General features: G+C 40.6%; 34 protein-coding genes. 16 read left to right on the top strand and 18 right to left on the bottom strand.

Annotation, left to right across the window (positions count from 1 at the left end):
• The first annotated feature begins 87 nt into the window (after positions 1-87).
• Complete coding sequence (locus A9479_RS14425) at positions 88-3,090, top strand: EAL domain-containing protein (protein ID WP_064663788.1); 3,003 nt, start codon at positions 88-90, stop codon at positions 3,088-3,090.
• Between the two features lie 15 nt (positions 3,091-3,105).
• On the opposite strand, the gene A9479_RS14420 is transcribed toward A9479_RS14425, so the two are convergent.
• Positions 3,106-3,435 (bottom strand): translation initiation factor, encoded by a 330-nt coding sequence (locus A9479_RS14420; protein WP_008464752.1) that lies wholly within the window; start codon positions 3,433-3,435, stop codon positions 3,106-3,108.
• 247 nt (positions 3,436-3,682) lie between these two features.
• Here A9479_RS14420 and A9479_RS14415 point away from each other — a divergent pair, with 247 nt between their 5' ends.
• Both A9479_RS14415 and A9479_RS14410 read left to right on the top strand, forming a co-directional pair.
• Positions 3,683-4,342, top strand: coding sequence for a GAF domain-containing protein (locus tag A9479_RS14415; RefSeq protein ID WP_064663787.1), 660 nt, complete (start codon positions 3,683-3,685; stop codon positions 4,340-4,342).
• 78 nt (positions 4,343-4,420) lie between these two features.
• The gene (locus A9479_RS14410) at positions 4,421-5,611 is read left to right on the top strand and encodes an amino acid aminotransferase (protein ID WP_008464755.1); all 1,191 of its coding nucleotides are present in this window, start codon (positions 4,421-4,423) and stop codon (positions 5,609-5,611) included.
• 152 nt (positions 5,612-5,763) lie between these two features.
• Here A9479_RS14410 and A9479_RS14405 read toward each other — a convergent pair whose 3' ends face one another.
• Genes A9479_RS14405 through A9479_RS14370 form a run of 8 tightly spaced genes read right to left on the bottom strand, consistent with a single transcriptional unit; the run spans position 5,764 to position 13,981 of the window.
• Positions 5,764-6,516, bottom strand: a complete 753-nt coding sequence (locus A9479_RS14405; RefSeq protein ID WP_064663786.1) for a DUF3379 family protein — start codon at positions 6,514-6,516, stop codon at positions 5,764-5,766.
• On the bottom strand, positions 6,516-7,073 hold the full coding sequence (locus A9479_RS14400) for a sigma-70 family RNA polymerase sigma factor (protein ID WP_013464502.1): 558 nt from the start codon (positions 7,071-7,073) through the stop codon (positions 6,516-6,518). Before A9479_RS14400 ends, A9479_RS14405 begins: the two co-directional genes overlap by 1 nt.
• A 54-nt stretch (positions 7,074-7,127) precedes the next feature.
• Positions 7,128-8,774: a BatD family protein gene (locus A9479_RS14395; protein WP_064663785.1), complete on the bottom strand. Its 1,647-nt coding sequence runs from the start codon at positions 8,772-8,774 to the stop codon at positions 7,128-7,130.
• The gene (locus A9479_RS14390; RefSeq protein ID WP_064663784.1) at positions 8,768-10,663 is read right to left on the bottom strand and encodes a VWA domain-containing protein; all 1,896 of its coding nucleotides are present in this window, start codon (positions 10,661-10,663) and stop codon (positions 8,768-8,770) included. The genes A9479_RS14395 and A9479_RS14390 overlap by 7 nt, the downstream gene beginning before the upstream one ends.
• Positions 10,663-11,646: a VWA domain-containing protein gene (locus A9479_RS14385; protein ID WP_064663783.1), complete on the bottom strand. Its 984-nt coding sequence runs from the start codon at positions 11,644-11,646 to the stop codon at positions 10,663-10,665. Before A9479_RS14385 ends, A9479_RS14390 begins: the two co-directional genes overlap by 1 nt.
• Positions 11,639-12,073, bottom strand: a complete 435-nt coding sequence (locus A9479_RS14380) for a DUF4381 domain-containing protein (protein WP_013464506.1) — start codon at positions 12,071-12,073, stop codon at positions 11,639-11,641. Before A9479_RS14380 ends, A9479_RS14385 begins: the two co-directional genes overlap by 8 nt.
• Before the next feature lie 3 nt (positions 12,074-12,076).
• Complete coding sequence (locus tag A9479_RS14375) at positions 12,077-13,021, bottom strand: DUF58 domain-containing protein (RefSeq protein WP_033103862.1); 945 nt, start codon at positions 13,019-13,021, stop codon at positions 12,077-12,079.
• A 3-nt stretch (positions 13,022-13,024) separates the two neighbouring features.
• Positions 13,025-13,981, bottom strand: coding sequence for a MoxR family ATPase (locus A9479_RS14370; protein ID WP_013464508.1), 957 nt, complete (start codon positions 13,979-13,981; stop codon positions 13,025-13,027).
• Positions 13,982-14,311: 330 nt separating this feature from the next.
• On the opposite strand from A9479_RS14370, the gene fadI reads away from it, so the two are divergent.
• Both fadI and fadJ read left to right on the top strand, forming a co-directional pair.
• Complete coding sequence (gene fadI, locus A9479_RS14365; RefSeq protein ID WP_013464510.1) at positions 14,312-15,622, top strand: acetyl-CoA C-acyltransferase FadI; 1,311 nt, start codon at positions 14,312-14,314, stop codon at positions 15,620-15,622.
• On the top strand, positions 15,622-17,814 hold the full coding sequence (fadJ, locus tag A9479_RS14360) for a fatty acid oxidation complex subunit alpha FadJ (protein WP_064663782.1): 2,193 nt from the start codon (positions 15,622-15,624) through the stop codon (positions 17,812-17,814). Before fadI ends, fadJ begins: the two co-directional genes overlap by 1 nt.
• 110 nt (positions 17,815-17,924) lie before the next feature.
• Here fadJ and A9479_RS14355 read toward each other — a convergent pair whose 3' ends face one another.
• Entirely contained in the window at positions 17,925-18,311 is a 387-nt protein-coding gene (locus A9479_RS14355; protein ID WP_013464512.1) for an MmcQ/YjbR family DNA-binding protein, read from the bottom strand.
• Positions 18,312-18,504: 193 nt separating this feature from the next.
• Between A9479_RS14355 and yeiP the strand changes: the two genes are divergently transcribed.
• Positions 18,505-19,077 (top strand): elongation factor P-like protein YeiP, encoded by a 573-nt coding sequence (gene yeiP, locus A9479_RS14350; RefSeq protein ID WP_024602810.1) that lies wholly within the window; start codon positions 18,505-18,507, stop codon positions 19,075-19,077.
• A 174-nt stretch (positions 19,078-19,251) separates the two neighbouring features.
• Positions 19,252-19,446 carry a hypothetical protein gene (locus A9479_RS14345; protein ID WP_138686387.1) on the top strand — a complete coding sequence of 65 codons (195 nt, stop codon included), beginning with the start codon at positions 19,252-19,254 and terminating at the stop codon, positions 19,444-19,446.
• On the opposite strand, the gene A9479_RS14340 is transcribed toward A9479_RS14345, so the two are convergent.
• Together A9479_RS14340 and A9479_RS14335 are read right to left on the bottom strand one after the other, a co-directional pair.
• Positions 19,443-21,683: an EAL domain-containing protein gene (locus tag A9479_RS14340; protein ID WP_033103870.1), complete on the bottom strand. Its 2,241-nt coding sequence runs from the start codon at positions 21,681-21,683 to the stop codon at positions 19,443-19,445. The genes A9479_RS14345 and A9479_RS14340 overlap by 4 nt on opposite strands.
• Before the next feature lie 51 nt (positions 21,684-21,734).
• Entirely contained in the window at positions 21,735-24,458 is a 2,724-nt protein-coding gene (locus tag A9479_RS14335; RefSeq protein WP_033103871.1) for an insulinase family protein, read from the bottom strand.
• 184 nt (positions 24,459-24,642) lie between these two features.
• On the opposite strand from A9479_RS14335, the gene sixA reads away from it, so the two are divergent.
• Positions 24,643-25,119 (top strand): phosphohistidine phosphatase SixA, encoded by a 477-nt coding sequence (gene sixA, locus A9479_RS14330; RefSeq protein ID WP_024602806.1) that lies wholly within the window; start codon positions 24,643-24,645, stop codon positions 25,117-25,119.
• A gap of 66 nt (positions 25,120-25,185) precedes the next feature.
• On the opposite strand, the gene A9479_RS14325 is transcribed toward sixA, so the two are convergent.
• The gene (locus tag A9479_RS14325) at positions 25,186-26,109 is read right to left on the bottom strand and encodes an AEC family transporter (protein ID WP_028835366.1); all 924 of its coding nucleotides are present in this window, start codon (positions 26,107-26,109) and stop codon (positions 25,186-25,188) included.
• 32 nt (positions 26,110-26,141) lie between these two features.
• Entirely contained in the window at positions 26,142-26,699 is a 558-nt protein-coding gene (smrB, locus tag A9479_RS14320; protein WP_016899440.1) for an endonuclease SmrB, read from the bottom strand.
• Between the two features lie 296 nt (positions 26,700-26,995).
• Between smrB and prmB the strand changes: the two genes are divergently transcribed.
• The 3 genes from prmB to A9479_RS14305 all read left to right on the top strand — a co-directional run bounded on the left by prmB (position 26,996) and on the right by A9479_RS14305 (position 29,633).
• The gene (gene prmB, locus A9479_RS14315; protein ID WP_013464520.1) at positions 26,996-27,931 is read left to right on the top strand and encodes a 50S ribosomal protein L3 N(5)-glutamine methyltransferase; all 936 of its coding nucleotides are present in this window, start codon (positions 26,996-26,998) and stop codon (positions 27,929-27,931) included.
• Positions 27,932-28,022: 91 nt separating this feature from the next.
• Positions 28,023-29,120, top strand: coding sequence for a chorismate synthase (gene aroC, locus A9479_RS14310; protein WP_064663781.1), 1,098 nt, complete (start codon positions 28,023-28,025; stop codon positions 29,118-29,120).
• Between the two features lie 126 nt (positions 29,121-29,246).
• Positions 29,247-29,633, top strand: a complete 387-nt coding sequence (locus A9479_RS14305) for a DUF4112 domain-containing protein (protein ID WP_064663780.1) — start codon at positions 29,247-29,249, stop codon at positions 29,631-29,633.
• A 46-nt stretch (positions 29,634-29,679) separates the two neighbouring features.
• On the opposite strand, the gene A9479_RS14300 is transcribed toward A9479_RS14305, so the two are convergent.
• Positions 29,680-30,378, bottom strand: coding sequence for a 2'-5' RNA ligase family protein (locus A9479_RS14300; protein ID WP_197487262.1), 699 nt, complete (start codon positions 30,376-30,378; stop codon positions 29,680-29,682).
• A gap of 220 nt (positions 30,379-30,598) precedes the next feature.
• Here A9479_RS14300 and A9479_RS14295 point away from each other — a divergent pair, with 220 nt between their 5' ends.
• The 5 genes from A9479_RS14295 (at position 30,599) to A9479_RS14275 (ending at position 37,633) form a co-directional block, all read left to right on the top strand.
• Positions 30,599-33,784, top strand: coding sequence for an HD domain-containing phosphohydrolase (locus tag A9479_RS14295; RefSeq protein ID WP_064663778.1), 3,186 nt, complete (start codon positions 30,599-30,601; stop codon positions 33,782-33,784).
• A gap of 180 nt (positions 33,785-33,964) precedes the next feature.
• Entirely contained in the window at positions 33,965-34,519 is a 555-nt protein-coding gene (locus A9479_RS14290; RefSeq protein ID WP_008114523.1) for an elongation factor P hydroxylase, read from the top strand.
• On the top strand, positions 34,509-35,651 hold the full coding sequence (locus A9479_RS14285; protein WP_064663777.1) for an ATP-NAD kinase family protein: 1,143 nt from the start codon (positions 34,509-34,511) through the stop codon (positions 35,649-35,651). Before A9479_RS14290 ends, A9479_RS14285 begins: the two co-directional genes overlap by 11 nt.
• A gap of 3 nt (positions 35,652-35,654) precedes the next feature.
• Positions 35,655-35,930 carry a YfcL family protein gene (locus A9479_RS14280; RefSeq protein ID WP_024602794.1) on the top strand — a complete coding sequence of 92 codons (276 nt, stop codon included), beginning with the start codon at positions 35,655-35,657 and terminating at the stop codon, positions 35,928-35,930.
• 143 nt (positions 35,931-36,073) lie between these two features.
• Positions 36,074-37,633 (top strand): AbgT family transporter, encoded by a 1,560-nt coding sequence (locus A9479_RS14275; RefSeq protein ID WP_033103877.1) that lies wholly within the window; start codon positions 36,074-36,076, stop codon positions 37,631-37,633.
• Positions 37,634-37,712: 79 nt separating this feature from the next.
• Here A9479_RS14275 and A9479_RS14270 read toward each other — a convergent pair whose 3' ends face one another.
• From A9479_RS14270 to A9479_RS14260, 3 genes are all read right to left on the bottom strand, one after another.
• Positions 37,713-38,264 (bottom strand): hypothetical protein, encoded by a 552-nt coding sequence (locus A9479_RS14270; RefSeq protein WP_231893576.1) that lies wholly within the window; start codon positions 38,262-38,264, stop codon positions 37,713-37,715.
• A gap of 415 nt (positions 38,265-38,679) precedes the next feature.
• Entirely contained in the window at positions 38,680-40,512 is a 1,833-nt protein-coding gene (locus A9479_RS14265) for a DEAD/DEAH box helicase (protein WP_033103879.1), read from the bottom strand.
• A 160-nt stretch (positions 40,513-40,672) separates the two neighbouring features.
• Positions 40,673-40,936: a GrxA family glutaredoxin gene (locus tag A9479_RS14260; RefSeq protein WP_008114535.1), complete on the bottom strand. Its 264-nt coding sequence runs from the start codon at positions 40,934-40,936 to the stop codon at positions 40,673-40,675.
• Between the last annotated feature and the right edge of the window lie 117 nt (positions 40,937-41,053).

Here is a 41,053-nt window from a genome sequence, read left to right as displayed (position 1 = left end):
TTTACAAATAATTTATAATTCTGATTTGAGATCTGGTATATTTCTACTACTCGCAAAAATAATAATTATAAATAAGGTTGGCCTTTTGTGTATCGACGCCCTCCATCTCGATTTGGAATAAACTCACTCAGTGTCAAGTTATCACTGTTGATCTCTGGCATTTGTTTAGTTGCAGGTATTTGTGCGGCTGCTTTAATGCTCAAATCAGAAGAGAAACAGCTTGTATTTGAAGAGCATGAGGTATTAAAGCAATCAAATGAATTATTAATAAACCAGTTTAATAATTTGATAGCGACCAAAGTTAAAATAGCTGAGCAAGCTAATATTGTTGTTAGCGAGCAGTTATTTGAGGGGCAATTATCATTTAAGAATAACAATGCCCCGACTATGCAAGTCACCAATGATGGTTCAGTGCGCAGCGCATCTGCCGATGGCTTATCTGCGGCGTTCATTCCCGAAAATGCTTATTCTCCTTTTTATAAACAGTTAATTGCAGATTCTGAATCGCTTTGGAAAGTGATTTCCCCCACGTTAATTCAAGATTTTTATAATTTTTACCTGATCACCAAAGATAATTTTATCCGTGTTGCGCCACCAAATTGGGCACTTAATGTCCCCGGAGATTACACCTTTAATCAAAGCAAAAGTTTTAATTACGCAAAATCGTTAACAAACCCACAACGCGAGCCGCTGTGGTCACGAGTGTATTACGATGGCGTTTGGAATAAGTGGGTCGTTAGTTTAATTGTACCTATTTATAAAAATGATGAGTTTTTAGGCGTTACGGGTAGTGATATTTCTCTCGACTCTCTCATATCGCAATTGCCCGTCGGCGGAAAAGAAAAACATTTAGTGGTGTTCGACAAGCAAGGGCAGCTATTGGCGCACCCTAATTTAGGAGCCGATAGTTATACCCAATACGGAGAGGCGGGAAAAAAGTTGCTACCTGGCGATTTTATTTCTCCTGAGCTAAAGCGAGTTATTGATAATGCAGGGCAAATACAATTGCCGGAATATGCCGACTCGTTTTCATTAAATGATGAAGACTACATTATAAATATCCATAAAGTTGAAGGTGTAAATTGGTACGTGGGCGTATATAAAAAGCGCTCTTCTACACTATCGGCACTGAAAGACTTAAAACTGAAGTTTTTTGGCTTGTTTATTCTGTATGCCATTTTAGTTGCTTTGTTATTACACCAAGCACTTTATCAACTAGTTTTAAGACGCCTGCATTCATTGGTTTATGCGGTTACTAACTTTGGTAAAGGCCAGTTAGAAATTGATTTTCCAAAAGAAAATAAAGATGAAATTGGCACGCTTAATGGTTCATTCAAAGATATGACCATTGAAATCCGCAAACTCATCGATGGCTTAAACCAGCGCATAATAGAAAAAGAAATTGCAGAAAAGGCTGCAAATCGCTTGTCTAAAGCGGTTGCCTTCTCGGGCACGGGTGTGGTGATCACTGATGAAAACTTTGTGATTGAATATGTTAATCCAAAAATGCTGGAAATGACCGACTTTGCAGAAAGTGATTTCTTGCGCCAGCCACTTCTGACTATTATTGCTAATGAAATGACCATGCTGGTAGAGGACATTGACATTGATTTGCGCAACCGTAATTACTGGCGAGGGGATACCCTTATTGAAGCGCAAAACAAGCCACCCATATGGGTATCGCTGAGTGTGTCACCTATTCGTGAAGATGGTGGAAAAATCACCAGTTACGTTGCTTCAGCGCAAGATATTTCATTTGTAAAAGAAAGCCAACGCAAAATGGAACAGCTCGCTTACTTCGACACATTAACCGGGCTTGCTAATCGTACATTCTTTAGAATGCAGCTTAGAAAGTCGATGGCGCTTGCTGAAAGAGGGCGTTACTCGTTTGCTTTATTTTATTTTGATCTGGATGAATTTAAGCGTATTAACGATACTTTAGGTCATGATGCAGGCGATCAACTATTGGTTGAAGTGGCAACACGCTTAAAGCAGCGCTTACGAGCAGAAGATACTATAGCCCGTTTAGGCGGTGATGAGTTTGCGGTATTACTCAGTGGTATTGAGCATCAAAAAGAAGCATCGGAAGTCGCTGACACCATTCAAAAAACGTTAAATCAGCCAATAAAATTAGGTAGTAACGAAGTGATTGTTAGTGCCAGTATTGGTATTACCTTGGCGCCATTTGATAGCTTAGAAGAAGATCAGTTATTAAAACATGCTGATTTAGCCATGTATGAAGCAAAAGCGAAAGGGCGTAATACGTTCCACTTTTATAGCCAAGATCTAAATGCAGCCGCCAATGAGCGATTATTCCTTGAAAATGAGTTGCGCCATGCAATTAAAGAAAAGCAACTCACACTGCATTATCAGCCACAAGTTGATTGTCGCGATAATAGTGTAGTGGGATATGAAGCATTGCTTCGCTGGTTCCATCCTACGCAGGGATTCATTCCACCTACTAAATTTATTCCTATTGCTGAGGCAACGGGTTTAATTGTGGAACTTGGTAAGTGGGTATTACAACAAGCGTGTGAGTTTACTAAACGACTAGAGCAACAAGGTAGAGCGAGCAACATGTCGATAAACCTGTCAGCAAGGCAGTTTAAAGACGCAAGCTTAGTACCTATGCTGAAAAAAATAATCATAGAGACGCAAATTAATGCTAAAAGTCTGCACCTTGAACTGACTGAGAGCATGCTAATGGGTAATGTTGAGGCGGCTATTGATCAGCTACATCAATTGAAAAAGCTGGGTATTTCAATTTCTATTGACGATTTTGGTACGGGCTATTCTTCGTTGAGTTACCTTAAACGTTTTCCTGTTGATATTCTTAAAATTGACCGCTCGTTTGTTAAAGATATCCCTGAAGATGATAATGATATGGAGATCACCGCTGCGATTATTGCGATGGCACAAAAGCTCAAGCTTGATGTGGTTGCTGAAGGGGTTGAAACAATAGAGCAAGTTGAATTTTTACAAAACAATAATTGTTTTATTGTGCAAGGCTATTACTTTAGTAAGCCCGTAGCCGAAGCCGATATCCCTGTGTTGTTTGATCAATTAGCTGCGTTAAAAGTCCCTGAATAGAACAAAAATTGCGGGTTAACCACCCGCAATTTTTACCTTAAACTTTAATCCTTCTAAAATCGCCTTTAACTTATCGCGATCATCACCTTGTACTTCAATAACTCCTTCTTTTACTGCGCCACCTTGGCCCATCTTACTTTTTATTGTTTTTGCTAACTTTTTTAAATCGTGCTGTTGGGGATCTAATCCTACAACTAGCATTACGCCTTTACCTTTTCGACCTTTGGTTTGACGCTCTATGCGAATAGACCCGTCTTTAAATAGTTTTACATCCAGTTCTTTTTCTGGCTTTGGCTGGTCAATTCGCCCTGTTGCTGTTGAATACACTAAGTGATTATCACTCATAATTAACCTATCTAAGATTGAATCTAATATTGGGCTAAATAATAACAAATTTGTGACGCAAAGGCGTAATTTTTGCGCCTAAGCTAAACACCTTTTAATCCCGCAAAGATAAACATCCTCTGTTTAAGTACCGCAATAGTGCTTATGAATAAAAGTGCTTAAGGATTTTAAAAAGCGCTTTAAATTGGCTAGCGCTATAAAAATATCCATGCTACTATTTCGGCATTATAGATGTATGGATGGCCAAATGATAAATTCTTATTTAGAGCAAGCTCAGCTTAATGTAGAGCAACAGTTAATTAATGCTGAGCTAGAAAAGCTTGAGCAGTACTTAAATAGCAATGCTGCACCGGCCGTGCGTTGGCAGTATCAAATTCCAGAACTCGGTGAAGGTGGCGCATGTAGTTTATTCGGCTACTTGCAAGATGAGCCGTTTAATTTAAACGATTACGTTAGCCAAAATACGCAAACAACGGCAAAGTTAGCGCAACTTCAGTTGATTGTTGACTATGTAATCGAAAACACCCAGTTAGATTGGTATGGCATCTATCAAAATACGGCCACCCTTGAAGGCGAGCAGTTATTAAAGCTCGCTTATTTTGGTGCACCGAGTCGCCCTTTATTTCCGCTCACCGCTGAATTTGCAACCGGCAGTAATAATGTGCAAGTGGCACTCAGTGGTAAAGGACGTGTCATTAATAATGTTGAGCAATATTTAGCCGCGGGTGGTGAGTATTACACCTGCGATCCGAAAGTAAAAGCAGAGGCCTGTTTACCACTATTTAATGCGCAAAAGCAGTGCATTGGCATTGTCGATGGCGAAGCCTTTAGCACGGATTTTTTTGATAATGCGACACTCGCGTTATTAATTGCATGCTGTATTAAAATTCCTCACTTTTTAGTGTAAATAACACTGGTCAATCGAGTGAGTTTTTATGTTAAGCTTAGCGCAACAGCTAACCCCTAAATAACGAAGAGATAGTCAATGTTCTCAGTATTAAAACCATTACCAACAGACCCTATTCTTGGCCTTATGGCGGCCTATAAGCAAGATACTAACCCTAATAAGATTGACTTAGGGGTTGGTGTATATAAAGACGAGCAGGGGAATACCCCGGTATTAAAGTCAGTAAAAAAAGCAGAAGCGTTTCGTTTAGAAAATGAAATGAGCAAATCTTACATTGGTCTTGCTGGTAACTTAGATTACTGTCAACAAATGGAAAATCTTCTTCTTGGTGAGCACCCGGCATTATTAGCTAATCGCGTACGCACAGCACAAGCACCTGGTGGTACAGGCGCACTTCGTGTTGCAGCAGAATTTATTGTACGTTGTAACCCAGGCGCTACTGTATGGGTTACCAACCCAACGTGGGCTAACCACATTAGCTTATTTGAAGCTGCAGGCTTAACTGTTAAAGAATACCCATACTACGACTACGAAAACAAAGATTTATTGTTTGATGAAATGGTTGAAACATTAACACAGGTGCCTAAGGGCGATGTTGTGTTATTACATGCATGTTGTCACAACCCAAGTGGTATGGATTTAAACGAAACACAATGGAATACTATTGCTGAACTTGCAAAAGATGTGGGCTTTACGCCATTAATTGATATTGCATACCAAGGTTTTGGTTCTTCTTTAGAAGAAGATGCGAATGGTTTACGTATTTTAGCCAATGCGGTTGAAGAGTTGATCATTTGTTCATCATGTTCTAAAAACTTTGGCTTATACCGTGAGCGTATTGGTGCGTGTTCAATTATTGCAAAAGACAGTGCAACCGCTGATATTTCAAACTCGGTATTATTAAGTGTGGTACGTAGCATTTATTCTATGCCGCCAGCGCACGGTGCAGACATTGTAAACACCATTTTAAGCAGCACAGAGTTAACGCAGTTATGGCACAGTGAACTTGATGAAATGCGTAACCGTATTAATGGTTTACGTAGTTTAATTAAAGACAGCCTTGCAGCCAAAGACATTGCTCAAGACTTCTCATTTATAGACCGCCAACACGGTATGTTCTCTTTCTTAGGTATTAATAAAGAGCAAATCGAGCGTCTACAAAAAGACTACGGTATTTATATTGTGGGCTCTAGCCGTGTAAACGTAGCGGGAATTAGTCAAGCAAACATCGATTACTTTGCTAACGCTGTTGCTGATGTATGTAAGTAACCAATAATAAGTTTTAGCTTATTAGCAATAAAAAAACCGCACACTCGTTGCGGTTTTTTTATTGTTTGTAATACCCATCCCCTTATATCAATCTGCTTAGATATAAGGGAGTTTAACTCGTTAAATTGTTCAAATATTTATACAAATTGGTATTACAGCCAGCGAATAGCGCCTGCAATACGTTCATTATACATATCAACCGGTGAGCCTAGGCTTGCTATTAGTACAGTATCAGCTTGTTTTCCTCGGCTTATATGGCCTACGTAGCGAGAGTCACTAAAGTCACCCGAGCCAATTTCAAAGACTTTGTTATCACTAGGGACAATAAACACGGTCATAGGGCCAAAGTCCGATTCAAACACTAAATGGATGCCTTTCTCGCCTTGAAAATCGCAAAAGTTAACATAAGTAACTTTCCCAGGTAAATCATTAAGTTGACCGCCAAGTAAAGCCAGCTTTTCATTGACTGTTTGTAAGCTGATAGGTTGAGTTTTATTTAACGCGTTAAGTTCATGATAAACATGCGCCAATGCATGCTCGCCAGCCGCATGATTCAAATTTTGCTCTGAGCTAAACATAAACGCACTTACCGCAATCACAAATGAAGCAGCGAACGCCAAATATACACGGTCAAACTTAAAGCGTGAGCGTGAATCAATAACGTTGTTTTTTTGTTCAAGCTCATCTTTTCTGGCTTTTTCTTTTAACGAGGTGTTTAAAATAATCCGTTCAGCAAGGTTGTCAGGCACAGGAATATCAAGCGCATCATTGAGTTGCTTATCAAATGTTTTGTTTTCATTTAAAAATTGTTGTCTATCGGGACTGCTGTTTGCAAATTCCAGTAGTTCTTTGTCTAGCTCGTTTGGCTGTGCAATCGTGCGGCGACGAAACTCAAGTTCATCCATTATTTTGATGCCCCTTTAAGTTGTTCATCATCACGGCTTAGTGCCTCTTTAAGTTGATTTTTTGCTCGAAATAAACGTGTCATAACCGTATTTTTGTTTAAATCGAGTATGTCTGCAATTTCATCCCCAGAGCAGCCCATAACCACTTGTAATAGTAGCGGCTCTTTGTATTCATCGGCCAACAACGAAATTTGCCGTTGAATAACGGTTTGCTCCATTTCATCATCTAAAGAATGACTGGTTTGATCCACTAGCGTGTCGTTATCTACATCACTGTAATCAAATTGCTTGCGCTCAAAGCGCCTTGCATTTTCGCGTCTTAAAATTGTTAGCAACCATGGCTTAGCTGCTTTTTGATCGAGTAACGAGTCAAGCGAGCGCCAAGCACGTAAAAAGGTTTCTTGCACTAAGTCATCTGCAATATTCGGATCGTTACATAACCAGTAAGCGAAGCGATAGAGTTCCTTATGATAAACGTGAACCAGGGCTTCGTAGCGTTGTTGTTTTTCAGCCATATTTAGTAAGACCCGATCATTCGATTTTTTATTTCCAAACATAAGCACTTTTTAGTTAAAATTATTATAGGTCAAAAAAGCAAAATACAATTGAGATCAAGAATACAGCTCTTTTAACGCAGGTGATGAAGGCTTAGCTGTTTGCGATTGATGTGCCTTTAACATGCTAACTATAGCGTCTAAGTTGGCGCTAGCCGTTTGATTACTGTACAACTGTGCTTGTAAATTGTTTACCTGCGCGGTGAACTCTGAGTTGTTTATCATAGCGCATAAATGGGATAGCGCCCCTACCTTTTTACCTGTAAGGGTTAGCGCATACTGATTAAGCGCATCGTAAAATGCTTTTTCGTCATGGCTTTTAGCTAATACCAGCAGGGCTTTTAAAGATGGTTGTTGATTTGTTTTATTAGTTGTTTGAGCCGCTTGTTGCACTTCTTTAGCTGGGCGTTTAATAAAGTAAAAAATCACCGTCGCAATCCATAAAACATAACCAAGCGAGGCCACAATAATTAGCCACAGTGGTGTGACAGTTTGCTGTTGCACTGTAACTGCTTGCTCCGTTGACTCTGCCATAGTGTTATTTAGGTTGTTTTCAGCTGGCGGATTAAGCGTTTGCACTGGCGCTGTTGTACTGGGTGTTACTGTAATAGTACGCTCAGGTAAGGTCGCATAACTAATTCGATTTATTTTGGTGTTATACCAAGGCAAGCTAATTTCAGGCAATGTGTAAGTGCCAGGTGTTTGTGGCAATAGCGCAAATGAGGCGCTTTGCTGTGATACCACTCGACCATCACGTACCGCATTATTGGTTTCTTTTTCATCAGGGTAGCTGCGAATACCATTAATAGTAGGCATATCAATTTCGGGTAACTGCTCTTTAGTCACCCCTAGCGCGGTGAGCATAATTGTACGAGTTATCGGCGTACCGGCTTCAACGGTATTATCCTCTGGCTGCCATTGCTCGGTTAAGCTCACCAGTTCACTGGGTAACCAGTCTCCTTGATAGTTTTCAGGGATAGGTTTAATTTCAATTTGCTGCTCATCGCCAAGCGCTGACACTTCCAATTGGCGATAGTTTTGCTGAATACGCCCCTGAAAAACGGGAGCTGCAATAGTGTAGGCGCCACTTTTTTGGGGCTGAATTAAATAATTACGGGTGATCACTAAATAACGTTTACCGTTAACCAGTTCATAATCTTCGCTTTGTTTACCGAGTTGGGTAAGTTGGGCATCTTCCATACTTGGCGCACTTAAGCTGCCATCAAGAAGCTCTTTGGCTAAGTAAAGCTTAATGGTGTAAACGCCAGCCTCTTGTACAAATAAGCTGTTGTTTGAGAGCGAGGTTTTTAAAAATATATCGTTATTTTTATCTGCGTCGCTGCTGCGCTCTTTAACCGATAAACTAATTGGTTGCGAGTTTAGCCCTGCAACACTAAAACTGGGAATGGTGTATTCACCCGCATTGCGGGTCATTAGTTTAACAGACCAAGAGGTTTGTTTTTTTATACTGCCATTAATAATGTTAGTGCGGCTACTTAAGCTCATAGGGCCGACTACAAAATCTTTTAATAATGCTGAGGTGTCGGGTTGTTGCCCTTTTATTGAATCATCAATGCTAATATTAAGCATAAAAAATTCACCCGCTAATACTGGGTTTTTATCAACGCTTGCCTCCAAAGTGGTGGCGGCCATTAATGGCATGGCAGTTAATAGCAATAAACAGCAAAATAATCGCATTACCATGATTTTTCTACTCCTGTTGGACGGCGTTGATATTGTCTTTTTTGGGCTTCTAATTGCATTTTGTTTCTTAATAAAATAGCGGGATCGTCGGGCACTTTTCTTAATAACTGATTTAGTTGCTGTGCTTTTTCTTTTTCTTCATTAGTGAGCTCAGCGGCTTGTGCTTGCATGGCTTGTTGCTGTGCCTGCTGTTTTTGCTCATCAGAGGGCGGTTGCTCACTCATTTCATTAGGTTGATTTTGCGGCTCATCTTGCTGCGGTTTATTTTCGTCTTTATTTTCATTTTGTTGGCTTTGTGACTGAGCTTGCATATCAGGCTCATTCTGTTTGTCTGATTGCTCACCAGATTGGCGTTGTTCATCTTTTGATTGTTCCGAGGACTGATCTGATTGCTGTTGCTCACTATTTTGGCTGTCCTCTTCGCTTTTATCTGCGTTGTTTTTCTCGCCATTTTTTTGCTGATCTTGTTTTGATTTATCTGCATCATCTTGACTTTGCTCATCTTGATTTTGCGAATCATTGCCTTGCTGATTTTCTTGGTCTTGCTGTTGATTCAGTAACTGCTCAACAAGCGCTTGATTCTCAGCGGCTTCACTAAAGTTATCTTGCTTTACTTGCGCTTGTTTATACGCGTCAATGGCAGCCTCTAATTGTCCTGCTTTAGCCAAGGCGTTGCCATAGTTATAATAACCGGTTGCTGACTTATCTTGGCTAAACTCATTCAAGGCAGCATCAAATTGCCCTTGCTGATACAGTGCAGCCCCTTTGAGGGCGCTTGAGCGAGCCTGAGCTGCTTGTTGATACTCTTTGTTGTTGTATGCCTCTAATGCCCGTTGATCCGTATTTTTAAACAGGGTTGGCAGCTCTGCGGCATGCGCATTTTGTTGAGGTAAAAAGCTAAGTAATAGTACTGCGCTAACTAATGCAGAACGTCTAAATAAATACAAAGCTAAAGGCAGTAAAATAAGCAAACCATAAATACCGGCGTCAATTCGCCATAAGGCTAAATTTGGTTTTTCACTTTTTAATACTTCACTGTTTGCTTGCGGTGAAAAAACGGCAATATCGCTATTGCTTGGCTGATAATCGGCAAACTGCCCACCGCTATTTTTTGCAAGTCCTTCAAGTAAAGATGCATTGAGGGTTGGCACCACAATTTGACCATAATTATCTTTTAAAAACCCGCCTTCAGGTAACTTTATAGGGGCTCCTTGTGCGGTGCCTACGCCGTAAATATTAAGTCGATATTGACTACTGTTGGTAAAACGGCTTACATCGCTTTGCTGTTGTTGCTCAATACCATCGGTGATCAAAATAATATCGCCATCGAGGTAGCCGGCTTGGCTTAGTAGCTCTTGTGCCATATCTAAGCCAGCGAGTACGTTTGAGCCTTTATCTGGCATAATTTCAGGGCTTAAACTAGGAATAAGGTTGGCAAGAGTCTTAGCGTCGTTGGTCAGTGGTGAAATGGTATAGGCAGTGCCTGCGTAAGCCACTAACGCGGTATCGCCTTCTTTGAATAGCTCAACCATATCGAGGGCTTTAAAACGTGATTGCATTAATCGATTGGGAGCAATGTCGGTGCTATACATAGAGTAGGACATATCCATGACAATAACGCGGGCACTTTTACTTTGAAACACGGGTACTTGTTTCTCTTCAAAGCTTGGCCCTGCACTAAATATAATCGCTAAATTGCAAAATAACGCAACCAGCCAAAGCGGCTGGCGAGCTTTATTGTTTGATTCACTCATTACAAATGATGCCAAGTGCGGCGCAATAAGTGGCGCTGACTGGGTTTTTTTATGTTTTAGTAAGGCGATAAAAAATAACCCTGAGGCAGGGAGTAACAGCCATAAAATAGCAGGACGAATAAATTCAAAATCCATTAGTTTGGCTCCTTCATTGCGCGCACCGTTTTTATCAATGCCATTGTACTTATGAGTAAAATGGCCAGTAATAACGGATAATAGAACAAGGCTGTTTGTGGGCGAAAGGTTTGCTCATCGGCACTAATTGGTTCAAGCTTATCAAGCTCAGCGTAAATCTGTTGCAGGCCAGCCACATCTTTTGCTCTAAAATACAGACCGCCTGTTTGCTCAGCAATTTTTTTCAATAAGCCCTCATCTAGGTTACTGCCCCCAGAGCCCATATTAAATAAACTAAAGCCGCGCGGGTTATCTGAACCGACTCCAATGGTATACACTTTTATGCCTTCTTCACGGGCAAGTAACAGCGCATCTTCTGGGTTTAAATTTCCCGCGGTGTTTTGTCCATCTGTAAGCAACACCACAATACGGTTACTTTCTTTTTTACTGGCAAAGCGTTTTACCGATAAGCCTAAAGCGTCACCAATCGCCGTGGCGCGTCCTACTAAACCAATTTGCGCCTCAGAGAGCATTTTGCTGACGGTTTTTACATCACGCGTCAATGGGGTTTGTAAAAAAGCGGTATCACCAAACAGTATAAGGCCGAGTCTGTCGCCTTGGCGCTGCTCTATAAAGTCACTTAGCACTGCTTTAACCATGGTTAAACGGTCAACATATTGGCCATTGTAAGCCATGTCTTGTTCGGTCATTGACCCTGATAAATCCACAGCGAGCATTATATCGCGGCCTTCGTTGGGTAGCGATATGGGCTCATCTAACCACGTTGGATTTGCTGATGCGGTCACTAATAATAACCACAGCAACCACTCGATAATATTCAATTTACGCGCACTTGGCTCTATGCTTTGATTGCTTAAATTATGTGATGCAAAACTTGGGATGCGCAGACGCGTGTTGGCATCATTGGCGGCGGGTTTTAATAGTAACAATACTAAAGGCAGCGGCAGTAATAAAAACAGCCATGGCCAGCTAAATTCAAACATGCAGCGGCTCCTTTAGTTTAAATTGTTTAATGGCTTGGCGAAATTTATCACTGAGGGCTGCCTGTGTTTGATTAGCGTTATATAGGCTTAAAATTTCTTCTTCTGTAAAGCCAATAGCTGAAAGTTGGTTTAATGTGTTGCACCAATGCGTTGTTGATTGCGCGGCCAAACGCGGATCGTAATAGGTGATCACTAAACGCTTTAAAATGACATGCAATTGCTGCGCTGACTGTTGTTGATTAGCTAATGCAATGGCATCACGTTTTGGCTTTTTAAAGCGATAATTTTTATAAATAATGACAATTAAGCTACACAATAAACACACAGCAATTGCAATAACAACCCACCAAGCAGGAGCGAGTGGCCACCAGTCGACTTGGGTGGGAGCAATAATATCGTGTAGACCATCAAGTGGAGAGGTTTGCATGATTTATTTTCTCACTAATTGCAGTTCCAGCGCAGTGGCTGCATCAAATGATAATAGGGTGAGTCCAGACTTTGTTAAGCGATTAATGCGCGCGCTAAATGCGTGCTCGGCATTTTTGGCAAATCGTTGTCTAAAGCTCTTGTCCATTAAGGGCAGGGCAAATTGCTGATTATTAGCACTGACGGTTACCGTTTGTTTAAAAGCAGGTAATTGATGTTCAAAGGGGTCGCTAATATGACACCCAATCAGTTCGCAATGACGCGCCAAAAGTTCCAGTTGCTTGAAGCTGGCGTCATCCAAGGCGTTAAAATCAGACACGATATAAACCAAACTACCGGGCTTAGCTAAGTGATTTAAACGTTTGAGGTTATCGCTAAAATTATTCGCGGCCGGCTTATCAATGTTCTCAAGAGCCAGCTGATGCGCATCGCATAAATTATGGCATAGTTTTAATACCGCTTTTTCACGAGCGCTGGGTTTTAGCTCTAAATGCGAGTGCTGATTAAACACAATACCGCCAATTCTGTCGCTACGCTGACACGCTGACCACGCAACTAAGGCGCTAATATGTGCTGCTTGCACCGATTTTAACAGTAATTGCGAGCCAAATAGCATTGAGTTTGAAAAGTCAGTAAACACAAATACCGGGCGCTCTTTTTCCTCTTGAAAAAGTTTAGTGTGGGTTTCGCCTGTGCGCGCGGTAACGCGCCAATCAATAGAGCGTATATCGTCACCGTTTTGATAATGACGCACTTCGGCAAATTCCATACCCCGGCCTTTGTGGGGCGCAAGGTATTGCCCCGCCAAGGTGTTTTTTATTCTAACTTTAGGTGCCAGCTCAAGCAGTTGCGCTTTTGCTTTATAATACATCAGCTCTTTAAGCGATAAATTAACACCATGGCTATGGCTTAATTTAAGCCATGCCTGAGAATCAACGTGTGTTTGCATAACTTAAGGTACTGCGACTAGTTCAACAATACGGCTAATAACCTGATCTTTTGTAATACCATCGGCTTGTGCTTCGTAACTTAGAATAATGCGATGGCGCAATACATTATGTACCACAGCTTGTATATCGTCAGGTGATACAAAATCACGACCACTTAACCACGCATGAGCGCGGGCACATTTATCCAAAGCAATCGTGGCACGTGGGCTGGCGCCGTATTCAATCCAGCGGCCAAGTTGTTCATCTAAGTTTGCACCTTCTCGAGTGGCTATGATCAGTTGCACTAGGTACTGCTCTAATGGCTCGGCCAAATACAGACCTAAAATTGCTTTTCGCGCAGCAAACAAATCGGGTTGTGAAATTTGCTCAAGCACTGGGGCTTCATCATTAAGTGCTTCACCACGGGTCAAACGTAAAATATCAAGCTCATGCTCAGCACCTGGGTAATTAATACTTAGGTGCATTAAAAAACGGTCTAATTGCGCTTCTGGTAGCGGGTAAGTACCTTCTTGCTCAAGCGGATTTTGTGTTGCCATCACTAAAAACAGGTCACTGAGTGGATAGGTGTTTTTGCCTACCGTGACTTGGCGCTCGGCCATTGCTTCTAATAATGCCGATTGTACTTTTGCTGGTGCTCGGTTTATTTCGTCCGCTAAAATGAGATTATGAAATAAAGGGCCTTTTTCAAACACAAACTCACTGGTTTGTTGGCGATAAATATCGGTGCCGGTCACATCGGCTGGTAATAAATCTGGGGTAAACTGAACACGCTGAAACGAGCCTTCAATACCTTTTGCTAAGGCATTAACAGCGCGTGTTTTTGCAAGCCCCGGTGGGCCTTCAACTAATAAATGACCATCGGCTAAAATAGCAATTAATAGTGCTTGAGTGAGCGCAGGCTGGCCAATAATTTGGGTGTCTAAATACGTTTTTAATTGTGAAAATGCGTTAGCTGCCATAATAAGTGGACTGTCCTCGTCAGCTTAAATAATACCTAAATTGGTTAGGTAACAAATACTGAGCTAGTTATAAGGTTTATAAGTGGATAACTCAAGAGTTAGACTGATTTTTTAAAAATAGTTCGTTATTTTTTAACGATTTTTTAGCCTAACATAAAACTTTGTAAAACCAGCTAAAAAAGCCTATTGTATTACCCTCATACAATGTATGTAGTGATTTACAATGGCGCTTTTGTATTAATTTACCTTTATCTATTGGCTTTATCACACGGGTTGTTTAGAATCGGAGAAAACATACAGGTCTGACCTGTCAGCGGGAGAGAATAATAAATGTCTGAGCAAAACATACTTAAAACACCAAAAGGCGACCGTATTGCCATCGTAAGCGGCTTACGTACTCCTTTTGCTAAGCAAGCGACTGCGTTCCACCATGTACCAGCGTTGGATATGGGTAAGTTAGTAGTTAATGAAATGCTTGAGCGATTAAATTTCGACAAGTCAGAAATCGATCAATTGGTTTTTGGGCAAGTAGTACAAATGCCAGAAGCGCCAAATATTGCGCGTGAAATTGTATTGGGTACTGGGATGCCAGTATCGGTTGATGCGTACTCTGTATCGCGTGCTTGTGCGACGAGTTTTCAAGCGATAGCAAACGTTGCCGAATCAATTATGGCAGGCTCTGTAAGCGTAGGTATTGCCGGTGGTGCCGATTCATCATCTGTATTGCCAATTGGTGTAAGTAAAAAATTAGCGGGTAGCTTAGTTGATTTAAACAAAGCACGTACGCTTGGTCAGCGTTTAAAAATATTCTCAAAACTACGTTTAAAAGATTTATTGCCAGTGCCGCCAGCGGTTGCTGAGTACTCAACGGGTTTATCAATGGGACAAACAGCCGAGCAAATGGCTAAAACCCACAACATTAGCCGTGAAGATCAAGATGCCTTAGCGCATCGTTCTCACTCACTGGCAACTCAAGCCTGGGCTGATGGCAAGCTTAAAGATGAAGTAATGACGGCTCATTTACCGCCTTATAAAAGCTTTATTGAAGAAGATAACAATATTCGTAAAAACTCAACGGTTGAAGGTTATGCCAAGCTTAAGCCGGTATTTGACCGTCAACACGGCTCAGTCACTGCAGCCAATGCAACCCCATTAACCGATGGCGCAGCCGCAGTGTTAATGATGAGCGAAAGCAAAGCAAAAGCATTGGGTTACGAAATTTTAGGCTACGTACGCAGTTTTGCGTTTTCAGCCATTGGCGTAGAAAAAGACATGCTAATGGGGCCGGCTCACTCAACGCCTATCGCACTTGATAGAGCAGGTATTACGTTAGCCGATTTAGATCTAATTGAAATGCACGAAGCGTTTGCATCGCAAACCTTAGCGAATATGAAAATGTTTGCTTCAGATAAATTTGCACAAGAGCACTTAGGGCGTAATAAAGCCATAGGTGAAATTAACATGGATAAGTTTAACGTGAACGGCGGCTCGCTTGCATATGGTCATCCATTTGCGGCAACCGGCGCGCGTTTAATTACACAAAGTTTATACGAGCTTAAGCGTCGTGGCGGTGGTTTAGCGTTAACGACTGCCTGTGCTGCGGGTGGTTTAGGTGCAGCCTTTGTATTGGAGAGTGCGTAATGACAGATTCAGTATTTAATTTAACGGTTGATGATAACAAAATAGCCGTAGTGACCATTGATGTGCCGGGTGAGAAAATGAATACCCTGCGAGATAGCTTTGCTGATGATTTAAAAGCATTATTAGCACAAGCTAAAGAGCACGCAGTTAAAGGTATGGTATTTATTAGTGGTAAAAGCGATAACTTTATTGCTGGTGCCGATGTTAAAATGCTAGACAGCGTGCAAAAGCGTGAAGATGCATTAGCTATTAGCGAATTATGCCATCAAGCATTTTTTGATATGAAAAAGCTTCCGTACACCACAGTTAGTGCTATACATGGCGCAGCGCTTGGTGGCGGTTTAGAATTTGCTTTAGCCTGTGATTACCGCGTAGGTACAGATAGCGATTTAACTAAAATTGGTTTACCAGAAGTACAACTAGGTTTATTACCTGGCGGTGGTGGTACACAGCGCTTAACTAAAATCGTGGGCATTCAAAAAGCCCTTGAGTGGATGCTAACCGGAAAACAAATTCGTCCTAAACAAGCTAAAAAAGCCGGTGTATTGGATGATTGTGTACCACAAAGCGTACTGCTAAAAGTGGCCAAAGAGTTTGCGGCAAAGAAAAAGCCACAAGCTAAAGAGCCTAAACTTGATAAGATCAGTCAGCTATTAGAGTCAAACCCATTTGGTCGTAACTTTATCTTTAAAAAAGCTAAAGAAAACGTTCTTAAAAAAACCGGTGGTCATTACCCTGCGCCGCTTGCAATTATTAAAGCGGTACGTGCAAGCGTAGAGCTTGATGAAATGAAAGCGTATAAAACCGAAGCAGAAGGTTTTGCCACATTGGTAATGAGTGATGAGTCTAAAGCACTGCGCGGCATTTTCTTTGCAACCACTGAAATGAAAAAAGAATGGCGCAATGATGATGCTCCCGCGATTAGTAAAACTGCCGTGTTAGGTGGTGGCTTAATGGGCGCAGGTATTGCCCATGTGAGTGCGGTCAAAGCTAAATTGCCGGTCCGTATTAAAGATGTGGCAGAGCAGGGCATAAGTAATGCCATGAACTACACATACAAAATTTTAGATAAGCGTCTTAAACGCCGTATTATGTCTAAAGCCGATATGCAGTTAACGATGAACCGTATTACCGGCACTACCGATTACAGCGGTTTTAAACACATAGATTTAGTGATAGAAGCCGTATTTGAAGATTTAGAGCTTAAGCAAGGTATGGTTGCTGATGTAGAGCAGCATTGCCAAGCGAATACTATTTTCGCAAGTAATACTTCGTCATTACCTATTTCGCAAATTGCAGCTAAAGCAGCGCGTCCTGAAAATGTAATTGGTTTACATTATTTCTCACCAGTAGAAAAAATGCCACTGGTAGAAATTATTCCTCACGAAGGCACCTCAAAAGAAACGATTGCTCGTGTAGTTAACTTTGCGCGTAAGCAAGGTAAAACGCCAATTGTGGTAAAAGACATGGCCGGTTTTTACGTTAACCGTATTTTAGCGCCATACCTGAATGAGGCGGCAAACTTAATGCTTGCCGGTGAGCCAATTGAAAAAATTGACGCAGCCTTAGTTGAGTTTGGTTTTCCAGTAGGGCCGTTGGCACTGCTTGATGAAGTCGGTATTGATATTGGTTCTAAAATCGCGCCAATTCTTGAAAAAGAACTCGGTGAGCGTTTTAAAGGCCCAGATGCTTTCTCGCGCATGATTGATTCAAAACGCTTAGGCCGTAAAACGGGTCGTGGTTTTTATGAATACGACAAGAAAGGCAAAAAGGTTGATGAGTCAGTCTATGAGCTACTAGGTGTAACCCCAGCTCCACGTTTAAATAAAAACGAAATTGCTAAGCGTTGTATCTCACAAATGCTTAATGAGGCCGTTCGCTGTTTAGATGACGGTATTATTGCCAGCCCGCGTGATGGTGATATTGGTGCTATTTTTGGTATTGGTTTCCCACCGTTCTTAGGTGGCCCGTTTAGCTATATGGATAAATTAGGCGCAGGTAAAATAAGCTCTGATATGTCTACTCTGGCTAACAGCAACGCTATTTTTACACCTTGTGATACTTTACTCACAATGGCTGACAAGGGCGATAAGTTTTACACAACAGCCGCTAATAAAGCTGAAGTGGAGTTAGCGCAAGGTGATGATAAATCAACTGACACTCCAAATGAGATGACTGAACACAAAGATTAATGTTTTAAGTTAACGTAAAAAAGCCGCAAATTATGCGGCTTTTTTGTGTTCGATAATCAACAATAATACTTAATCAATCGAATTGGTAAAAGTTGCGTCTGGACGCTTATTTACAGTAACGCTTCAATGGCCTTTTTATCTTTATCAGGCATGTTGTCGACCACCAAATTAAACGAGTTATCAATCATACGCTCAATTTCACCCTGTGGTACTGAGCCATCTAAAATCACGGTATTCCAAAGGCGTTTATTCATATGATAACCAGGAATAACGGCAGGGAAAATATCTCGTAATGATTGCGCCTCATCAGGATCGCACTTTAAGTTTAGCCACCAAATAGGTTCGCCATTTTCGTCGGTTTCACCCTCATTGCTAAGTGCAAGAGTGGCAAACATTTTATGATTTACTTTATACACATCAACATCTTTAGCAAAAGGCTGGGTTAGTTTAACTAACGGCTTGTTCATTAAATAGGTATGTACAGTTTGTTGGTTCATGAGCCATTCCTTGAGGTCATAATCGATAACTTAACCATAGCAGCTTTTTGCCACTAGATAACACGAGTTTAAGTCTAAATTACAGATTTATGAGTCAGTACGAAGTAAGAAGCTAATCATATCACTTTATTGTTGAACAAAATCAGTTTCGTGGTATGTTTCTCGCAATCAAAAAAACAATAGGAATTCACCCATGCCAAAGGCAAGTGATGTTAAAAAAGGGACGGCTATTGACTTTAATGGCCGTGTATTAGTAGTAAAAGATATCGTACGTTCTGTACCACAAGGTCGTGCCGGTGGTAGTTTATACCGTATGCGTTTATACGATGTGGTCACGGGTAGCAAAGTTGACGAAACATTTAAAGACAGCGACATGCTTAACCTTGCAGATTTAACCCGTCGTGAAGCGATGCTGTCGTACATTGATGGCGATGAGTATGTCTTTATGGATAATGAAGACTACACGCCTTACAACTTGGCTAAAGACGCGATAGCTGAAGAGATTCAGTTTGTTAACGAAGAGACCCAAGGCGTGCATGTTATTGTGATTGATGGTGCGCCAGTTGGGCTTGATCTTCCTTCAAGTGTTGAGCTTGTAGTTGAGGAAACCGACCCTTCAATTAAAGGTGCTTCAGCCAGCGCGCGTTCAAAGCCTGCTCGTTTATCAACCGGCTTAACTATTCAAGTGCCAGAGCATATTTCTACGGGCGATCGCATCCGTATTAATACTGCAGAGCATAAGTTTATGGGCCGTGCTGACAAGTAAGCCGCTATAAATCTATGATGATTAGCCGAGTATTTAAGTTGCTCGGCTTTTTTGTGTCTGATTTGCCCCTCAAATTGATTCAGCATTATTGCTGATTAGCAGCATGCGTTGCTTCAAATTTAGCCAATTTAACGCTATTATACGCGCCTTATTTTTGAGCTGGTTGAGGTGGTGGTGTTATTTATTTTGCTTAGCGGTGTATTTATAGCGCTTATGTATTTAGAAACCATTAAAAAGGGCATGCCTGTTAAACGCTGGTTATTTTTAGGTGGCGTGTTTGGTCCTGTTGCTTGGTGCTTGTTTAATATACATTATCGACGTGCATTGATACGCAATATAGGTGTAAATGCGTGTCTATGGCGTGCTTAACTGGTCGCTCTAATTAAACTGAGTTTTGATTGGCTTTGTTGTTGTTTTAAAAACGCAGTAAATTCATCTTTTGAGAGTGGTTTAGAGTAGTAATAACCCTGCAGTGTTTCACAGTTTAGCTCTTCAAGTATGCTTATTTGTGACGCTTGCTCCACCCCTTCGGCAACTACATGCAAATCAAGGTTATGCGCAATAGTGACGATAGAGTCCACCATATTGCGGCCACGTTCAGTCTTCATATCATCGATAAAGGCTTTATCTACCTTAAGCGTATTGAGTGGAAACTGCTTTAAATACGCAAGTGATGAATAGCCGGTACCAAAGTCATCCATTGCTAAGTGAATTCCGCGGGCACTTAAAGAGCGCATAATCGCAATGGCTTCTTGTGGATCGTCCATTACGGTGCCTTCAGTTATCTCAAGCTCTAAAAAGTACGAAGGCAGTTCATTTTTTTGTAAAATCACATCTATGCGCGAGGTTAGATCGGGTAGGCTAAATTGTTTTGCTGATAAGTTAACAGCAACACGGGCATTAAATAAGCCTGCATCTAACCACTGTTTTACATCGCGACAAGCTTTGTTTAAAACTACTTCACCAATTTCAATAATTTGCCCTGTTTCTTCGGCAATTGGAATAAATACCCCTGGGCTAATAACCCCCTTTTTCGGGGTAATAAAACGTACCAACGCTTCCATTCCAGCAAGCTTACCAGTACGAATATTCATTTTAGGCTGGTAATACACCTCAAAATGATCTTCTTTTAAGCCAAAGCGCATTAGGTTTTCTATTTGCAGTCGTTTTACTGCTTGGCGGTTCATGGTGTCATTAAAGAACAGGTAGCTATTGCCTTTCTTTTTAGCATGATACATCGCAGTATCGGCGTTCTTTAATAGTATTTCGGGGGTGTTACCATCTTCGGGGAACAACACTATACCAACGCTTGAGGTGATAGCAAGTTCATGGCCTGCCATTTTAAATGGTGTAGCTATGGCCGCCAAAAACTGTTTAGCCATGCGAGTGATAGTGAGAATATCGTTGGTGTTTGACATAACTAGCGCAAATTCATCGCCGCCAAGGCGGTAAAATACGTCATTTTCACGGGTGAGCTTATTTAAACGCATAGCAAGCTTTGCCAGTAAACTATCACCTAATTGATGGCCTAATGAGTCGTTTATCTTTTTAAAGTTATCTAAATCAAATACGAGTAATGCATGATGAGAGTGCTGCTTTGCGAGTTTTTGTAAGTCAGAAAAAAACAAATTACGGTTAGGTAAGCTGGTGGTGCGATCTCGGTTTGATAAATTATTCAGTTCAGATTCGGTTTTTTTACGTTCGGTTAAATCTGAATACACCACCACATAATTGGTTATTTGATTTTGTGCGTTTTTAATTTCATCTATTGAAATTTCAAATGGCAGCAGAGCATGATCGCTATTGCGAAGCTTTACTTCTTCTTGAATATGTTCGTGCTTTCTAACGGTATTTTTTATGGATTCTATATAGCTTTTGTCGTAACCGGCTAAATGAAACTCTTTCTTTAGGTATTGCTCGCGTACGCCGCCAAACAAAGTTAAAAAGCTGGGATTAATATCCACAAGCCTAAAATCTTTATCATAAATGGCCAGCGCATCAGTGAGTGACTCAACACATTTTGCAAATAAGTTAAGTCGATCTTCCGTTGATTTTAACTGCGAGATATCTCTGACTGTGCCAGTCATTCGCAGTGGGCTTAGGTTAGCGTCTTTTTCAATGATTTTTCCGCGGTCGAGCACCCAGTGCCATTTACCAAAGCTGTCTTTAATACGATAAGTTGCTTCAAAAAAAGTACTTTCTTCGGCAAAGTGTTTTTTTAGTAGGTAATCAACATGGGTTAAATCGCGGGGGTGGATCAAGCTTTTATTCGGTGGAAATTCTACTAGGTTATTACTATTCATCACGTATTTGTCATTGATACGAATAACTTTACCGGTTTTGATATTCCAATCCCATAGAGTATCACCACTGCCTTCTACGGTACTTTTTAATCGTTTTTCAGAAAGCTGTAATTGAGAGTGTGAACGCTTGAGTGAGTGAACAATAGTTAACAAATAAACCACAACTAACGACATTATTGCGCACACGCTCACGACCAACGCATTTAAATTCAAGTTAAACGATGACTCGAATGCACTCGCTGAGTAGGCTGTGGCCAAAGAGGCCAACAATAGAATGTATTTTATTATTTTTATTTTTTTCATTGTCTTACTTCTTATTAACAAAAGACAATCTAAATCAAGCGCGAGCAAGAGTCAAAGAGAATGCGAATAAAGTGGTAGTTTCTCAGACAAATTCACAGATTTGGCACTTAAAAGCTCATATCTTGGGCGATCTGCATTAAAAATTTCAGCGGCGTAGGCTTTTAAATCTTCAAGCGTTAATGCGTTTAAAGAATCCAGCAGGCGTTGCTGCATATTAAACCGATGATCGCCATTACCTATAGCAAGCCATAAACGTTGTGAACGTAAACGCAAATTTTTGTCTTTTTCAGCAATATGGGTTGTTAATCCATGTTTTTGTTGCAGCCAGTCTTGTTCTGTTAGTTCATTAATTGTTGCTAAATACTGGCTAATAAATAAATTATGCCTGTGCAGTAACGTGGTGGGCTCAAATTTTGGTGATTGTATATAAAAGGCAATACCAGCACGGGTATTAAAAGGAGCGTATCCTGCGCCTACTAAATAACCGAGTTGTTGCGTGGTTCTGAGTTCATTAAAGTAATCTTGATTAATTAAATGATTTAGCGCCATCATTTTCACTTTTTCAATAACGTCATCGCTTTGTGCTTGGTAGTAAATCACCATGGCATTATCGCTGCAGGCAAGTTCAAGCTCGTAGCGGGTCACTTTAGTAATTTCATAAAGTGGGCGCTTTAAATCGTCGATAACGGCTGATTTTTTAAGGTGCTGGGCGACCTTCTTTTGAAACTCAAGCGCATCATTTTGCTGCCAATTACCATGTAAAAAAGACTCAACATGAAGGGCATTAAAAAACGCTTGTCTAAATTCATTAAACTGATGGAAACAGGTGTCTTTGAGTGCATTTGCTAACTCGTCAGGCTGAGGATTCCACGGCATTATTTTAGCGCCTAAAATACTAAATAGCTCACTAACGGGTTTGTTTTGATTGCTATTACGCCAGTGTCTAACTAATTGCTTTTTATATTCTGCAAAGCGTTTGGCGCAAATTTTTACGTTAAATAGTGCATCAATCAGCTGATCGACTAATTCGAGTTGGCTTGAAGAAAGCCCCGCAGTGTGAAGCGTTAAGCCACCTTGATGAGAGGTTAAGTGATAACTTAAGCCCGCAAGTTCCGCTGGGTAAAACTGTTCGCCAACACTGTCCATGAATAAATCTGAAAATAACCGCGTCAGTGCCATATGTTTCACATCTTTTACTGCAAAGTCAGAGTCCATGGCTAAATAAAAATGCCCTTTGGCGACTCTAAAGGTGGCGTCTTGTTTAAACCAAAAGTCAAAGCCTGCTTCTTTTACCAGTAATGTTGGATGTCGTTGCTGTGATTCAACCGGATATAAAATGACATCTTTAGCTAAATAAGGATTAGCCGTGGGCAATAGCATTTCACTTTGTGGCTGGCTAATCTGTGCAAGTGCTTCGAGCCAATGTAGCGACAATTTTTCAATTTTATAGGGGGTGTTATACCAAGCAGCTGTGTGTTCAGGCTCTACATCAGGATGAATAAGCACTAAACGCATGTTGTGCGGAGTTAACCACTGCATAGCCATTTCATGCGTGCTGGCTTTAAAGCCCTCCATTAAATAGTCACCCTGTAAGTAATTAACTTCATCGTAATGTTGCATGTTAATACTTAAATTACTGACCCAATCAATTAGGCGAGACTTTTCTTGGTTATCAAATGCGATTTGTAATAGTTTTTGCTTATCTTGATATAGGCGAGGTAATTTGCTGGTGTTGTTATTAATTAAACAAATGTATTCAAACACCATTTCAATAATATCTTCGTAGTATTCAATGCCTTCATCGGTCAGCGCCATACTAATATTAAAGTCTTTAAAATTACTGCCATTAATTCCGCCACCTGCAGAGAGGGCATTGATCCAACCTTGCTCTTTAAGCACAGAATACAACGAGCCTTGCCCCTCATAACCTAGTAAGTGCGCAATAAAGCTGACCGTTTTATGACGATAAAAATCGTCAATGTTTGGCATGGCAAAGCTAATAATCAGCTTTTGTACATGTTTGTGTGGTTCAATATGAAGCAACTTACCCAAGTCTTGGCTGCGATAAAGCGGCGCCTCTATAGGTGGCTTTAATTGGTGTTTATCTCCCTTTATCTGGGAGAAATACTGGGTTGCCCATGCCTCAAGTGTATCTAATGACTCATTGGCACAAATCACTAAAGTCATCCACTGAGCTTGGTAATGCCTATTAAAAAAGTCACGTAATTCATCACTAATACAGCGCTTTCTATCTGCTAATGTTTGCAAGTTTCCCACTGAGAACTTGGCAAAAGGATGTTCTGGGTTAACCGTTTCTTTATGCACTTGATAAATTCGACGGCCATCGTCTTTAATTTTTAATTTAAACTCAGCCTCAATAGCATTACGTTCTTTTTCTGTTTCAGCGGGGTTTAGTGTGGGCGCTATAAAAAACCGACTAAATTGTGCTAATGCTGTTTCAATATGATGGTTATTAATATCAAAGAAATAGCAGGTATGCTCTGTGCCAGTCCACGCGTTGGTATTGCCACCAGACTGCGAGACAAAATTATTAAAACTTCCTGATTCAGGATAAAGGTCAGTGCCTAGAAACAACATATGCTCTAAAAAGTGCGCTAGGCCTTGTCTATCAAGCGGATCATCAAAGTGACCAGCGTTAACAGCCATGGATGCGGCAGCTTTTGCTGAGTCTTGATCGTGCACTAAAAGTACTTTTAGACCATTGTCCAGTGTTAGTGTGCGGTAAGCTCTGTTATCATTGGTGCTGATTTTCAAATGATGCTCCTGAAACTAAACGTATAATTGTTAACAACAGATGATAACTTCAGGAATGCAATGCTATTTACCTGAACATCATGAAAGAACTATTTTAAGAAAATAAATAGGTTTGAGTTATTAATATAGCGGAAATTCGAGCAAACTGGCTACTGTTTTATATTCTTTAATTGGTTGATTTTTTATGAAAACAATCTTGATAATGCGTCATGGTGAAGCAATACCGATGCACTCTGATGATGTCAGTAGAAATTTGACTCCTTTGGGCCATCAGCAGGTAGAAAAAATGGGGCTGTGGTTACAAAAAAAGCATGCTCCAACGGGGTTATTAGTGAGTCCTTATGTAAGAGCGCAGCAAACAGCTGAGGGTGTTAAAAAAAATAATACCTTTTTATTTGAAGAGACCTGCCAAGATATTATTCCTGAAGGTAACCCGCAGGTTGCTGCAGATTATTTAGAAACGTTAATCGCGCTTCATCCGGAATGCGATACTTGGCTTGTGGTTGCCCATATGCCTATGGTGAGCTATTTGGTTGATCAGTTGTGTGCTGGGCACATGCCTATTTTTAATACCGGCGCTGTTGCACAAATTAGTTATGATGAAACTCGCCATAAAAGTGATTATATCACCATCAATGCACCAGCGAATGTAGATGCATAGTGTGTATATTAGCATTTAGCTAAGCCACTTTCTGTTAGATAAATGCCAATACTTTTAGGTATTTGTCTACAGTAGAATTGTTAACCACATACTAAAACTCACCACACTCAAAACTGTCGATAAAACAACCGCACTGGCTAACGTATCTTGATGTTGTTTTATTTGGCATGCAATTAAGTACGCATTAACCCCTAAGGGGGATGCGCTCAATAATACGAGTACTTTTAAGAGTGACTCATTAATAGCAAATACATGTGAGCCTAACACTAATACTAAGGCGGGCAATATAACTAGCTTTAACAGGCTGGCAATAGCTGCCGCTTGCCAGTTATCGCTAATTTTATAAAAAGCTAAGTTTGCGCCTAAAACAAATAACGCACAGGCAATGGCAGGTTTAGCTAAAAGCGCTAAGCCATTAGTTAAATCAGCAAATAAAGTAATCCCTGCTAAATTTACCAACAAACCCGTGCTAATACTCAATACGACAGGGTTGAGTAGCATATTTTTGGCAAATGTTGACCAAGAAAACACATGACTGGTACTGTTTGCACTAATTAAAAAGGTAAGGGTGAACAATAGCGCGCTATGAAAGGTGATGATCATAAAAATAATGCCCATCATTTGCTCACCTAATGCTGCAATAATAATGGGCAAGCCCACCAATACGGTATTTGAATAACTACTGCCAAGGGCAAATACACTGTGACGTTCATATTGAGGATGTTTAGAGAGAGTGTAGCGGTCAATAATGAGCGCAAAAAAATAAATTAAAATAACGGGAATATAAAAGCTTAAAAAGCCATTTAAGCTCACGCTGGTTTTTAGGTCTGCCTGGGCCATATTTAAAAATAAAAAACTGGGTACACTAATGTAAAAAGTAAATTTACTGAGCCCTGTTATATGAATGCGTTCTAAAAACTGACTTCGGCTTGCTATGTAGCCGCATAACACAATAAAAATAAGCGGAAATATAATCGAAAATATATGCACTAAAAAAGACTCTTATTGATTGGCTCTAGTGCTCAGCGTCTAAACTCATCACTTTGCGGTAAGTTAATTAATATGAGTACCGCCCCTTTACCGCCATACTCAAGCGGAGCTTGGTGCATAGCAATTACATCGGGGTGTTGCACTAAATATTGCGGTACTTTATGCCTGAGGATATGGCCGCCAATTCCGTGTACAACACAGGCACAATAGTAATGCTTTTTTTTACACTCATGAATAAGCCCTGCGAGTTCATCTTTGGCTATCTCTTTATTTAAGCCATGCAGGTCGAGGGTTAAATCAGGAATAAAATCTCCTCGACGAAGTTGTTTGGCTAAAAAACGATCCTGACCCTGTTGCACATAATTAACGGTACCATGTGTGTCTATATCGGGCACATATTCATCAGAAAAGAAAAATTCTGACTGTTGTTGCTTTTTTTGCTGGGCAAATTGCTTCGCTTGTGACACTTTAGGTTTATTGCTAAAACGGTGAGTGTCTTGTTTAAATACACGCGCACCACTGATACTTTGACGGAACAAGTCAATGTCGTCAGGACTAATTAGGCTGTTTGAGTGGGGATCTTTTTTCATAGCGGCAGTCTAAACAAAAAAGCGGTAAAAATCGAGTAAAAAGGTGTGATACCCAAGCAGCTTTGAGGTGCATAGTACAGCGCCATTAGGGTTAGTTAAAAAGCGATTTATACTGCGTTATTGATTTGAACAATAGAGTGACTATTATTTGCAATCAAAGCCTTACCTAAATCGCTTTTAACACTAACTGCGCTCGCACCTAGAGGTGGCTTGGGTATACAATAGGGCAATCATGGGGCCAATGATGCGCCCCGATTGAGTTTATTTTTTTTGAAAGTAGCAGGCAGATAATACTGATGAGTGAATTACTAATAGAAGAAGCAACCCTAGATGAAGCTGTTGCAGAACTTTCAACCTTACACGATTGGCTTCGTTGGACAACTAGTCAATTTGCAAGTAGCGGTATTTTCTTTGGTCATGGCACCGATAACGCATGGGATGAAGCGGTAAGTTTGTTATTACCAGCGCTTAGTTTGCCTATCGATGCACCCAAAGAGCTGATGCATGCGCGTTTAACCAGTACTGAAAAAAATCGTTTAGCGGGCTTGATTGCCGAGCGCATTAACGATTTTACCCCAGTACCTTACCTTACCAACATTGCATGGTTTGCTAACATGCCATTTTATGTGGATGAACGCGTATTAATTCCTCGCTCGCCTTTTGCTGAGCTTATTAATAATCGCTTCACCCCTTGGTTAGAAAAACCAGAGTCAGTAGGGCGTATTTTAGATTTATGTACAGGCTCAGGTTGTATTGCTATTGCCTTGGCACAAGCGTTCGAAAATGCGCAAGTTGATGCGGTTGATATATCCTATGAAGCGCTTGAAGTGGCTGATATTAATATCACTGACTATCAACTAAGTGATCGCGTACTACCGATTCAGTCTGACGTATTCAGTGGTGTACCTGGGCAAAAATACGACTTAATCGTAGCAAACCCGCCGTACGTTGATGCTGAAGATATGGCTGATTTACCACGTGAATTCCACCATGAACCAGAACTAGGATTAGCATCGGGACACGATGGCCTTGATGTAACACGTACTATTTTAGATCAAGCTAGTGAGCATCTAACAGATAACGGTTTGTTATTTGTCGAAGTAGGTAACTCTATGGTACATATGGATGCACTGTATCCAGGCGCACCATTTGAATGGATTGAGTTTGAACAAGGCGGATTAGGGGTGTTTGTTATTAGCAAACAACAACTAGATGCCTACTTTGCACAGTAACAATTAATACTAGCCATTCATCCGAAATGGCTGGGCAAAACAATAGCCGAGCTAATCCTCGGCTATAAGTCATTAGGAATGAGGAAAGTTAATGGCAGGTAATAGCATAGGGCAGTTATTTAAAGTGTCCACCTTTGGCGAAAGCCACGGCGTTGCATTAGGCGGCGTAGTGGATGGCACGCCCGCAGGCCTTGAAATCACTGAGGCCGACATACAACACGATTTAGACAGACGCAAACCTGGGCAAAGTCGCTATACCACGCAGCGCCGTGAGAGCGACCAAATCAAAATTTTAGCGGGCGTTTTTGAAGGTAAAACCACTGGTACTAGCATTGGTTTATTAATTGAAAATACCGATCAACGTTCACAAGATTATGGCAAAATTAAAGACGTATTTCGCCCAGGCCACGGTGACTATACCTACTGGCACAAATACGGCCTTCGCGATTACCGTGGTGGTGGCCGTTCATCTGCGCGCGAAACCGCTATTCGGGTTGCCGCAGGCGCTATTGCTAAAAAGTATTTAAAGCAATTTCATGGTATTGAAGTACGTGCGTGTTTGAGCCAATTAGGGCCAATTAAAGCCGAAAATTACGATTGGGATGAGGTGGAAAATAACTTATTCTTTTTCCCAGACACTAGCAAGCTTGAAGCACTCGATGAATATATGCGCGAGCTTAAAAAGCAAGGCGACTCAGTGGGCGCGAAAGTCAAAGTGGTCGCTAAAAATGTGCCAGTTGGTTTAGGTGAGCCGGTATTTGATAGGCTAGATGCCGAACTTGCCCATTCATTAATGAGTATTAACGCTGTAAAAGGCGTTGAAATTGGCGATGGCTTTGATGTGGTTGAGCAAAAAGGCTCAGAGCACCGTGATGAGTTAACCCCTGATGGTTTTACCTCAAATCATGCCGGCGGCGTATTGGCAGGTATTTCTACAGGGCAAGATATAATCGTATCGATTGCGCTTAAGCCAACATCAAGCATTACCATTCCCGGTAATAGTATTAATACCGAAAATGAAGCGGTCGAGATGATCACCAAAGGTCGTCACGATCCTTGTGTAGGCATTCGTGCTATTCCGATTGCTGAGGCAATGATGGCCATTACTTTAATGGATCATTTACTACGTCAACGCGGTCAAAACCCGCATGTAAACCACGAACATGGGCCAATTAAAGGCGCTATTTAAGCGCGCTTTACTATAAATTAATAATAAACGCGCACTAGCGCGTTTATTATGTACTGGCTATACATCTTTATTGCCGCTCAATAATTTCCATGTGCTTAGCGCACCTAAAAATAAAGAGCAGTCATTATGCAAAAAAATAATCAATCTCACGTTACACAAGCTGAATATAAAGCCACCATAAAACGGCTTGAAGAGTTTAGCCGCTTTACCGACAGCAGCATTGATATTCCGTTTACAAAATTTAGTTTCGGTGTCGAATCATTGATTGGGCTATTGCCAGTGGTAGGCGATTTAGCCGGGCTTATTTTATCTGGGTATGTACTAATTGAAGCGCAGCGATTAGGTGTTAGTAAGCGAGTAAAAAGCCGGATTATTTTAAACATGTTAGTTGATTTTGTAAGTGGGCTTATTCCATTTTTTGGTGATATTTTTGATGCCATGTTCAAAGCAAATACGCGCAATACCCGCATACTTAAAAAGCATTTAAGCGATAAGCTAACCACAAATCCATAAACTATTTAAGTTAATAAATGTGTAATTAGCTCCCATTATTAATTATTTATTTGGTATCAAAGAAGTACTTAGCGATGACCTGTTTTTGTTGCCCAAACTGATCAGAAATTCCGATTCCAATCCCAATTATTTCACCTTGTGCTTGCGGTGGCTCAGCTTGCATGACTTTATTAAACGCAGCCAATGCAGGGTTTTGCTCATTTGCAAGTAGGGTTAAATGTGGCTGAAAGTTTTGAAACACATTTGGGCTACCATAACGCTCAAAGGCCACGAGTTTATTAGGGTAATGCTTTACCCAACTTGGAACTGGCGCTTGATGATCGCGAAGTGGCTCAAGTTTAAGTGTCACTTCATCGGCTAAGCGTTGTAACTGATAAGATTTTTCTAAGTCTATAAAGGCCCAATTACTGGCAGATACACTAAACCCATTGGCTTTAATTTCAAAAGGTTGATGTTTCTTTACAATACGCTCCACCACCTGCTTAATTTCATTTTGTGCCTCTTGCGGATAATCAGTCAAATATAATGTGGCATGCACGGGTAAGCCTTGCTGATAAAACGTGGTTATTTGCTGTTTGGCTAGTTCATTGCTGGTTGTAGCCATGAGCTCAACAATTGGCGAAGAGGGAATAGCAAACACGTTAATACTCACGCTTTTTGCATAACTATTGGCAGAGGCACTCAGTAGCGCTAAAAAAGTAAGAATGCTAACTGGCCATGCTTTAGTGGTGTGTTGTTTAACCATAAGAGTGTATTCATTTAGGTTTTTAGTTTGCATATGGTAAGCGCAATTAGGTGTTCAGTAAATAAAGGCATAAAGTTTTTAAATTTCTGATTTTGTGACTAATATTATTTTAGCTCAAACAATTAATGATTAACTTACTTCATAGGCTTTGAATATTGCTAAATTGCAATTTTCAACGACGTATATTTACTGCTTTTAAAAGTGTCGCAAGGAACGTTCAATGATATTTAAAGCGCTTAAAAAGTTAACAAAAACAGTACGCTTTTCTATTCGTTTGACGGTTGTGGCAGTATTTGTGTTGGCAACGTCTATTACCGCTATTATAGCTACAAGCTTACAGTATTATTTCAGTGAAAAAATGGCGCTCGAGTCGAATGTGCAACACTTTAATATGACCACTCAATCGGTTGCTGATTACCTAACACGCATTAATGAAAAATCTGAAAATACTTTATATATGATGGTAAAAAACACCTCGTTAGTCGGTGAAAACCTTTCAGATAAAACAGAGCTACGAAATGTATTAAGTGAAATGATGGATTTGAACCCTTTGTTTTATGCTTTTTATATGGGCTATAACAATGGTGACTTTTTTGAGGTTATTAATCTTGAAAGTAGTGCGATGGTTCGTCAGCGCCTTGGTGCAACTGATAATGACCGCTGGGTCGTTATTCAAATAAAATCTGAAGAAGGGCAAAGAATACAGCAAACGCTTTATTTTGATGCGTCATTTAGCTTAAGAGAAAAAACCAAAAAACCGACGTATTTTGATCCCCGCGAGCAAGCATGGTTTAAGCAAGCAAACTCACAGCAAGTAAACAAAACCAAGCCTTATCTATTTACCCATTTACAAACCTCTGGGCAAACGTATTCGATTAAAATAGCGGGTAAAAACCATGTGCTTGGCTTAGGGATTATCGTTGATAACATGTCTAATTATTTAATCGAACAGCAACAGCGTTTGGAGATGCACAGCTCAACACAGTTACTTATTTATAACCGAGAAGGAGAAATTATTGCCTCAAATCAGCCCTTTAGCTCAACGGTTGAGGCAAGGCTAAATCGGTTAATACTGGATGAGCAACAGCAAAAAATAGTTGCCAAATATCCTACTATCACAGTTTCAAATGAAACCAATTGGGCACCTATGGATTTTAGTGTCAGTGGTAAGCCTAAAGGCTACAGTGTTGAATATATAAATGCGATTGCTGAACTGTTGGGTATTAAGGTTAATTATATTAATGGACTCAGTTGGCAAGAATTACTTAATTTATTTGAAAATAAGCAGATAGATGTGATTCATCCGGTACTTAATACAGCATCGAATAATACATTGGGTATGCTCAGTATACCCATGGTAACTTTGCCTTTAAGTATTGTTAATCAACAAAACAATCCACCAATTACCCATATGCAGCAACTTGCTGGTAAGTCAGTTGCGGTGGGAGAGGGCTGGTCAATTGTAAAAATATTACGAGCGCAATTTCCAGAAATTAACCTCGTGGAAGTTCCCAACACAAAGGCGTTGTTAATGCATGTTGCCAATGGTGATACTTATGCGGGAATAGACAGCAAAGCCGTATTGCAATATATACAGCAGCAATTTTTTATTGAGGGGATCCAGTACAATCCGCTTGATGAAAACAGTGCCGCGCTTTTTTCAAATGACTACCATTTATTGTTTCAAAACCAAGACGCACAATTAAAAGCTTTGTTTGATTACGCCGCCACGCAACTTCCTCTGCAATTTAAACAACAGCTTAGTGATAAATGGCTCAATACTAACTCAGGGAAAAAATCAAAAATTGTAGGCACTGTTCCTGATGAGCAATTAATCACTTTATTGGATGATGATAGTAACTTCTCTAAGCTACAGTTAGTGAAAATTAATGGTAAAGAACAGTATGTTTTTATTAAGCCACTATCTGATTATTTAGCGCTAGCTAGTACGGGCTATTTAGCCATTATGGTTTCTAAAGAAGATGTATTGAGCTCCACAAGAGAAAAAATAAAGCTTTCAATAATAATTACGGTTGCCTGCTTAATTATGATGTTACCAGTGTCGTGGTTTTTTGCATCCCCCATTGTCGGTCCTATTAAAACGCTGGTGGGTGAAAACAATAAAATTAAAAATCGGCAGTTTAAACAAGTCTCGACTTTAAAAAGTCATATTAAAGAAATTAATACGTTAGCTTACTCTATGGTTGATATGAGTAAGTCGATACAGCAACATGAAGACAGTCAAAAAGCACTCATGGCGTCGTTTATCGAGTTAATAGCACAAGCCATTGATGATAAATCTCCCTATACAGCGGGGCATTGCGAGCGCGTACCTGAACTCGGTATTGAGCTTGCTAAGGCCGCTTCAGAGTCAGAGTTACCCGCTTTTAAAGGGTTTAAGTTTAAAAATGATGATGAGGTTGAAGAATTTAGTTTAGCCGCTTGGCTACATGATTGCGGTAAAATAACCACTCCAGAGCACATAGTTGATAAAGGCACTAAGCTGGAGACTATTTATAATCGTATTCATGAAATTAGAACGCGTTTTGAGGTACTTTGGCGAGATGCCGAACTTGATTACTATAAATCATTGCAACACAGTCCTCAAAATCAGCTCGACTTAACCAAGCAGTTGGCAGCTAAACAGCTACAGTTGCTGGACGACTTTGCTTTTATTGCACAATGTAATATTGGCGGCGAAAAAATCACAGAAGCTGCCCTTGAGCGTTTAACTGCGTTGAGTAATATTACTTGGCAGCGTCATTTTGACGATAAGTTAGGGCTTTCACCAGTAGAAATGTATCGCTATGAAGGGACGGATGACACGCTTCCCATCACAGAAAAATTACTCAGTGATAAACCTTGGCACTTAATTCCTCATGATAAGCCGATTGAATATGATGAGCGTTTAGGGATTAAAATTGCCCCATGTAAATATAAATATAACCTAGGGGAGCTTTATAATTTAACAGTTTCAAGAGGCACTCTTACTAAAGAGGATAGGTTTAAAATTAATGAGCACATGATAAGTACGATACGTATGCTCGATACACTGCCGTTCCCTAAAGAACTTGAGCGCGTACCGCGTTATGCCTCTACCCATCACGAAACATTAATCGGCACAGGCTATCCGCGTAAACTCAATGCGGATGACTTATCGATACCAGAACGAGTATTGGTGCTAGCTGATATTTTTGAAGCCCTAACGGCGGCCGACAGGCCCTATAAAAAGGCAAAAACACTCAGCGAGTCGATGAGTATATTAGCCAAAATGGTGGCCGATCATCATGTTGATAAAGCCGTGTTTGAACTGTTTTTAAGTTCAGGTATTTATCTTGATTACGCTAAACGCTACCTCAGTGCTGAACAAATAGATGAGGTAGATATCTCTCAATACTTGTCATAACAACAATGAGCATGACTCAGCGTGTGTAAACTTAAAGAGATTTATGTGAACATCGCTTTAAATCGCTAGCTTTTTACTTTGTGCAGAAAAGTACGTACAATTCGCCTCGTTTTTAGTGCGCTTTATATTAGTTTTATATGGCTATAAAGCATCGGGTTCAAACGAGTATACGAAATATTTATGCATCAAATAGCGGATTTAATTTCTATTTTCGAACACACTTTTTTCCAAAGCTATAATACGCGTTTGGTAAAAGGTGAGCACGAGCCTATCTACATTCCCGCAAATGATACAACGCCTTATCATCAAATTGTATTTGCCCATGGTTTTTACGCCAGTGCGCTGCACGAAATAGCCCATTGGTTAGTGGCAGGTTCTCAGCGCCGCTTAGTTGAAGATTATGGTTATTGGTATTGCCCCGACGGGCGCGATGCTTCACAGCAAGCAGAGTTTGAATCTGTAGAGGTAAAACCCCAAGCAATAGAGTGGGCGCTCAGTGTGGCCGCGGGATTTGATTTTAACGTATCGGTAGATAATTTAAATGGTGAACAAACCTGTCGATTTGCGTTTCAATCGCGTGTACATGCAAAGTTATTACAGCTGCTGCAAGACGGATTTAACCCACGTACTACAAGATTACTAAAAGCACTGTGTAAATTTTATAACACAACGTGGCCTTTAAATGCTGCGCAGTTTTCATGGCATTCTCCCGAGGAGCTAAAAGATGCAGTTTAAGTTAGGGCTGATTGTAAACCCGGTTGCAGGATTGGGCGGTAGCGTGGCGTTAAAAGGCAGTGACGGCGAAGACACCGCCGCTAAAGCCATTGCATTAGGCGCTGAGCCTAAATCAAATAGCCGCACTAAAGCTGCACTTGAAGTGCTTGTACCTCATCAGTCAAATATTACTATTTATACTGTTAATGATGAAATGGGGGAGGAAACAGCAAAATCACTCGGCTTTAATACGCAAGTGGTTTATCAAAGTAGCTCACCCACAACCAGTGACGATACTGAAGCGGCAGCTCGTTTATTACAGCAGCAAGGTGTAGATTTAATTTTATTTGCAGGTGGCGATGGCACAGCACGTAATATTTGCCATGCGGTAGAAGACTCTGTACCTGTGTTGGGCATTCCTGCAGGGTGTAAAATTCACTCTGGAGTATATGCCATAACGCCAAAAGCTGCAGGCCGCGTAGTTGAAATGTTAGTTAAAGGTGAGTTGGTAACGCTAAGCGATGCCGATGTCATGGACATTGATGAAGTCGCCTTTCGCCAAGGAACAGTAAAAGCAAAACGTTATGGCGAAATGCAAGTACCCAGTGAAGTGCGCTATGTACAAGCGGTTAAAAATGGCGGTAAAGAAACTGACGAGCTGGTGCTAGCAGATATAGCTGCTTATGTCGTTAGTGAAATGGATGCCGATACCCTCTATGTAATGGGCAGTGGCTCTACCGTTGGCGCGGTGATGGAAGAAATGGGGCTTGAGAATACGCTGCTCGGTGTTGATTTAGTTGAAGATCAAGCTTTAGTAGGCCAAGACTTAACAGCGCAACAATTACTTGAACTTACGACAGGGCGTGAGACAAAATTAGTGATCACCTTGATTGGCGGTCAAGGGCATATTTTTGGTCGAGGTAATCAACAACTCAGTCCTGCGTTAATTAAAGCGATAGGCCGCGACAATATTATTGTCGTGGCTACTAAAACCAAATTACAGGCTTTAAATGGCCGACCGCTAATTTGCGACACCGGCGATAGCGAGTTAGATGATGAATTAAGTGGTTATATCCGTGTAACCAGTGGGTTTAACGACCATATTATGTATGCAGTAGGTCATCAAGATGGGCTGCACCTTGAGGAGAAGTAACACATGAGTTTAGTAAATTACATAGATGCTGCGCAGCAATATTTTGATGACTTAGTGATTAAAGCCACTGATGATGAGCTATTTGCCGGCGGTTATTTACGTGGTCACTTTGATTTAGCGGTAGGGTATGCCCAAGTTGAGGAGCTAAATTTAGAAATTACTGAGCTAAACGACACCGTTGAAAAAAGCCTAGTAAAAGCCTATCGCAATGGCGAACTTAATGAAGACGATAAAGCACTCGTAGTAAGAATATGGGATGAAGTAAAAGCTCTTGCATAAGCTTTTTTCATTCATTAAAAATAGCGCGGCTACTGAGCCGCGTTTTTTTGTGCCTAAAAAAGAACTTGTTTATTCAGTTAAAATTTACCTCATTCCTTAGATACGCTAAAGTAGCGTAGTCTAAATTCTAGGGAACAAGTGAAATGAATAACAATAATGATGCGACAATGCCAACGGGCATAGTTGCGCGATTTTTAAATTTTGTTGAGCGGGTAGGTAATAAGCTGCCTGATCCAGCAATTATCTTTTTGTTTGCCATGTTATTAATCTGGTTTTTGTCTTGGTGGTTTTCAAGCGTCACATTTGATGCAATAGACCCTCGTACTGGCGAAGCCATTATCATTAATAACATGCTTGCCAGCGATTCGTTGGCCACTTTTTTATCTTCTATGGTAAAAACATTCACCGGTTTTGCACCACTGGGTGTAGTGCTGGTTGCAATGCTAGGTGTGGGCGTTGCAGAGCATTCGGGCTTTATTAATACCGGCCTTAAATTAATGCTCAAAGTAACGCCTAGAAAATTACTAACACCCTCAATTATTTTAGTGGCTATTGTGAGCCATACGGCTACCGATGCAGGGTATGTGCTGGTTATTCCACTTGCTGGGGTAATATTTTTTGCAGCAGGTCGTCATCCGCTTGCCGGTATTGCAGCGGCATTTGCCGGGGTAAGTGGTGGCTTTGGTGCTAACTTTATTCCATCTGGAATTGATCCGTTACTGCAAAGCTTTACGCAAAGTGCAGCACAAATTATTAATCCAACAATGAGCATTAACCCGCTTAATAACTGGGGCTTTGCTTCAGCATCAAGTTTATTTATTGTGATGCTAGGTTGGTATATCACCGATAAAATTATTGAACCACGTTTAAAAAATTCACCCGTTGATGGCGAAACTCAAGACCTACCAGCATTTGAAGATGCGCGTAGCGACGAAAAGCGCGCCTTTCTTATTGCAAGTAGCGTAATGATTGCAGGTATTGCATTATTAGCGTATGTATCTGCACCCGCTGATTCAGCGATGCGCAGCAGCGATGGCTCTTTAACAAACTTTAGCTCACCACTAATGCAATCAATAGTACCGCTGATATTTTTGTTATTTTGGATCCCAGGCGCAGTATATGGTTTTACCGTAGGCACCTTTAAAACCTCTAAAGACATGATAGATGCGATGAGCAAAGCCATGAATGGTATGGCGTATTACATTGTTATGGCATTCTTTTGTTCATTATTTATTGCTGCATTTAGTAAATCAAACCTAGGTGCATTACTGGCAATTGAAGGGGCTCAAGTATTAAAAGCAATGGAGTTACCGAGCTCTGTAACGGTAGTAGGGATTATTTTCTTAACTGGTTTTGTAAACTTATTTGTTGGTTCAAGTTCGGCTAAGTGGGCACTATTAGGTCCGGTATTTGTGCCTATGCTAATGCAACTCGGTATTTCGCCAGACTTAACGCAAGCGGCGTACCGTGTGGGAGATTCTAGCTCTAATATTATCACCCCGCTCATGCCATACTTCCCGCTGGTGGTGGTGTACTGCCAAAAATACGTTAAAGGCACAGGCATAGGTACGCTTATCGCGATGATGCTACCGTACTCAATTGCCTTTATGATTGGCTGGAGTATCTTCTTGCTAGGCTACTGGGCACTCGGTATCCCATTAGGACTTGATGCCAGCTACGTGTACCCAGCAGTAGCGCCTTAACTTAAATCTTGATTCATAAACCTCACTCACTCGAGTGAGGTTTATATAAAAGTGCTGTAATATTCAAAGTAAGTCTAAGTTACCTTTCTAAATCTCTCACTATATAGCCAAACAAACTGGCCTCACCAAGAATATAAACATAATCGTTTTTGTTATTGATTATTGTAGACTTATCTTCGTACCATCTAAAATCATGAGTTTCGTTTGTTTTAGGATCTTTAAAATATAAACGAGTACAACTATCTTCATAATCAGAACCACACTTTTGTACATCAGTTAGGATATATTCCTTATACCAATAGTCGCCTTGCGTGTAGTAAGCCCATAACTTAATGGGGGCAGAGAATAAAAAATAGAGACTTGCATAGATTAACAAAGGGATTAATGGATACGCGAATATTAATGATAATTTCGTTTTTGTATCTGAAAAACTATATTTAAGATGCTCCCTGTATTTACTGCAGCGTCTATATTTATTCAATACAAGTATATTTAAATAGATGAATGATACGCCACAAATAATAGGGAGTGCTATAAAGAAAATAACGTCGTATATTTCATTTGTGATAAATGGTGGATCTGTAAAGTCCATTAAGATAGGAATAATGATACATAATAAAATAGGGAACATTATTGCTACAAAGAGTAAGTTGTCGTAATTTCTTTTCAATTTTTAATTCGTCCATGAATTATAGCCTTTGCTTAGTTTACATAAATTTTATTGTTTTAAAAATCAAAGAAAACATGTTTATACACATTAAGTAATCTGAGTTTTGGATAATAAAGCTATCTCAATCAGCTTTTTCAACGCTAATTACGTTGAATTTACTTACAATAGGCTAGCTATTGACGCGTAATTTCGCCTTGTTTTCACTGCAATCTCTGGTTAGAGAAAACAAAAAAATATTTTTAATTCAATCTGTTAGTTAAGTGCCTAATACTGACTTGCGGCTTCAAGTTACGGAAATTAAGCTGATAGCTGAATTCCAGACACAAAAAAACCTTGGCACTTTCGTGGCAAGGTTTTTTTACTAAAGGGTCGTTGCTTACTTAGCCGTGAAGCTAACTGGGCGACGTTCTTTACGAGGGCCGCTACGCTTATCAGGGCGTTGGCCTTCTTTATTAAAGCTACGCTTCTTGTCACCAGCAGGGCGTTCAGAACGCTCGCCGCGTGGCTCAGAAGGGCCTTGATCTTGTGTTAATGTCATACCCATTGGGCGTTTACAAATAAACACTTTTTGGAAGTGATCAAGTACATCTTTAGGCATGTTTTGCGGTAATTGAACCGTACTGTGACTGTCGTGAAGACGAATGTCACCAATAAACTTGCTTGAAATGTCTGCTTCGTTAGCAATTGCGCCAACAATGTTCTTAACCTGAACACCATGCTCACGACCTACTTCGATACGGTATGTATCCATAGGACCTGCATCACGACTGTTACGCTCGCGTGGTTTACGCTCAGCGCGCTCACCACCACGTTCAGGGCGTTCGTTACGACGACCACGGTCATTGCTACGAGGATTACGATCATTACGTTCGTTACGCTCACGCGGTTGAATCTTAACTTCTTCAACTTTAATTGGTGATTGTTGCTGTGCTAAACACAGTAATGCACCCGCTAAGTCTTCAGGAGCCAGCTCAAGTTTTTGTGCCATGTTGGCAGCCACTTCATTGAAGAAAGTAATATCTTTGTTTTCAAGAGCAAGCGTAAGCTTTTCTTGTAATGCATTGATACGTTTTTCTTCAACAACTTTAGCTGTAGGTAATTCAACTTGTGCGATTTCAGATTTAGTATGACGAATGATATTTTTAAGTAAATAACGCTCGTTATGCTTAACGAAAAGAATCGCTTTACCAGTACGACCAGCACGACCTGTACGGCCGATACGGTGAACGTAGGCTTCAGAATCTTGTGGAATGTCGTAGTTGATAACTAAGCTTAAACGGTCTACATCAAGACCACGTGCCGCTACGTCTGTTGCAATAACAACGTTTAGCATGCCGCTTTTTAAACGATCAACCGTGCGCTCACGCGCTTGCTGGTTCATGTCACCGTTAAGTGGCGCCGCAGAGAAACCTTCGCGCTCTAATAATTCAGCAAGTTGCACTGTGTCGTTACGCGTACGTACGAAAACAATAGCACCTTCATATTGTTCAGCTTCTAAGAAACGAACAATCGCTTTATTTTTATGAACATGGGCATTCCAAAACACTTGTTCAACTGATGATACAGTTGAGTTGCGCGCAGAAATATGAACCTGTTCAGGGTTATTCATATATTTGCTGCTGATGTTTTGAATTTGCTTAGGCATAGTCGCAGAGAAAAGACATGTTTGCTTTTCACGCGGTGTTTTTTCCATGATGCTTTCTACATCATCGATAAAGCCCATACGTAGCATTTCATCGGCTTCATCAAGTACAAGTGCTTGTAAAGCATCAAACTTGATAGTGCCACGGTTTATGTGATCGATTAATCGACCTGGTGTAGCAACGATAATCTGTGCGCCACGACGAAGTGCGCTCAGCTGGATGCTGTAGCTCTGGCCACCATATAGTGCCAATACTTCAACACCACGAGTGTGTTTTGCATATTGTTCAAATGCCTCAGCTACTTGGATCGCAAGCTCACGGGTAGGTGTGAGTACAAGGATCTGTGGCTGTTTCACAGACGGGTCAATATTATTTAGTAATGGCAGTGCAAATGCTGCTGTTTTACCTGTACCCGTTTGTGCTAGTCCCAGTACGTCCTTTCTTTCTAGCAATAACGGTATACATTGAGCTTGGATTTCAGATGGTGTCTTGTAACCCAACTCTTCAACTGCCTTTAAAATTGCAGGAGAAAGATTTAGAGATTCAAACGTGACTGGTTCTGACATTAATACGCCTCAACGAATTTAAAGAGGCGCGCATTGTATAGGAAATGCGAGGCAAATGCTTGTATAAATTACAACTAATTTATATGTGTTTGATGTTGGTCGAAATTTAACCAGCTTCAATTGTGCGTTAATTGAGCTGGTTAACACTCTGTCTACAAAATTACTGGTAAAGGCCTAGGTTTTCTTTAGCATAAGCTTCAAATTCAGTGAATCCACCAATATGAGTTTGGTCTACAAAAATCTGCGGTACGGTTGGGCATGGTTTGCCTGCAGACTTCTCTAAATCTTCTTTACTGATACCTTCTTTGATGATGTCGATGTAGCGGTATTTAAAATCATCGCGATCATTAGCAAGTTGCTCTGCAACATCTTTAGCGCGAACACAAAAAGGGCAGCCTTCACGGCCAAAAATTACTGTTAACATAACGCTCTCCTCAAATTAGTTGACCCTAGTGTAACTAATTTCATTTTTTATTACAGTGCAAAAAAACGATTATTGCGTTCGCTTTTTTTAGGGCCTGTAAAAAAATAAAAATATTTT

The organism is Pseudoalteromonas sp. MQS005, assembly GCF_001661605.1.
GTDB lineage: Bacteria > Pseudomonadota > Gammaproteobacteria > Enterobacterales > Alteromonadaceae > Pseudoalteromonas > Pseudoalteromonas tetraodonis.
The sequence above is the reverse complement of the archived record's forward strand: the minus strand, read 5'-3'. Positions and strand labels throughout refer to the sequence as shown.

Coding starts and splice junctions, on each gene's coding strand:
- A9479_RS14420 (WP_008464752.1), bottom strand. CDS start 3,435: ATGAGTGATAATCACTTAGTGTATTCAACAGCAACAGGGCGAATTGAC.
- A9479_RS14415 (WP_064663787.1), top strand. CDS start 3,683: ATGATAAATTCTTATTTAGAGCAAGCTCAGCTTAATGTAGAGCAACAG.
- A9479_RS14410 (WP_008464755.1), top strand. CDS start 4,421: ATGTTCTCAGTATTAAAACCATTACCAACAGACCCTATTCTTGGCCTT.
- A9479_RS14405 (WP_064663786.1), bottom strand. CDS start 6,516: ATGGATGAACTTGAGTTTCGTCGCCGCACGATTGCACAGCCAAACGAG.
- A9479_RS14400 (WP_013464502.1), bottom strand. CDS start 7,073: ATGTTTGGAAATAAAAAATCGAATGATCGGGTCTTACTAAATATGGCT.
- A9479_RS14395 (WP_064663785.1), bottom strand. CDS start 8,774: ATGGTAATGCGATTATTTTGCTGTTTATTGCTATTAACTGCCATGCCA.
- A9479_RS14390 (WP_064663784.1), bottom strand. CDS start 10,663: ATGGATTTTGAATTTATTCGTCCTGCTATTTTATGGCTGTTACTCCCT.
- A9479_RS14385 (WP_064663783.1), bottom strand. CDS start 11,646: ATGTTTGAATTTAGCTGGCCATGGCTGTTTTTATTACTGCCGCTGCCT.
- A9479_RS14380 (WP_013464506.1), bottom strand. CDS start 12,073: ATGCAAACCTCTCCACTTGATGGTCTACACGATATTATTGCTCCCACC.
- A9479_RS14375 (WP_033103862.1), bottom strand. CDS start 13,021: ATGCAAACACACGTTGATTCTCAGGCATGGCTTAAATTAAGCCATAGC.
- A9479_RS14370 (WP_013464508.1), bottom strand. CDS start 13,981: ATGGCAGCTAACGCATTTTCACAATTAAAAACGTATTTAGACACCCAA.
- fadI (WP_013464510.1), top strand. CDS start 14,312: ATGTCTGAGCAAAACATACTTAAAACACCAAAAGGCGACCGTATTGCC.
- fadJ (WP_064663782.1), top strand. CDS start 15,622: ATGACAGATTCAGTATTTAATTTAACGGTTGATGATAACAAAATAGCC.
- A9479_RS14355 (WP_013464512.1), bottom strand. CDS start 18,311: ATGAACCAACAAACTGTACATACCTATTTAATGAACAAGCCGTTAGTT.
- yeiP (WP_024602810.1), top strand. CDS start 18,505: ATGCCAAAGGCAAGTGATGTTAAAAAAGGGACGGCTATTGACTTTAAT.
- A9479_RS14340 (WP_033103870.1), bottom strand. CDS start 21,683: ATGAAAAAAATAAAAATAATAAAATACATTCTATTGTTGGCCTCTTTG.
- sixA (WP_024602806.1), top strand. CDS start 24,643: ATGAAAACAATCTTGATAATGCGTCATGGTGAAGCAATACCGATGCAC.
- smrB (WP_016899440.1), bottom strand. CDS start 26,699: ATGAAAAAAGATCCCCACTCAAACAGCCTAATTAGTCCTGACGACATT.
- prmB (WP_013464520.1), top strand. CDS start 26,996: ATGAGTGAATTACTAATAGAAGAAGCAACCCTAGATGAAGCTGTTGCA.
- aroC (WP_064663781.1), top strand. CDS start 28,023: ATGGCAGGTAATAGCATAGGGCAGTTATTTAAAGTGTCCACCTTTGGC.
- A9479_RS14305 (WP_064663780.1), top strand. CDS start 29,247: ATGCAAAAAAATAATCAATCTCACGTTACACAAGCTGAATATAAAGCC.
- A9479_RS14300 (WP_197487262.1), bottom strand. CDS start 30,378: ATGGTTAAACAACACACCACTAAAGCATGGCCAGTTAGCATTCTTACT.
- A9479_RS14295 (WP_064663778.1), top strand. CDS start 30,599: ATGATATTTAAAGCGCTTAAAAAGTTAACAAAAACAGTACGCTTTTCT.
- A9479_RS14290 (WP_008114523.1), top strand. CDS start 33,965: ATGCATCAAATAGCGGATTTAATTTCTATTTTCGAACACACTTTTTTC.
- A9479_RS14285 (WP_064663777.1), top strand. CDS start 34,509: ATGCAGTTTAAGTTAGGGCTGATTGTAAACCCGGTTGCAGGATTGGGC.
- A9479_RS14280 (WP_024602794.1), top strand. CDS start 35,655: ATGAGTTTAGTAAATTACATAGATGCTGCGCAGCAATATTTTGATGAC.
- A9479_RS14275 (WP_033103877.1), top strand. CDS start 36,074: ATGAATAACAATAATGATGCGACAATGCCAACGGGCATAGTTGCGCGA.
- A9479_RS14270 (WP_231893576.1), bottom strand. CDS start 38,264: ATGTTCCCTATTTTATTATGTATCATTATTCCTATCTTAATGGACTTT.
- A9479_RS14265 (WP_033103879.1), bottom strand. CDS start 40,512: ATGTCAGAACCAGTCACGTTTGAATCTCTAAATCTTTCTCCTGCAATT.
- A9479_RS14260 (WP_008114535.1), bottom strand. CDS start 40,936: ATGTTAACAGTAATTTTTGGCCGTGAAGGCTGCCCTTTTTGTGTTCGC.